We start from the raw sequence: 57671 nt of genomic DNA, 5'->3' as shown, positions 1-57671 counted from the left end.
CGTGGCGACTGAAAGTGCAAAGTTTATTCAGTCTTTTGCCAAAGTTGGCTTGGTGCCGGATGGTGGCGGAAGTTGGTCTTTAACCAAGCTTTTAGGTGAAGCACGAGCAAAAGCATTGGCAATGACAGCCGAACCGCTCAGCGCCATTCAGGCTGCCGAGTGGGGTTTAATCTGGAAAGCCCTACCAGATGAAACATTTATGAAGGATGCAGAGGCCTTAGCAATTCAGATGGCCAATGGCCCGACAGTTGGTCTCGGCATGACAAAAAAGGCTATTCAGGCTGCACACACGAATTCATTGGATGAACAATTGGAGCTGGAGGCTAAAAGCCAGAAGCTCTGCGGTGAAACATCTGACTATGCCGAAGGCGTCAGCGCATTTTTAGAAAAACGGGCAGCAAATTTCGCAGGACAATGAACATGACACCAAAACAACGCGCCGAAAAATCCGCCGAAACCATGTGGAATGACGATAATGCCAGCACTTGGATTGGCATGGAAATGGTTGAAGTCGATGAAGGTTGTGCAACGATACGCTTGAAAATTGAGGCTCACCATGCCAACGGTCACGGTATTTGTCATGGAGGAATTACCTTTGCGCTTGCCGATAGTGCATTTGCCTTTGCATGCAATAGCCGCAATCAATCCACAGTCGCACAGCACAATTCGATCAGTTATCTAGCGCCCGCGAAGGTAGGGGACATACTGACAGCCAACGCTCAAGAAACTAATCTTACAGGTCGCAACGGCATAACTGATGTGACTGTTACCAATCAGAATAATGAAATTATTGCTGTGTTCAGAGGCGCATCTCGGGCGATCAGCGGGCACCTTTTTTCGGAGGAATAAAATGAAAGATCTTGGAGCAAAACGTGAAGAACTGGAGCCTATAGAGATTGCCAGTCGGGATGAAATTTCATCCCTTCAGTTGCAACGTATGAAGTGGTCGTTAAATCACGCTTATAATAATGTTCCGATGTATAAAAAGCGGTTCGATGAAAAGGGTGTCCACCCGGATGACCTGAAAACATTGAGCGACATTTCAAAATTCCCATTCACTGTTAAAGATGACCTTCGCGATAATTATCCGTTCGGTTTATTCGCAGTACCACGCGAGAAGATTCAACGAATTCACGCATCGTCAGGAACAACAGGTAAAGCCACCGTTGTGGGCTATACCAAAAATGACTGCGATGTCTTTGCCGATATGGTTGCACGCTCGCTGAGAGCTGCAGGCGTAAGGCCCGGTGAAATGGTTCACAATTCTTATGGTTATGGCCTTTTCACAGGAGGGCTTGGCGCTCACCACGGCATTGAACGTTTAGGCGCAACGGTTGTGCCTATGAGCGGTGGGCAAACACAAAAACAGGTTGGCCTGATAAACGATTTCAAACCACAAGCTATTACGGTAACACCCTCTTATATGCTCAATATCTTGGAAGAATTTCATAAACAGGGACTGGATCCGCGTGAAAGTTCATTACAAGTCGGTATTTTTGGGGCAGAACCATGGACCAATGCTATGCGTGATGAGGTTGAACGCGCTTTTGACATGCATGCTGTGGACATCTATGGATTGTCAGAAATTATGGGGCCTGGCGTTGCCAATGAATGTGTCGAATCGAAAGATGGCTTGCACGTTTGGGAAGATCACTTCTATCCAGAAATTGTCGATCCAAACACTTTGGAGCCTGTCAAAGATGGGGAGCGAGGCGAATTAGTCTTCACCACTTTGACTAAAGAGGGAATACCGATGATCCGTTATCGGACAAAAGATTTAACCAGACTCATGCCGGGCACAGCTCGTGCCATGCGTCGTATGGAAAAAATTACAGGTCGTACTGATGATATGATCATACTGCGTGGTGTAAATGTATTTCCCACTCAGATCGAAGAACAGTTAATGGCAACAGGTGGTCTTGCACCGCATTTCCAAATTGAATTATACCGTGCAGGTCGCATGGATGCGATGCGCGTACATGTGGAAGCAAATGCTGATGCTGCTGACGAGCTCAGCAAGGATGCAGCCGCTCGCATGCTTACAAAGCGTATCAAAGATGTGGTAGGAATATCAACCGAGATCGTCGTTGGAGATCCTGGCGCTGTGGAGCGTTCACAAGGCAAAGCCCAACGTGTTGTCGATAATAGAGAAGGTGAGCGCTGAGTGGCCCGCACAATTGCTAAAGACTATGATGATAAAAGCCGCTTGATCCTGGATCGAGCAGCAAAATTATTTGCCGAGGAGAGCTTTGACCGAGCATCCGTAAGCAGCGTTGCCAAAGCCTGCCAAATTTCCAAAGCTAACATCTATCATTATTATAAAAGCAAGGACGATATACTTTTCGACATATTGGATAATTATTTGTCTGAATTGCGAGACCGCATATGCTCCATGTCATTAGAGGATTTGACGCCAGAGGGGCGATTGGAAGCAACAATTCTAGAAATACTGCTTGCATATAAAGGCGCCGATAATGAGCATCGGCTACAGGCCGAAGCCATTAAACATCTGCCGAAGAAGCAGCAAGATATTTTAGTTGGCTACCAACGCGATTTGGTCAAACACGTTGCTGTCCTGGTGGATGGCATAGCGCCTGCTATTTTCGATGGTGACAAAGATAAATTACGCGCAGCAACGATGTCACTCTTTGGCATGCTTAATTGGTTTTACATGTGGAATGCAGGTGCAGGTAAAAAACAACGTGAAGATTATGCGCAGATTGTCAGCAAGCTTTGTTTAAAAGGCATTCCCGGCCTTTAAGTTTGAGTACTTGGAGTGATTTATTCCGTACGCGTGCTATTAAACATTGGTATGAATAGCGCTTGAGATGCCCAGAAAATGCGCCCTAGTAGAAAGGGAGTCAACCACTGTCATGCAATTCACTTAAGCACGAGCTGTAGTCGTACTTAAGTCTAATTACCAAGCAATCTTGTATACCTAACCACCTGCCTGGTCATAGTCCCAAACCACTTTATCGGAAACTGGATAGCACTGGCAGGTAAGAACAAAGCCTGCATCGACTTCATAATCTTCAAGAGCGTGATTGGCGATCATCTCAACTTCACCTTCTACAACCTTGGCCTTGCAAGTGGAACATATTCCCGATTTACAGGCAAATGGCGCATCAAGCTTGTTCTGCAAAGCCGCTTCCAGAAGGCTTGTATCGTTGGACATCTCAAATGAACGCGTTTCACCGGCTAAAGTTATTTTCGCAGAGACGTCAGCCGTCTGCGCATCAGCAGAGGCAGCACGTTTTTTTGCGCGCCCTTGTTGGCCGCTGGCAAACAACTCGAAGCGGATTTGATCTTTGCTAAGACCATTTGCTTTCAGAGCATCAGAGACTGTCAACATCATAGGTTCTGGACCGCAAATATAGGCGGTATCGACATTTTCGAGATCAATCCAATGTTCAAACAATCCGGCACATTTGTCCGCATCAATACGTCCCGAAAATAATTCGATATCTTGAGAATCGTCTTCAAGAACATGGATGATGCTTAATCGATCCAAATATTCATTCTTTAGATCCTCAAGCTCTTCACGAAACATGATCGTGTTTACATTACGGTTCGCATAAACAAGGGTATATCGCGCCGTAAGGTCACGCGCCAAACCTGTCCGCAAAATGGATAAGATCGGTGTGATACCAGAACCAGCTGCAAAGCATAAATAGTCCGGGTCAGACGGGCTTTCATTTAAGTTGTAAAAATTCCCCATCGGAGGCATGGCCTCCAACCGGTCACCAACCTTTAGTTCTGTATTTGCCCAGGTTGAGAAGGCACCACCATCAACACGTTTGATGCCTATCTGTAGAATATTATCATCTTTACCAGCGCAAATAGAGTAGGAACGTCTTAGCTCCTCGCCGTCAAATTTTTTGCGAAAAGTTAGATATTGACCTTGAACAAAATCGAATGCATCAGCATCCTCAGGTTTTAAGGTCACCACGACTGCATCGCGAATGGTTTTCTTAATATCTGTGACTGCTAGATCATGAAACTGAACCATTTCCACCTCCTAAATACATTTAAAATAATCGAAAGGTTCAAGGCAGGTTTTGCACCGCCATTGAGCCTTACATGGGGTTGAGCCAAACTGACTGATTTTCTCCACATCAAGAGATTTGCAATGCGGGCACCGCTCTGGGCCACCCGCTGGGCGCGGTGGAGCAATACCGAACTTCTCTAGCTCAGTTCTACCTTTTTTTGATAACCAGTCTGTTGTCCAGGCAGGTGCAATCTGAGTTTTGATCCTGGTATTCTTCAAGCCTCTTCTTGCAAGCTCTGTCTCGATATCCAGTGAGATGACAGACATAGCCGGACAGCCCGAATAAGTCGGCGTGATCGTTATTTCCAGAACATCATCCTGCCAGGAAACATCTCTGATAACACCTAGATCAACAACCGAAATTACAGGAATTTCAGGATCAGGAACTCCGTCCAGCCAAATCCATATCTCATCCGTTGAAGCGCGAGTTGTGACCATGTCAATTACCAGGTTGCGCCAGGGTGTGAACGTTGCAATGTCTGCATCGTCGCAAGCATATGACCAAGATGTTCTGTATGTCGTTTGCCATTTTTTCCACCAAGATGGGTAAATGCATCTTCTGGCAACTGCAGATAAGCATCGCTCATAACGCGTTGAATGATCTGATCCCATTCAGCACGGATGGATGCTGGATCAGGAGCAATGCCAGCATCAACCATTGCTTGGTCGATGCTATCACTTTCAAACATTTCACCGATATATGGCCACAAACGATTGAGTGCATCTTGCATTTTTTCTTTGCTCTCATCCGTGCCATCGCCCAAAGCAATAACGATATCAGACGATCTCTCCAGATGATATTGCGCTTCCTTTAGTGATTTGGTTGCTATGTCTGCAACCCTCTGATCAGATGATTTCTCCAATGCTGCAAGAAATTGGACCTGATACGCATCAAATAAAAATTGACGCATCATCGTATTACCGAAATCACGGTTTGTCGTTTCCAACATCAAAAGATTTCTAAAGGCATGCGGATCGCGCAAATATGCAAGATCATCCGCACTACGCCCTTTGCCCTCAACTTCTCCGGCATAACCAAGCCACATTTGTGTTTGTCCGATCAGGTCAAGCGCGGTATTTGCAAGTGCTATATCTTCTTCCAGCACAGGCCCAATTCCACACCATTCTGACACACGGTGCCCAAGCACAAGTGTATTGTCGCCTTGGCGAAGTAAAAATTCATATAAAGCACTCATTACATCTTACCTACTTCTTCTGGAATTTCATAAAAAGTTGGATGACGATAAACCTTGGATTTCGCCGGCTCGAATAGTGGGCCTTTATCCGAAGGGCTTGATGCAGTCACATGATTTGCTTCAACCACCCAGATGCTTACTCCCTCATTTCGACGTGTATAAACATCACGAGCATTTTTAATTGCCATCTCCGCATCGGGGGCATGTAGTGAACCAACATGACGATGGCTCATACCGTGTTGCCCGCGAATAAAAACTTCCCATAATGGCCATTCTTTTGAAACTTTAGACATCTTAATTTACTCCGCTGCTTGTTTGCGCGCTGCGCGTTTTTCCGCATGGGCCATCATGCCATCACGAACCCAAGCGCCATCATCCCACGCTTTTTTGCGTGTTTCCAAACGCTCTGTATTGCAAGGACCATTACCCTTCAGAACATCAAAGAACTCATTCCAATCAGGTTCAGCAAAATCGTAATGACCACGTTCTTCATTCCATTTGATAGTGTCATCTGGAATGGTAAGACCCAGATATTTTGCTTGTGGAACGGTTTCATCAACGAACTTTTGGCGCAGCTCATCATTGGTATTGATCTTGATTTTCCACTTCATATTCTGTTCAGAATGCACACTGTCTTTGTCCGAAGGTCCGAACATCATAAGTGCAGGTTCCCAAAAACGATTCATGGCATCTTGCGCCATTTCCCTCTGTTCGTCAGTGCCTTTACACATGGTCATCATGATGTGATAGCCCTGACGCTGGTGAAAGCTTTCCTCTTTACAAATCCGCACCATGGCGCGTGAGTAAGGACCAAAGGAAGTCCGCTGCAAAGGAACCTGGTTCATGATCGCTGCTCCATCAACCAACCAGCCAACAGCACCCATATCTGCCCAGTTTAATGTCGGGTAATTGAAGATGGATGAATATTTCATTTTGCCTGCATGCAACATGTCTAAGAGTTCATCACGGCTCACACCCAATGTTTCAGCAGCACAGTAAAGATATAATCCGTGTCCTGCTTCATCTTGTACTTTTGCCAGCAAGTTAGCTTTTCGCTCCAGCGTGGGTGCACGGGTTACCCAATTGCCCTCTGGCAACTGACCGACAATTTCGGAATGCGCATGCTGACCAATCTGGCGAATAAGAGTTTTACGGTATCCCTCAGGCATCCAGTCTTTCGGTTCAATTTTCTGACCCGCATCGATACGCGCCTGAAAAGCTATATCCTCGGCAGTAAGTTCGCCTTTGGAAGTTTCAGAATTTACCATCTGTGCATACATGCTCTTTCTCCCTTAAATACGTTCAATAATCATTGCAGCGCCCTGACCAACACCCACACACATTGTGCACAGTGCATAGCGACCTCCCGTGCGGCGCAATTGATAAGCTGCAGTCATAACAAGCCTTGCCCCGGACATACCTAATGGGTGACCAAGCGCAATTGCGCCACCATTTGGATTAACGTGTTCTGCGTCATCCGGCAGGCCGAGTTCCCGTAATGTAGCCAGACCTTGGCTTGCAAATGCTTCATTAAGTTCAATGACATCCATCTGATCCAATGACAGGCCGGAAATCTCCAACACTTTCCGTGTTGCTGGAACAGGGCCAATACCCATAATACGCGGTGCAACACCAGCTGCTGCAGCTGCAACTACACGCGCGAGCGGTTTTGCATCTTTTGCTAACGCCTCGTTGGCCAAAAGCAGAGCTGCAGCACCATCATTGACACCAGAAGCATTGCCCGCTGTTACAGTTTTCTCCGCCCCGTTTACGCCTTTTAAACCCGATAATTTTGCTTGGTCTGTCCCAGGGCGAGGATGCTCGTCCTTATCAAACAAGATTGGATCACCTTTACGTTGAGGAACAGAAACGGCGATAAGTTCATCTGAGAAAACGCCCGCATCATGGGCGGCCTGATATCGTGATTGACTGCGGGCTGCAAAGGCATCCTGATCTTCACGGCTAATTCCAAATTCATCAGCTACATTATCCGCTGTTTCGGGCATGGAATCTATGCCATACTCGGCTTTCATTTTTGGGTTCACAAAACGCCAGCCAATAGTCGTATCAAACACATCGTTCGAGCGGGAGAATGCGGTGGTTGCCTTTGGCATGACAAATGGAGCGCGGCTCATACTTTCCATACCACCTGCAATGGCCATGCGATAATCACCCGCTTTGATGCCCCGTGACGCCATAGCAACTGCATCTAAACCTGATGCACACAAACGATTAATCGTTGTGCCTGGCGTCTCTACAGAGAGCCCTGCCAGAAGTGCCGCCATACGCGCAACATTCCGATTATCTTCGCCCGCTTGATTTGCATCTCCCATGATAACATCATCAATTTTTGCCCAATCCAGTTCAGGATTTCGATCTTTAAGGGCTGCCAATGGCAGCGCCGCCAAATCGTCCACACGCAAAGATGACAAAGCGCCACCATAACGTCCAATGGGTGTACGAACAGCATCAAGAATAAAAGCCGACAATTGCAAGATCTCCAAATCTAGAGCTGAAATAACTAAAGAGCGTTATTCAGCGAATATGTTACGAAAATATATAATCCGTATAAACCGTAACATGTCAAGTAAAATTTGTTCTATACTCTTATAACCTCATCTCATGAAATCTCATAAATTATTGAATTAATTAGCTTATCAAGAAGGAATAAACGGGTAATATTTTTATATATTGACCGTCCAGTCGGTTTTATATAGGATGATGGAAACAAGCGCATCTGGCGCGCTTGCAAAGGGAGGAAATTATGAAAATTATATCAAATGCTCTGATTGCAGGGCTTGCAACTTTCGCTTTTGTATCTTCAGCTTCTGCTGAAAAAACGATGGTTGTTTCATCATGGCTACCACCAAGCCACATCATGAACGAAATTGTCTGGCCGGAATTTATCAAGCGTATTGATGCTGCTACAGAAGGTCGAGTAAAAGGTAAGATCGAATATGGTCTTGCTTCTCCGCCGGCACAGGCTGATTTGATTGAAGATGGCGGCGCAGATGCTGCATGGATTTTCCACGGTTACAATCCTGGCCGTTTTGTTACCTCAAAATTGATTGAAATACCTGGTTTGGAAGGCGATTCTGCTGCCGCATCTGCTGCACACTGGCGTGCCCATCAACAAATGCTTGGCAAAGTGAATGAGCATGATGGTGTCGTACCTGTGGCTATGATGGTACATGCGCCAGGCATGCTTCACCTATCAAAAGAAGTTGCATCCTTAGAAGATGTTGCTGGACTAAAAGTTCGTTCTGGCGGTGGTGTCATGGGTGATGTTCTAAAAGGGTTGGATATGGCCGGTGTGCAGGTTTCTGCACCGAAAGTGTATGAAACTGTTGCCAACGGTGTTGCTGACGGAACATTTTTCCCCGGTGATACAATTGCTATTTTGCGCCTGACAGAAGTCTTGCCTTATACATATCGTGTTCCTGGTGGTTTTTATCGTGGTTCTTTCTCCATCATCATGAGTGAAGAGTTCATGGATTCAATCGGGGAAGAAGATGCCAAAGCAATCAACGCTGTTTTGGGTGAAGAATTCTCAGCCTTTGCCGGTAAAGCTTGGGATGAAGGCAACCAGCGCGGTATAGACGCACAGTCAAAAACTGGTAAAGTCATAGATCTTGAAGGAAGTGCTGCTGCAAAGTTCGAAGCTCTTGTACCACAAATTCAGAAATCTGTTCTGGAGGAAGTCAGTGCAAAGGGTGTCGATGCTGATGCCGCTCTTAAACTTATCCGTGATACAATGGCTGAATACAATAAATAATGATGACCTATACGACTATTAAAAGGGCGGGCGCTTGGCTCGCCCGACTTAGCCTTTTTCTTAGTACGGTCTGCATTGTCCTCATCATGTGTGTCACAGTTGTTGAGGTGGTGGGGCGCTATATGTTTAACGCGCCCCTTTTTGGCCGGCAGGATATCGCTCAAATCCTGCTAGCACTTTCGATTTTTCTGGCATTTCCAGTCGTGACTTTACGCGGCGGGCAGATCGATGTTGATCTGATGGACTTCATGTTTTCGCCTAAAGCCGCCTTCATTCGTGACCGATTAATCGAAATTCTAATCTCTCTATCACTTCTTACAATGGGCTATTGGTTGCTTACCCGCGCTGAGAAAGCTCTCAGCCGCGGAATTGTCAGTGAACTATTATTCATTCCAAAATACCCTCTGATTTACATCATCTCCGGCGCTGTATTCTTAACGGGTGTATTGGTGTTAATTTTAATGCTCTCAAGACTATTCAAGGGTAAACCTGACATCGTATCAGGATCGCAGGAAATCAAGTAATGGAAATATCACTTATTGCGTTTGCGCTCGTAATTTCGCTTGTGTTGTTACGTATACCCATTGGCTTTGCCATGGGTTTAGTCGGTGCAGTTGGTTTTGTTTACCTGCGTGACTGGCGCTGGTCAGCAGGGCTGGGACCAGCAGCTGATTCTATTCTTGATGTTACGCAAAATGATGCATTGTCGGTAATTCCGCTTTTCATTTTTATGGGTATGTTGATTGCGCAAAGCGGAATGGCCCATGATCTTTACCGCGCAGCTTATGCTCTGGTTGGGCGATTACCGGGCGGTTTGGCTATGTCCACGATCTTAGCTTGTGGCGGATTTTCCGCAGTTTCAGGGTCCTCACTGGCAACAGCGGCTACAATGTCGCAAGTCGCCCTGCCACCTATGCGAAAATTCGGTTACCATGATAGCCTCTCAACCGCATCAGTTGCGGCAGGCGGTACGCTGGGAATTCTCATTCCTCCCAGCATTATTCTCATTATTTATGGGTTCCTGACAGGTCAATCCATTGGCAAGCTATTTTTGGCAGGTATTCTTCCCGGCATTCTAGGTATCGCACTTTATCTCTGCGCTGTAGTCTTTGTTGTATGGCGCAACCCGAAGGCGGGACCGGCAGGCGAAAAATTATCCGGGGCTGAAACAAAAGCAAGTGTGCTTCGTGTTATCCCGATACTCGTTCTCTTCTGCATAATTATTGGTGGCATCTACGGGCGTGTTTTCACGGCCGATGAGGCTGCCGGCGTTGGGGCATTTGGTGCTATACTAATTTCAATTGCCATCGGCCGCTTTTCCTTCGCAAAATTAATGGATGCATTGACGCAAACTGTAAAAACGTCTGTGGGCCTGTTCGTTCTTCTTATCGGTGCAGATATCTTTAGCCGCCTTATTACGCGTGCAGGGCTGCCCGATGATCTGTTGGCTCTTGTGCAAGGTGCAGGCTTTGAACCATTCATGATTTTAGGAATGATGATCTTAATTTATCTGGTACTGGGTGCAGTCTTTGAAAGTCTTTCGATGATTACCTTAACGGTGCCAGTGTTTGCTCCATTGATAGCATCACTTGGCTTCTTCGAAGGTGATCTAACGGGTGAGTTTGCGCTTATCTGGTTTGGTATCGTTGTTGTTGTTGTCACGGAAATTTCACTTATCACACCGCCCATCGGACTAAATGTTTTTGTTCTGCGGTCCGTGGTGAAAGATGTATCAACGGCTACAATATTTAAAGGTGTGACCCCGTTCTGGGTTGCTGATATTGTGCGCCTTGCCCTGCTTGTTGGTCTTCCATTCTTGTCATTGCTTCTGCCTGTGGGAATTTGGGGTTTTTAATCCGACAGTAAGACCATATGCAATTTAGGTGATCAGACCTTACGATATAAGTCCGTCATTTGACCTTCCATTGAAACCTTACTCTGATCTTGGTTTCTAAATGTGAAATCATAAACAACGTGTCGGGCTTTTTTGACACACCTAACAGACGAAATATCAGCATTGAATATAACAGTATCTTGTACTCGTACCGGCGCCCTAAATTTAATCATCTGATAGCCAACAGTAAAACACTCGATACTTTCATGAATGCTCATCTGTGATTGCAAGAGCTGAGGAACGAGTGAAATCAAAAAGTTCCCGGGGATAATTGGCTGAGAGTTTGATGGTGAGGTGCGGTGTATTTTGTTTGTATCGCCGCAAAGTTCTAAGAACTGATCCAGCATCATCTGATCAATTTGTAGAGATTGACCAACAGCGACACCCTCACCGACTAAACTATCCAAGTCTTCCAACCCATGAATATACTTCATTTGGACAACACCAAGGCCGAACCAAGCCCCCCGGCGCCTGCAATCGCAGCCAATCCAAGTTTAGAAGATGGTCGATAATTCATCTCTTGAAACAATCTGACAGCATTTATTGCACCAGAAGCTCCGATCGGATGTCCGCGCGCTAAGGCACCGCCGCCAAGATTTACAATGTTCTGATCAAATCCACAAAATCTGATACAAGCTATTGCTTGTGACGCAAATGCTTCCATGACTTCTATGACGTCAAATTCTTGCGCAGTGAGTGAAAGCTTCTTCAAGATCTCTCTAACTGCATCAACAGGCGCAAGTCCGGGAATTGCCGGATCACTGCCAACAGATTGAGTGCCCAAAATTTTGATCGCAGTCTTTTGATATTTCGGATGCGCACTTAAAAAACCGGAAGATACAATTGCACACACAGCGCTTGCATCCGCCTCAACACACGTTGTAGCGCTGGTTATGCCATGGTCAACATCACCTGCAATAATAGGCATCCGTTTACATAATTTGGAACTTAGTTCACGTGTAAATGTATCAAACTGGACATCATCAAATGCAATACATTCGCTCAAAAGCCTATCTTGCGCCTTCAATGCAGATGCATGGCTTCTTATTGCAAATTCTTCTTGTTCAGCACGTAATATATTGAACTCTTTGGCAAGCTGAGCCGCAGCCTCCAACATGTCTGGATCTCTATCCACCCAAGGTGAAAATGGGGGTCTCTTATATTCTTGATCCGGACCACCATCCAAAGACCTGTTAAATCGCCGTGGAGCCGTTGTGAAGGATTCTATACCTCCAGCAATAACAAAATCATGCATGCCGGAGGCCACCAGACCATGTGCCAAAAGAATTGAATCTAACCCACCGCAGCATTGTGTATCAATACTCATGCTGGGGACATTTTCAGGAAGGCCAGATGCAAGAGCACTCAATCTTGCTGGGTTTCCACCGCCATAAAGACCATTTGCGAGGATAAGATGCTCAACGAGATCAGAAGGTACGTTCAAACTGTCTATAAGAGCTGAAATTGAGATGCTACCCAACTCAGGTGCTGTGAATGCAGAAAGAGCCCCGTTTCGGGAAGCCACAGGTGTTCGCATCGCGCCTATCATCCATGATGATCCTGTCAAAATAGAACCTCCAGCTCCTTCGCCAACAGTTTGCTCCTTAGTGTAATCAGGTCAATTTTCCCAGACGTAGTTTTAGGCCATATATCGCATTTATAGTAGATACTAGGTATTGCGTATGTGGCAAGTGACTGTCGTAAGCAAGATATCAGATCAGGTTTCATAATCTGGGCGTCAATACATAACACCGCAGCAATTCTATTCTCACGGGTGGCATCGGGAACCCCAAATACAGCTGCCAATGTAACACCTTCGATTGAGGTCAACGCTGTTTCAATAGCTTCTGGAATAATATTCCGACCACTACTTTGAAACGCTCTATCCATGCGCCCGACCAAATGCAGATCTCCGTTGAAATCGAAAAATCCGGCATCACCAACACATATCGATTTATCGGCTTCCTGCAGGCCCGAATGTGAAACATAACCGCGAAAAGCAAGATCACTCTTCACATAAACAAGCCCCTCGTTCCCCATTGGTATGTCTGCACCATTCGGCCCTTTGATCGAAATTTCAACATTAGGCAATGGTCGCCCAACCAAAGTCTCAGGGTCATCAACTGATACTGTACGTGCTGCGACGTAGCTTAATTCAGATGTTCCATAAAACTCCACAATCACAGCTTCCGTGAATACATCAACAAGCTTCTCATAAATGGAAACTGGCAGTTTCGACCCCGTTGATAATATTCGTTTGATATTTTCGCCATGCTGACAGGTTGAATGGACTAATGCATCCAATTGAGTAGGAACAGCAAAGATCACACCATTATTGATATGCTCGAATATCTCTACAATTCGATTTGGGTGAAAGTTTGTAAAGAGTGCAATTGTTGCACCCGTGTAAAGGCCACGAATGGCAGCATAAAGAAACAAGGAATGAGCAAAACTGCCGGGGACAATAACCGTGTCAGATTCTTGGATATCGGTGAATTTCTGATCCGAACCAAAACTCCGTATCCACGACATCTCCGAACGCATACACCCTTTGGGTAGTCCCGTTGAACCGGACGTGAAGCACGTATAATTTGGATCATAGTTACCATCCAGATTATTAACTTCAGCTTCAGCCTCATGATCCGCCGTTACGGTTGGCGTTTTCAATACCAGATGGGATAATGTATCTACGGCAGATTGGCTATCGTCAGATATAATCATATCGATTTGAGCTAAATTTGCAGTCTTCTTGATAATATCCTCTGGCCAGTTCGGATCAAAGAAACACGTATTCTTCGCAACAGATAATGAAGCGATAAATAGCGCCAAGGCATCCGGTGAGGTCTTCATCAATATGGCAATATTTTCGTGGCGGTGTAAATTTATCAACCCACGCCGATATATCTGAATTAGATCTAAAAATTCAGCAGCCTTAATCTGCTTATCGCCAAAATAAATAACAACTTTATCACCCGAATGGTTGAGATTTGCCACGATACGGGAAGCGATTTGTGAATTCATCATCTAGCTTATCCGCGTTTCAAGTGCGTTTTATTAAAACCATCCGCAACCACCGCATCACAAACTTCCGACCACTGACAGTCAAAGCAAGCGCTCCGAACACTTTGCAGTTGATAGGCTTTTCTATATTGATTGTGAAAGAGGTCATTCGGAATCAACTTAGAACCTACCTCCAATTTAACGCCAAGCAACGCTGAAATATCTCTCAATGCCAAACTATCTCGATTGATAATTCGATCTTCAAAACAGTGACTGCCAACGCAATCTTTCACCGAAGCACATATCTCATCCGGACCAGAAACTATCTCAATTGGCTCATTTTGTTTGATCCTTTGAATGACCTTCTTAAAGTCACGTTCAAAATCTCGAGAATAGCCTCGTCCGGCAAAAGTCAGTGAGCAAAGCAAATGGTGACCACGTAACTTTATCATGGATAAAACTCGGTGAATTCATCAACCGCCATACGTTTTTGCGGAATATTATTAACGGGATGTTCTTTATCTGCATAGCCAATTGAAACCCCGCAAATAACGAGTTTATCGTGATGTAAATCAAGAACATTCCGGATTATATCGCCATAGCTTGAGAAGCTTGCCTGCACGCAACTCGACAGACCGTAGGCTGAAATCGCTAAGGTGAGTGAGTTCAAAAATAAACCAACATCTATCCAGCTACCCTGTTCGAGACTTTTATTCATAGTAATGATCAGGCCTACAGGTGCGCCAAAAAACTCAAAGTTCTTCATCCTTTGCGACCGAGCCATTGCCGTATCACGGCGCCCGATATCTAGCGCAGAGTGAAGATCAACACCACATTGTTGAATTCTCTCAGAATAGGGAGAAATATGCTCTCGAGGGTAATATTGATAATCACCATTATCGATAAAACCGGTCTTACTCACGTCATCTGCAATGGCGGTTTGAAGTCTGGAAATAGTTTTTTTTCTCAAGACGCTGACACGCCAAGGCTGCATATTACCGCCACTTTGAGTATGACGAGCTATGTTTAGTATCTTACTTATTACAGCTTCGTCCACATCACGCTCTAAATATGCTCTAGTAGAACGTCTATCGATCAATAGTTTTGAAAAATGGTCTTGGAGGGTTTTAGACATAGGTTATGCCTCACGCTCAGTATTTTTAGATCTGCTGCCATGATCATTTAGCGATATATCGATTGACCTTGCAACAATCGCTTCAGAAATTTCGTCCGCAGACTTTAAGGTTCTAATAATCGTTGGTGTAACAAGCGCACGCCAGCTGCGATCTAACCCTCTCGCCTTTTGCGCCTCTTTCACTTCTTCAAAAATCTTCCGCACCATCGGAATAAACCGAAAACACAGTGACAAAGCTAAACTGATGGACTCAGAGTTTTTTTCAGACAAAAATCGACCTAAGAAACCCTCAATCCCGGAAATCAGGTCACTAGTTTTTGTTGTCAATGTGAGAAGCGAGGCGGCCATAATCATGGTGATAAAGCGCAAAACTACAAAACTGGCAAATAGCCAGTCAACTAAATAAACCTGCACCGCAAAGATAAACAAAAGAACCCATAGAGCAGGCTTAATTGCAGCAACTATGTTTTGGTGAGATATCTTGGCGATGATATAAAGCCCACCAATAAGAAGGCTGGCAAGCGCAAGTGAAATCCAATTTTCCCATACAAACAAAAGAGTACAACTACAAATAAGCAAAAAAACCTTTGTCATAGGTTTGGCAGTGTGAACAATACTGTTACCAGAACTATATGTGCTTATCAGCATATGTCGACCTTTGAGGCGTGTTTATATGCAGCAAGGATAGAAGCGGCTTCACCGTCACCTTTAACTTGCCCCTTATCAATCCATATCAAACGATCCATATCACTCATCAGATCAAGGTCATGGCTCACAATAATAAGCTTTTGACTGAGCTTTTCCATAAAGTCCATGAGAATGGAACGGTTACGCAGGTCAAGTAATGTGGTTGGTTCGTCGAGAACGATATATTCTGGCTCCATAACCAGTACACCAATCAGCGCAATGAGTTGTTTTTCACCGCCACTTAATTCATGTGTTCGGCGCTCAATTAAATTAGATACATTAAACTTATCGAGGTAAAAACCGATGCGATCTTTGATCTCCACTTTGGAAAGTCCTGATTTCTTAAGGCCAAATTCGAGATCTTCCCCAACCAGAGGAAATACAATTTGATTGTCTGGATTCTGAAACACAAACCCCACTTTGGGTTGGTGTGTTTGCCCATTAGTTAATTTATGGCCTATTTGTATCGTGCCCGAAGATGCTTTTTCTAATCCGTTCAGTAATTTTGCAAACGTGCTCTTGCCAGAACCATTGCTACCAATAATTCCAACTCGATTTTCATCAAAAGTTGCCGAGACATTATCGAGTATAACATTGTTATTCTTGATAACTGTCACGCCAGAAATACTGATCACGTGACTATTTCCTATGTCAAAGATGTGGGCGCATCATGCGCACTCACATATAAATGATGGGTGATTACGCAGGCTTCATGATCGGGTAGGACTTGGCAACAGTTACGATAACCCATGAAGCTATTGCTGTTTTGATAATATCACCGGGCACGAACGACATTGAGCCGATAAACGCTTTTGAAAGCGGTATTTTTGCTGCAAATGCGACCCAAGGAATACCAATTAAGTACAGCAATACAATTCCGCCTGTAAAACAGGCTACAAATGCGCTGAAATAGTTAAGTTTATTCCAGAACTTATCTATCATCATACCGATACAATATGCGGCAAAGATCCAGCCAATTAGAAACCCGCCACTTGGCCCAAAAAATACGGCAAAACCACCGCGCCCGCCTGAAAGTAGTGGCAATCCGACCGCGACCAATACTAAGAAAAGCACCATCGACAGCGCCCCTCTTTTAGCACCTAGCACACCTCCCGCAAGCATTACGCCAAGAGTTTGAGCCGTAATCGGCACTGAAATAACAGGCAGAGTTAGTGGAGGGAAAACACCCAATACAGCAGTAATTGCAGCAAATAGAGCAATGAGAACAATATCTCGAGTTGATATAGCGGACATGTGTATTAAGTTCCTTTTGTACAATTATATATAACTCTTATCGAAGACGCATATCCCGGAAAACCAGATGTCATCCGAGAAATTTAAGCCCATATATGATCGAGTACCGTGTTTATGTCCATATCTTGCTGTTAAATGAACTGCATTGCGATGTAAATTAATGCTCAATGAGTATCTTCAACTAAGAGCTCGAATGATCACTTGTGCTTGAAGTCTGGTTTACGCTTTTCAGAAAATGCGGCCATGCCTTCTTTCTGGTCTTCGGTCGCAAAGAGCGGATAGAAAACACGTTGTTCATAACGCAACCCCTCTTCCAAAGTTGTCTCAAAGACACGTTCAACCGCCTCTTTTGCCACATAAACTGATGGCTTTGAATAAGACGCTATTTTCTTTGCGACCTTCTTAGTTTCTTCCAACAAATCAGCGATGGGAAAAACCCGAGCAACGAGCCCTGTACGTTCTGCCTCTTCTGCATCCATCATACGTCCAGTTAAAACCATGTCCATTGCTTTTGCCTTGCCGATAGCACGCGTTAATCTCTGTGACCCCCCCATACCAGGTATGACACCAAGCTTAATCTCAGGTTGCCCAAATTGGGCGGTATCAGAAGCAAAAATCATGTCACACATCATGGCAAGCTCGCACCCGCCACCTAAAGCATAACCTGATACAGCACCAATAACGGGTAGACGGCTTCTTAATGACTTAACATCACCAAAATGATCGGTCATATACATATCGATATAAGATTTATCCGCCATCTCTTTAATATCGGCACCTGCGGCAAATGCTTTGTCTGAACCTGTCAGAACAATACAACCAATATCAGGGTTGTTATTTAACATATCAATATGCTCACGAAGTGTCGAAAGGACTTCACTATTCAGGGCGTTGAGCGCCTCAGGACGATTAAGTGTCAGAACTGCAACACGATCTATTTTCTCCAGAAGAACAGTATTATTCATAAATATAGCTTTCTTTGCGGTATTAAATTTAATCCAATTTGGAAAGGAGGTTAATCACAGCTGAGAAGTCTTTATCACCGTGATCAAGCTCACTCATCTGATTGTAAATATCGGTTGCATGTTTTCCTAAAGGTGTTGATGCTCCCGCATCACGTGCTGCCTCCATGGCGAGGCCTAAATCTTTTAACATAAGTGATGCTGCAAATCCGGGTTCATAATTGTTATCTGCGGGACTTTTTGGACCAACATCTGGTACCGGACAATAGGTATTAACTGACCAACAACTACCAGATGAGGTTGAAATAACATCAAATAGTTTTCCCCGATCAAGACCAAGTTTCTCCGCCAATGCAAAAGCTTCACCGGCGCCAATCATTGAAATCCCAAGAAGCATGTTGTTGCAAATTTTTGCCCCTTGACCAGAGCCACCATCACCGCAATGAACAGCCTTTTGACCCATTATATCAAGTGCATTACTTGCCTTTGCAAATGCTTCATCGGAACCACCAACCATAAAGGTCAAGGTTCCTGCTGTTGCGCCGCCCACACCACCAGACACAGGTGCATCTAGACATAATTTATTCGATTTTTCAGCCATTTCATGTATCTCACGTGCCGAAGACACATCAATTGTTGAACAATCGATCAAAAGACTTCCGTCCGCCATGTCAGGCAAAATCTCTTGAACAACAGATTTTGCAATAGCTCCATTCGGCAACATCGAAACAACGATTTCAGCATCTTTAGTAACAGCAATCATCTCATTAACAATCGACAAACCAGCATCTTGGGCAGCTTCTTTTGCGACCGAACTAAGATCAAATCCCGTAACGGCATGCCCTGCTTTCACCAAATTAATAGCCATAGGCAGGCCCATATTTCCAAGCCCAATAAATCCGATATTCGCCATCTACATCTCTCCAAAATCTATCGAACGCTTCCGCTCATTTATTTTCGAATATGAATAGCCTTTGGGTCCCGTTCATTCAAGACATCAAAATACATGAAATGACTTGTATGACCTATTTCGCCTGCGCGAGCAGAATACGAAACGCAAATAGCGAAAAGACAGTGGCAAAACAATAGTCAAGCAACCGCATAGCCTTTGGATTATTGCTTAACCAATCTGCGACTTTGTCGGCAAGATAAACAACACCGAACACAACCGGCGACGAAACCACAACAAACAACACGCCTAAGAATAACAATTTTTCAGTAAACACGGGATCTTGCGCGTCCACAAATTGAGGCAAAAACGTCATAAAAAAAATAATGATTTTAGGGTTGAGAATATTCACACTTAGCCCGCTTAACCAATGATCAAATCTGCTTCGATCGCTCTTATTCCTCTTTTCTACTGAAAAACTTGAGGAGCCTCGCATCGCTTGAATTGCCAACCATAGAAGGTAGCCCGCACCTAATATCTTTAAAACCCAGAAAGCCGTTGGCGATGCCAAAACCAACGCTGAAAGCCCAAAAGCAACCAATGATGTATGAACGAATATTCCGCTAATGGCACCGGCTACAACAAAATAACCGGCACGCCGTCCATCGCTCAAAGCACGGGAAATCATCAGCGTCATATCTGGTCCTGGCGTAACGGCCAGAACAAATGCTGCTGTACAAAATGCAACCAGGGTCCAAAAATCGGGAATAAAACTCATATGTGCTCATATCGATATCTGCATGAGTGGTCAATTGGGGGTCGCAATCGGACAATATTTCTTGTATAGCACCGCTGATTTTATGTTTTCTTGGCGTAAAGCCGGATACAAATGGGCTCTCCCAGCCCCCAAACTGCAAGGTTTAATGAGATGACATCCTACAAAGACGTAAAAAAGGTCGTATTGGCCTATTCCGGTGGACTAGACACATCGATTATTTTGAAATGGATCCAAAAAGAATTGGGTGCTGAGGTCGTAACATTCACCGCTGATCTCGGCCAAGGTGACGAGCTTGAGCCTGCGCGCAAAAAAGCCGAACTCATGGGCCTAAGCGATAAAGACATCTATATTGAAGATCTTCGTGAAGAATTCATCTCAAACTATGTATTCCCGATGTTCCGTGCAAATGCGGTTTATGAAGGTGTCTATCTTCTGGGTACATCTATTGCACGACCACTTATCTCAAAACGATTGGTCGAAATCGCCGAGGAAACAGGCGCTGATGCCATTGCACATGGTGCAACAGGTAAAGGCAATGATCAGGTTCGTTTCGAGCTTTCCGCCTATGCGCTTAATCCAGACATTAAAATCATTGCACCTTGGCGCGATTGGACAATTAAATCTCGCACAGAGCTCATTGAATTTGCTGAGCAGCACCAAATTTCAATTCCAAAAGATAAACGTGGCGAATCACCTTTCTCAGTTGATGCAAATATGTTGCACTCATCCTCCGAGGGTAAAGTTTTAGAAGACCCTAATGAAGAGGCACCAGAATACGTGTTCCAACGTAGCGTTTCTCCAGAAGAGGCGCCGGATAAGCCAACAATTATTGAAATTGAATTTAGTAAAGGCGATGCTGTTGCACTCAATGGCGAGAAAATGTCAGCAGCCACACTTTTCCAAAAATTAAATGATCTTGGTAGAGATAACGGAATTGGCCGTCTTGATCTGGTTGAGAACCGTTTTGTCGGTATGAAATCTCGTGGCATTTACGAAACACCAGGCGGTACAATTTTGCTATCAGCACACCGGGCCATGGAATCAATCACACTTGATCGCGGCGCGGCACACCTTAAAGACGAATTAATGCCACGCTATGCCGAACTTATTTATAACGGTTTCTGGTTCTCACCGGAGCGCGAGATGCTACAAGCAGCTATCGACCACTCTCAAAGAGATGTTGAGGGCGTTGTTCGCCTCAAACTTTATAAGGGTAATGTAATTGTTGTTGGTCGTGATTCCAGTAAGTCGCTTTACAGCGACGAGCTCGTGACCTTTGAAGACGATCATGGTGCCTATGATCAAAAAGACGCAGCTGGCTTCATCAAGCTCAACGCTTTGCGCCTAAGAACACTTGCAGCGAGAAATCGCTCAAAATAGTTTGATCACGAACTTCTGAGTGTGAGAATATATATTAGGTCTTTCAAATTCTTTTGAGAGGCCTATATCTAGATTCCAGTATAATCAATTTACAGGAATCACACCTTGTCTGAATCCCATACAGCTTCTGAACTGAAATCAATTTCTTCTCTCACCGAATGGGATGGCCCATTTGGTCTTCCTGATTTTTCAAAATTAGCTGAGGCGGATTTTAGAAAGGCGTTTGAAATCACACTCAAGCGTGACAAAGAACTAACCTTGGCAATCGCCCATAATCCTGATGAGCCAACCTTTGAAAATACCATTATTGCATTTGAAACAATGGAATCTGGTCTTGGTAAAGTTGCCAGTCTGTTTTTCTCCAAGGCAGGCAATGATACAGATGATAACATCAAAGAAATCGAACGTGAAATAGCCCCAGTTTTGGCTGCGCACGGATCAGAAATGTCAATGATTCCGGAAGTGTTTGCCCGCGTTGACGCACTTTATCAGAAACGAGATCAACTTAATCTCTCCGGTGAAGAGCAAGAAGTCCTCGAACGCTACTGGCGCGGCTACGTTAAGAATGGCGCGAAGCTGGAAGGCGATGATAAGAAGCGATTTGCAGACATCGGCTCCGAACTGGCAACACTGTACACAAATTTTGGCCAGAACGTCTTGGCAGACAGCAATGATTGGACATTGTTGCTCACAACCGATGAAGACATTGCGGGCCTACCCGATTTCCTTCTTGATACATTGGCGGCGCAAGCTAAAGAGCGTGGCCATGATGAGGGCTATCTTTTAACTTTATCTCGTCCGATCTTGGCACCATTTATGCAATCGTCAACACGTCGTGATCTGCGCGAACAAACCTACAAGGCTGCAAAAAGTCGTGGCGCTCGCGGTGGTGATACCGATAATGTTGAAAACATCAAACAAATCCTGAAATTGCGCCAGGAAAAAGCGCAGCTACTCGGCTATAAAGATTTCACAGAAGTTCGCCTTGAAAACACTATGGCCAAATCCGCTGAAAATGTAACAAAGCTTCTAAAGGGTGTCTGGCCGCGTGCGCTGACCCGTGCAAAGGAAGAAGAAGCCGAACTTATGGCACTTGCACAAAGCATGGGTCATAATGATAAAATTGAAGCATGGGATTGGCGTTTCTTTTCTGATAAATTACGCGAACAAAAGTTCGCATTTTCGGAAGCAGAAATTAAGCCTTACTTTCAGTTAGATCAGATCATCAATGCGAGTTTTGATGTCGCAAATCGCCTGTTTGGACTTAACTTTAAACAACGAGATGACATCACACCTCATCACCCTGATGCAAAAGTCTTTGAAGTTTTAGGTCGTAATGGGGAAATACAAGCAATCTTCATTGCCGATTATTTCGCAAGACCATCAAAACGTTCCGGCGCTTGGATGAGTGCATATCAAAGCCAGCACAAACTCAAAACGCATAATGGTAAGGATGGCGAACTGCCATTTATCTATAATATCATGAATTTTGCAAAACCTGCTGAGGGCGAGCCTGCACTTTTATCATCTGATGACGCGCGAACGCTCTTCCATGAATTTGGCCATGCACTACATGGCATTCTATCTAATGTCACCTACCCATCAGTATCGGGGACCTCCGTTGCTCGCGATTTTGTCGAATTACCGTCTCAACTTTATGAGCACTGGCTAACAGTTCCTGAAATTTTGGAAAAACACGCTACGCACTATAAAACGGGCAAAGCTATCCCAGCTGAGTTAGTTGAAAAACTGATTAAATCTCAAACATTCAACAATGGCTGCGAAACACTCGGCTATTGTGCAAGTTCCTTCATCGATATTGCACTTCATACAGCAGATAATGTTGAAGACCCAATGCAGTTCCAAGAAGACATGCTCAAAGAGCTTGGCATGCCAGATGCAATTTCCATGTACCACCGCATCCCGCATTTTCTCCACGTTTTTTCAAGCGAAGGATATGCCGCAGGTTATTATTCATACATGTGGTCTGAGGTTCTTGACGCCGATGCATTTGCTGCATTTGAAGAAACGGATAATCCATTTGACCCCAAACTTGCGAAACTTTTGCATGACCATATTTATTCAAAGGGTGGTTCTGAAAAACCTGAAATACTTTATGAAAAGTTCCGCGGGCGCATGCCAACAGCTGATGCAATGATTGAAAAACGTGGTTTAGAATCGGCATAATTGGAGAGAACAAGATGCAGCAACGTAGATTGGGCCAAAATGGCCCTATGGTCGGTGCGGTTGGCTTAGGATGCATGTCCTTTGCTGGCTTCTATGGCGCTTGCGATATCAAAACAGCCCATGACACACTCGCAAAAGCGCATGAATTGGGCATGACGCACCTCGATACCGCTAAAATCTACGGAAATGGTGTGTCAGAAGACATAATCGGGAAATTCCTTAAAGAAAATCCGGAGCTAAAATTCACCATCGCGACCAAAGGCGGTATAAATACAGCACCGCCTCGTGCCTTTGATAATTCCCCTGAATATCTATCAGATTGCCTAGAAGGTTCTTTGAAGCGTCTAGGGGTAGATTATGTCGACCTTTATTATATTCATCGCCGAGATCAAACCCGCCCCATCGAAGATGTGATGGAGACGCTGGTCAAATTTATTGATCAGGGGAAAATTGGAGCTATCGGGTTTTCCGAAATTTCACCATCATCGCTAGAACGGGCTAGCGCAATCTATCCCGTGGCAGCTGTTCAAAGCGAATACTCGATTTGGACACGTATGCCGGAACTGGGTGTTATCCAGGCTTGTAAGCGACTAGGCACAACATTTGTCCCCTTTTCACCTTTAGGGCGGGGAATTTTGACCGATGATGGTGCAAATATGAAAGCTGAGAATTTTAATAAAACCGACTTCCGGCACCCAAATCCACGCTTTATAGAACCAAACCTTGCCGCCAATCAGGCAAAAATTAGTACATACAGATCTTACGCGAAGGACAAAGGTGTTAGCTCCGCAGGCCTTACGATTGCATGGATCCTTGCACAAAATGATATCTCAATACCAATTCCTGGCACAAGAACAGTCGATCACCTTGAACAATGCGTGGAAGGTGCTGATATCAATCTCTCGCAAACAGAGTTAGAAGAAATTGAAGCCATTTTGCCTGTTGGGTTTGCTCACGGACACCGCTATTCTGAACCGCAACGGGTAGGTCCAGAGGACTATTGCTGATTAACCTCTGCGCACTCAATTGAGATTAAACCTTTTGTTTTTATCAAAAACCGTGTAACGAGCGCGCATCGGCTTGTTAAGTTATAAACTTTTCGGCCCTTTTTTCGATGTAAAGCCAATTCCTCCCTAGAAGGCGAAACTACTATGACTATGCGCAATATTGCGATCATTGCCCACGTTGATCATGGCAAAACAACACTTGTCGATGAACTTATGAAACAATCATCAACCTTCGATGCTCACCAAGCAACCGAAGAACGTATGATGGATTCCAATGATTTAGAAAAAGAACGCGGGATTACTATTCTTGCCAAAGCAACATCCGTTGAATGGGAAGGTATCCGAATTAACATCGTCGATACTCCCGGACACGCTGATTTCGGCGGTGAGGTTGAGCGTATTCTCAACATGGTGGATGGTGCCATTGTCTTGGTTGATGCAGCCGAAGGCCCAATGCCACAAACCAAGTTTGTGGTTGGTAAAGCGCTTAAAGTTGGCCTTAAGCCAATCGTCGCGATCAATAAGGTTGACCGTTCTGACGCGCGTGCAGAAGAAGTTGTCGACGAAGTATTCGACCTATTCGCAAGCCTTGATGCAACCGACGAACAACTGGATTTCCCAATTTTGTACGGCTCAGGCCGTTCAGGATGGATGAACACAGAGCTTGATGGTGATCAGTCAGAAGGTCTACAGCCAATGTTCAAGCTCGTTACTGAGCATGTTAAAGAACCAGAGGTGGAAGAAGGTCCGTTCTCTATGATCGGCACAATTCTGGAAGCAAATAACTTCCTTGGCCGAATTATCACTGGACGCATTAATTCTGGCTCGATCAAACCAAACCAGAGTGTTAAAGTTCTAAATGCTGATGGTAAAACTCTTGAAAATGGTCGAATTTCTAAAATTCTTGCCTTCCGAGGTATGGAACGCGTTGCGCTGGATGAAGCTCATGCGGGTGATATTGTAGCAATTGCAGGTCTTTCAAAAGGTACTGTCGCTGACACATTCTGTGATCCATCAATTAATACGCCAATGATTGCACAACCAATTGATCCACCAACGGTTACAATGTCATTCATTGTCAATGATTCACCATTGGCAGGCACAGAAGGTGATAAAGTCACATCTCGTGTTATTCGTGATCGTCTCTTTAAAGAAGCCGAAGGTAACGTTGCGCTGAAAATTGAAGAAGCTGATGACAAAGATAGCTTCTACGTATCAGGTCGCGGCGAGCTTCAACTTGCAGTTCTGATTGAAACCATGCGCCGTGAGGGATTTGAAATCGCCGTTTCCCGTCCCCGCGTTGTAATGAAGGAAGAAGATGGCGTAAAGCTAGAGCCCGTTGAAGAAGTTGTCATCGATGTAGATGAGGAATATTCAGGCGTTGTTGTTCAGAAAATGGCCGAACGCAAAGGCGACATGATTGAACTTCGTCCATCAGGTGGTACACGCCAACGCTTGGTATTCCAAGCACCGACCCGCGGCTTGATCGGGTATCAATCTGAACTTATGACTGATACACGCGGTACAGCCATTATGAACCGCCTGTTCCACGGTTATGAACCATATAAAGGCCCCATTGGTGGACGCAATAACGGTGTTCTTATTTCGCAAGAACAAGGTGAATCTGTTGCCTATGCGATGTTTAACCTTGAAGATCGCGGTCCATTCATCATAGGGGCTGGCGAAAAAGTTTATGCAGGTATGATTGTTGGTATTCATAACCGTCCGAATGATTTGGAAGTCAACATTCTGAAGGGCAAAAAGCTAACAAACATGCGCGCATCAGGTAAAGATGATGCGGTGAAACTAACAACACCAATTAAAATGACGCTTGAAAAAGCTCTCTCTTGGATTCAAGATGATGAGTTAATGGAAGTTACGCCTTCAAATATTCGACTACGTAAGATCCACTTGGATCCACATGAGCGCAAACGCTTCGAAAAATCACGTGCAAGCTAAAAAATAACAAATTTAGCCCATCTACAAAAAGAACTGTGGGTGGGCTTTATTATATAAAAATTCGTACTTTTCTAATGAGCAAAAATCTCTTTAACTGAGACCATGGATGCTCTTACGATAGATATCAGACCTGCCGAGATAGAAGATTGCGTGGATGTTTCAGATGTTCATAAGCAAGCTTGGACCTATACTTATAATGGTCTTCTTCCCCATATAACCTTGCGCCAGATGTTTGAACGCAGAAATGTATCATGGTGGAAACGCGCCATAACCGGCTCAGCAAATGTCATGGTTGTGGATGTTGGTGGAGAGGTTGCTGGCTATACGACGTTTGGTGTTAATCGCGTCCGAAATCTTTCTCAAGAGGGTGAGATATATGAATTATACCTTCGCCCGGAATTTATGGGCATCGGGTTAGGTCGTAAATTATTTACAGAATCTCGCAGATATTTAAATTCACTTGATCATCGTGGTTGCGTGGTCTGGTGTTTGCAAGACAATCAGAGTGCAGTAAACTTCTACGAAGCACTTGGCGGTCAACAAATTGCTATTGGTCATGAAGTATTTGACGAAAAAGAATTTGGCAAAATTGCCTATGCCTGGTCATAGGGTAACCTGCCCTCAATCTCAGACGATTTAATTTTTTCCTACTTTCAGACTTTACAAATCCTTGCTGCAACGCAATAAGGTGCTGTAATATTTCTACAATAATTCCGGAGTTCCCTTCTATGAGAGTAGACGCAATTAAAATTGGCAATAATCCGCCAGAAGATGTCAACGTGATCATTGAGGTTCCAGTTGGCGGCCATCCAATTAAATATGAGCTTGATAAGGATTCAGGCACATTGGTCGTAGATCGCTTTCTCTACACACCTATGACATACCCAGGTAACTACGGATTTGTCCCACATACATTGTCTGACGATGGTGACCCTATTGATGTTCTTGTTTGTAACACACGTCCATTGGTTCCAGGTTGCGTCATAAATGTACGCCCAATTGGTGTTCTCGTTATGGAAGATAATTCTGGCGAGGATGAAAAAATTATTGCCGTCCCGGCGCCGACGGTTACACAGCGTTATGCGCATGTGCATGATGTAAAAGATTTACCTGACATAACCGTCAAACAAATTCAGCATTTCTTTGAGCACTACAAAGATCTTGAACCTGGAAAATGGGTTAAGATTGGTGATTGGAAGGGTGCAGAGGCAGCAAGAGAGCTAATTGTGGCAGCTATCGAACGCGCAAAGAAATAGTAATCAAATATCTCGAGATTCGATTTTCTGCTCTATCAAACTGGCAGGCATATTAATCTGAATACATTTAAAGCGGCTCTTTGAGCCGCTTTTTAGTTTGACGCCAGATCTTGCAATAGACAATATTTTTGCAAGAAGTACTGTAACAGCTTTGTTAGCTTTACCATTTTCAGGCACAGCTCGCACACTTATCTGTAAATAATTCTTACCATCCGCATGTTCATAAATACCGTTGATGCCATCATATTGAGCATTGGGTGTTAGGCGCAAAAACAAATACGAACTATCATCGCCCCGGCCTTGTACCCAACTCATTAGATAAATAATGGTGCAACTGTTGTTTGCAGAAAAATACGAATGAAATAAATGCCAAACAACAAAACGATTGGAGAAATATCAAGTCCACCCAAATTCGGCATTATATTCCGTATAGGCCGCAACACAGGCTCCGTCAGCTTATGCAGGAACTCACCAATCATACCCACAAACTGATTGCCAGAATTAATGACGTTAAACGCATAAAGCCAAGAAAATATTACACTACCTATAATGATATAGGTATAAAATCCAAGAATAGCGTCAAGTGTAGCAAATACAGCTATCATTTAAATATCTCCATAGTCGATTTCATCAATATATCTAACCAACGTCAGAATATTCGAAATCAATTTAATTCTTTTTGATATGTAGTGTCTTGCATCAAATGCGGCAAGAGGTTTTACGTTGAATGGTTTACATCAGCCTGAATTACCCGAAACTTTACCCTCAGAACCCTGTTCATCAAGCCAGTGACTAATCTTGTCATTTAACATTTCTGGTGAGATTGGCTTTGTCATATAATCATCCATGCCGGCTTCTAGACAGTTTTCTCGATCGCTTTTTTGGGCATGCGCTGTGACAGCAATAATTGGCGTTCGCTCTAGACCCAGTTTCTGCTCAATCTTACGAATTTCTACACTTGCCTCATGACCACTCATATTTGGCATCGAGACATCCATCACAACAACTTTGGGTCGTTCTTCTTGCCATGCTTTTACTGCTTCAAGGCCGTCACTAACAATCATAAAGTCTCTTTCAAACTGTTTAAGCGCCTCAGTAAATACAATTTGATTGACAGCATTATCTTCCGCAACAAGCACTGCTAACTGGGAAGATTTCGCCAGCTGCTCCACACTCTCTTCTTGTTGTATAGCCTCAGGTAGCTTGTCATTAGATGCCGGTTTGATTGATTGTCTCGTACTAACTTTTCGTTTGTTATCAACAATTGACTGAACTGTGCTGACCTGCTCGCGGCTCTCTCTAACCATTTTCTTTTTCAGAATTGAGTTTAATGTTGACTGAAGAATATTGTTACGCGCAGGTTTAGTGAGGAACCCTTCCACCTCCATATCTCCCAAGTCCGCAAGTTCATCAGCTTGATCCACGGATGATAAGATCAGAATTGGTGTTTTGGCTATAGCTGGATTGGCACGAATGGCACGAATAACATCTGCTCCGTTCATGTCAGGCATATGGAAGTCTAAAATTACTATATCAACAGGAGAGCTAAATTCCTGTGCTGAATGCTCGAGAAATTTAAGACCAATTGCACCAGCTTCCACGGCAACACAATCATGGCCCCATCCCTGACAATATTCAGTCAAGATAGCTCGATTAATGCTGTTGTCATCGATTATAAGGATACGTGAGTGGGCAACTTTTGCTAAAGGTTGATCTGAAACATTCTTTACATCTTGGTCAATCGGCAAGGCAATCGAGAAACTGAATGTAGACCCCACATTTAATTCACTCGTAACTCTGATATTCCCTCCCATTAGCGCTATAAGCCGCGCAGATATGGCAAGTCCCAAACCTGTACCCTCGTGCTTACGAGACTTTGAACCATCAACTTGACTAAACTTTTCAAACACCGAACCGATTTGATCTTCTGGAATGCCCATACCAGTATCCGAGATTTCAAAACCTATCCGAATATGGCCGTCTTTATCTTCTGAATGTAATGGCTGTATTGTTGCTTTTAGAAAGACATGCCCTTCTTCTGTAAATTTGACTGCATTACCAACAAGGTTGGTTAAAACCTGCCTTAATCTTCCCTGATCTCCCATCACTGATTGAGGAATTGTTTGATCTACCTTCACCAATAATTCGATGTTTTTTTCCGCTGCTTTTCCACTCATTAAAGATGTAATGTCTTCTATGGACTCAGACAGATTAAAAGGTGCTTCCACCAGTGATAGCTGTGCGGCTTCAATTTTGGAAAAATCAAGAATATCATTAATGATCGCAAGAAGTGCATTACCGGATTTGATGATCACATCAGAAAAGGTCTTCTGGCGTGTATCTAATTCTGTACGAGACAACAATTCAGCCATTCCCAGCACACCATTCATAGGCGTTCTTATTTCATGGCTCATGGTGGCTAGAAATTCCGATTTTGCCTTATCAGCTGCCTGGGCCTCCTTTAACGCCTTATTAGCAACATTTGTCTTTTCGACCAGTTTGGAAAAGAGCCGTCTTAATGTAATATCAATTGGCAAAAAGACAAAGAAACCCAGAATTACAAGAGCTGTCAATATGACCAGAAAGAAATCACTCTGCTCATTTGATTGTTTTTCGACAAAATCTGATAGGTAGCGCTTCAAAAAATCTTGAGCACGAACAATATGAGATTGTATGAAGCTTTCATATTCATCGATAAATTTATTTGCTGCAACATACATATGCACTTCTGATTTTGCTCGTTTTAGCAGGATATTTTCCGCAACTTCTTCATATTTGGAAAATGGCTTGGCGCTCGCATTAATAATATTTCTATCGATAAGTTCTTGTCTAAACTCTTTGGGAGCTTGCCACCAAAGGGCATCAAGGTCCAAAGTTTGGTGATAAAGTTTATCCATAATTCGGATTGCAGTGGTCTTTGCAATTCGAATTTTCATTTCGGGTTCTGCTGTTTTATAAAAGGCAATCCGCTCCTTAAACGTCATACCCTTTATGCGTTCATCAACAGCATTTGATGAATAAGTTCTGATCGTCACATATGAAAGTTTAGCTGCGCGGGTGAATCCATTACTCACAGCACTTAGTTTATTGGAGAGCTCTACAGTATTTTTTATACGATTTTCATTCTCACGTTGCTCAAGATAGAGCATTGCACACATGATAACCATTACAGACAAAGCAACAATATAGCCTGCGCGCATACCCATCATCATGCGACGTGCTTGCTTTAAGCTATTATCTTTTAGACCCATATCACTCACCAACTATGCCTGATGGCAAAGCTTAAAATGTTATGGTTAACTAATCATTATCTTTATTCCTGAGAGATTAGAATCAGCATATTAGGTTTTCAACCCAAAGTCGCTCGCTCCTCATCATTTTCAGGAATTTCATCTAAGAGGCGAGGTTTTTGGAAAAGCTTGACGGACTTTCGCTTCATGAAGAAAACCAAAACAGCTCCTGCGAGAATACCACCTACATGTGCACCCCAGGATACCTGACCATCAAAATCCGTTATTAGCATGTAAAACTGAAACAGAATCCATAATCCAATCATAATGTAGCTTGGCAACGGTAGTGGAATTCGACCAAATGCCAACGTCCAAATCCTAACACGAGGGTGTAGCAACAAATAAGCAGATGCCATTCCTGCGGCAGCACCAGAGGCTCCAATCAGCGGAGCATCGGACTCTGGTTGTAAAAGTCCATGAAAATAAGCCCCGGCAGCGGCACAGACACAATAGAAAATAACAAAGCGAACGTGCCCCATCGCATCTTCAACATTATCGCTAAAAACCCAAAGAAAAACCATATTGCCTGCAAGGTGGATAAAACCTCCATGTACAAAGGCATAGCTGACATAGTTTAGCCATTCAGGAAAAAGGAGCAATTCTGGTGAAAGTTCGGTTAAACCACTGGCGATGGAAGGAATGAAACCAAAACCAAGAACAACTGAAGCGCTAAAGCTGCTTTCCTCACCAAACCCTGCCATAAGCAACCAAAGCAGAACATTTAAAATAATTATTGCTAAGGTCACCCACTGAAAGCGAATGTGATTCAGCTTGTTATCATCATATAAAGGTATAAACATATAACTGCCCGAGGTTTGAACACCAACCCTAACGCACACTCATCATTTATTGAAGTGCCTTATTTTAAGTAAAATGCTCAGCGGTTTTTGCCAGGTATCCAAAGCACATCATCAGCACCCTTATTATTGCACCATCGAGCTGCAACAAATAGGAAATCTGACAATCTGTTTAAGTATTTGATGGCCAGCGGATTAACCTCCTCATTGGCTTGTTCTGCCAAATGTGTAGCAACACGCTCTGCACGACGAGCAATCGTTCTTGCCTGATGCAAGTTTGCAGCAGCGCGCGATCCGCCTGGCAATACAAACGACTTTAATGGAGAAAGCTCTGCATTTAGTTCGTCAATATATCCTTCAAGCTTGGAAACTTGCGTATCGACAACTCGCAAAGGTTCAAACTCCACGTCAGAATCACTTTGAGGATTAGCCAAATCAGCACCCAGATCAAAGCAATCATTCTGGATAAGATTTAACATATTGTCGACATTAGGATCAGCAACATCCAGCCTGGCAGCACCTATAAACGCATTCAGCTCATCAACGGTGCCATAGGCTTCAACACGTAAATCATGCTTTACACGTCGTTCACCACTAACCAGAGCCGTCGTGCCATCATCGCCCGTCTTCGTATAAATCTTATTCAGCGTTACCATGGATTAGTGCCCTCCGCCGGTTAGCCAAAGTGTTGCAACAATCAAAACCACAGCGATTGCTTGCAAAAGAATGCGCATACGCATGAGCTTATTAGACAGATTTCCATCGCCGGCACGCACCATATTAATGAGGCCACGTACCAAGACCACGGCAACCGCGATCATAAAAATAATTGCCAGACCATAAGTGATTGTAGCCATGTCCATTTCAATATCCTATCTTAATATTCTTACGCAGTAATGCGGTAGTTCGATCAATTACGCATAGCAAGAAAATTGCATAAGCCGAATGTGCTGCAAAGACGCACCGAATAACAATATATTAACGCTAAAGTTCAACTTTTAACGATTAACTTAAAATACCGGCAAGCAGATTACATTATTTACCCTCCTGATCGATCAAAAAATGATAAACTAACGCATGGGGGCCGACCATAAGGGCGGTTATATGTTATTTGATCTTAATACCGGAGCTGGTTTCTCAGCACTTTCCTTGACATTAATTCTCAGTTTCTTCCTAGCCTATAGCATCGATACAATCATGGGTCGGCAAGGTTTTGGCATTTGGGGAAACATGATTATCATCAATATTCAGTTTCAAGTCGGCCTTTGGCTATCCAAGGTAAAGATAGCGCTGCATCTATCAAATGTTGAACATATGATAACTGCATTAGCCTTTACATTTGCAACGATACTAATCCTAGCATATGTAAGGTCGGTTTTTTTGAAAAATTAGCGTTTGGGACGCGGTGCAGGAATAGGAACATTTCTTGATCTCGGCAATTTTGCACTTGCTGCAACAACAGCGCTAAACGGTGCGGAAACAACCCTTGGTTCACGACGCATTGCCTTTATATATGGTGATTTAAGCACCATTTTCCCTTCAACATCGCGCCCATCATAGCGGGCAGCTCGAGCTTCTTTAGTGCAAATCTGATTGCGGATATTGGCTAGTTGGTTGCGAGTTGCTCCGTAGGGTTGAAGTGTTGATAGTTTAGCATTTGTCCGCTTGCCTCTAAATCCGGCCTGCAATAGCTCAGCGGCAAGTTCAGCCCGCGCCTCTTGGCTTTTTGCACCCAAAACTACAGTGATAATGCTTTTACCACCGCGTGTGGCGGAACCAACTAGATTGAAACCAGACGCACAAATGAACCCTGTTTTCATACCATTAGCACCGGCAAAACGACCTAATAGCAGGTTATAATTTGTGTACTTTTTCTTACCCGTTGAAAAACCCTCCAACGAAAAATATGACTGATAACGTGGAAATTCACGGCGCACAGTCACGGCAAGCACGGCTAAATCTCGCGCTGTTGTATACTGAGTTCCACCAGGTAAACCGTTAGGATTAGCAAAGCGCGTGGATATCATACCAATACGTTTGGCTTCCCTATTCATAAGATTAACAAATGCCTGCTCCGAACCACTGATCGTTTCAGCAATCGCAACCGCTACATCATTTGCAGATTTAACCAACAGAAACTTAAGACCGGAATCGAGTGTAAACTGCGTTCCCGGCTTAAAATACATTTTACTCGCCGGCTTAGATGCGGCATATTTGCTCATCGTTACCATTGATTTCATACTTAAACGACCCGATTTTACTGCCTTAAAAGCAAGATAGGCTGTCATGATCTTGGTAATTGACGCAGGATACCACTTCTGAAATGCCTGATCGTGGTTGATAACTCGGCCAGAACCAGCATCAACGGTAATATAAGGTCCAGCAAAGGCTGTACTTTGAAAACTAAAACTGGAAAATATGATCACAGATAAGACCACAGCAAATGCTCGAAGCCACTGCGTGGTAGACAGCCGAGTATAACGATTCATTTTTACCCCATAACCCAGTTTTCAGTTTTGTTTGAGTGATTTTTACACTAAACCATCAATATTGAATCTACGCCCGACACTAATACTTGTGCACCATATTACGCAATAAATAAAATCCATCAAGGATCTCTTATGCCTATACTCAACAGCTTAAACGAACTCCATGTCGAAATTACGGATTGGCGGCGTAAACTCCACCAAAACCCTGAACTTCAATATGATGTGTTTGAAACGGCGAAATTTGTTGAAGAGCAACTAAGATTGTTTGGCGTGGATGAGATCACAACGGGCTTAGGCAAAACAGGCCTTGTTGCGCTTATTAGGGGAAATGGTGGCCCCGGCAAAACCATCGGCCTTCGCGCGGATATGGATGCACTTCCGATTGAAGAAATATCAGGCAAGCCTTGGGCATCCAAAACAAAGGGCAAGATGCATGCTTGCGGGCATGATGGCCATACATCTATGCTTTTAGGAGCGGCCAAACACCTCGCTTCAACACGCAATTTCAAAGGCACCGTCGCTCTAATCTTCCAACCTGCTGAAGAGGGTGGCGCAGGCGCAAAAGCAATGATCGACGATGGCATGCTCGACACATTTGCCATTGATGAAGTTTTTGCAATGCATAATATGCCCGGTATCCCGGTTGGCGAGTTTGCCATTTGCCACGGCGCAATTTGGGCATCCACTGATGAGTTTGAGATAACACTGACGGGGCGCGGTGGTCATGCCGCATATCCACATACTGCAACAGATACAATTGTGGCAGGTGCTAATGTGGTAACGGCCCTGCAAACAGTCGCATCACGAAACACCAACCCGCTTGAAAGTCTGGTTATTTCAGTGACAAAATTTCACGCTGGAACGGCCATGAATGTACTGCCCGAACAGGCTGTTATTTCCGGGACAATACGAACCCTCAAAAACGAGTTACGTGATCTTGCCGAAACGCGCCTTAAAAGCATCGCCAATAATATTGCGGCAAGTTATGACATGGCAGCAGAGGTTCACTACAAACGGAACTACCCAGTGACTGTCAATCACAACACGCAAACAGATTTTGCCGCTGATATTGCAGCCGAAATTGTCGGCGAAAATAAGGTCAACAGAATGGCTGCACCAAACATGGGCGCCGAAGATTTTTCCTACATGCTCGAACAGCGACCAGGCACGTATATTATGATGGGCAACGGCGATACACCCGCACTTCACAACGCAGCATATGACTTTAATGACGAAGCTATCCCCTATGGTGTTTCATACTGGGTTAAACTTGCAGAGCGAGCACTTGCATAAGATTTGAATAACATTTCAAGTTTACCAATCGATCATTGTATGATCCAGGATAGTTTGATATCTCACAAAATGTTGATCCCGTAGCTCAGGGGATAGAGCACAGGATTCCTAATCCTGGTGTCGCAGGTTCGAATCCTGCCGGGATCACCACCCTCAATAAAATCAATAACTTAGCGCCAGCACACCTTAGGTGTGTGAAAAATGTATAGATCGAAAGCTATGGGAACCTCTATTAAGATTTGAAAGCAGAGATTATTTAGAGAGGAAATACAAGTTACTTCATGATCGTTCTTTGAACATGACCAGAGCACATGAAATTAGTTCGTGCTGCACTTAAGGAAGGGAATATTTTGTTTCTGCATCAACAGCATCAGAAACCGTTAAGCCGCTTTTGATTTATTATGCATTGCCTCACTAGCAAGAGGCTCTATTCTTCTCAAAGACTCCCAAAAGCGTGAGGCAAACTTAACACCAGGTCATGGGTTAGTTACTGTTGAGTGGGCAAGCACTCTCCAAAAGGGTATCTCCGAAATACTTAACCTTGAGATAAAAGCATCCCGTGGATTGTTTCCAGAATTCCCCAACGCCATAGGTATTGGTCAATCTTACTCATGGCTGAACCAAAATAACCAAGAGGGGAGCTTCAAGGATGATTTTGACAATATAAAATTTGTCACAGACAATTCTAAAATTTCTTTGGCAGATTTACTCTCCCGTGAAAAAGAGCTCGCCGCTGATTATAGGATTGCAATTGATGGATGGGGGAAGACAGATTTGGGCGCTGTTGTTGCTCTAGATTCATGTGTTCGAGTTCATTTTACACCTGGTCCTGATTCCAACATGGAGGAAATTATTCAGGAATATCAATTTCCAGCTAACGCCAATCTAACAATCCAAAGTCATCCGAAATATCCACATGTTGAGCAATTAAAAACATTATACATGGAAATCCCTGTATCTGGTGAAGACAGAAAAAAGGTTGTGCCAATGGCCCATGACCAAGGTGCCAATGCAGAAGGAAATGGAAATGCACAGGGCACTGTTCCATCTGGCTTTGGCGCGGTATTTGGCGGCGACAGAACTGTTGGCTCAAGCACTTGGGGCGCTGCATTTGGCTATGCCAAAACCACGACGCTCACCCATGATGGCTTATCCAACCTTGGCATGAATTCCTTCTCTGGCTCTGTCTACACACAACAAGAATTGGGCGATTTCACTATCAACGGTTTGGCCGCATACACCTATCACAAGATTGATGGCAGCCGTACGATTTCCAACGTCAACGCAACAGCCCTTTCTGATTATCACGCGCATCAAGCCACCATTCAGGGCGAAATTGCTCGCAAGTTCACTTATGACCACAACAAAGACATCACGCCATATGTGCTTGGTCGCTATATGAACATCGCCACTAGCGCCTACACTGAAACTGGCGCGGGCGCGGCAAATCTTGTCTCAAACGGCGAAAACTATTGGTCGCTAGATTTGGTGCTCGGCGCACGCATGGATGTTGAGCTGGACAAAGACACCAAGCTAACCTTTGGCGGCGGCTATTCGCACAGGTTCGGCAATAACTTCCCCGAGGCAACATTTGCGTTTTCTGGCGGCGGCAACTTCACGACCACTGGCGTCGAACGCAATCGCCACAGCGCCTTCTTTGAAGTCGGTTTTGAAAAGTCATTCTCAGAGAGAGCGAAATTCTTCGCTTCCGCAAATGCAAGCCTAACCGACACCCACCAATCCATCGGCGGAAATGTGGGCTTTAAAGTTCGGTTTTAGGAGTTGTTGACAAGTAGCTGAATGTTCGCTTTGGGCCAGAAGGAGACAAAATCTTGCTCATCGCTTCGCCTAATATTTTTCGCATGCCCTCAAAGTTTGATCGGTAAACTCACTCGCGAACACGCAGATTTTGCAAACTTTCCTCAAACATAGTCATGAACTCAAGTGTTAATTTTGATGGGTGCCGATGAATTGGACGAACTAGCGATAAGTTATGCGAGATACTGGGTTCAAAGGGACGAAAATCTACACCCCGATCAGCATAACTTCTCGCATCAAGCTCACTAACGATCGATAACCCCGCGCCATTTCGTACCAATTCACATGCAGCTGTGAATTGTCGAATTTCAATATGCGGTTTAAGTGGCACACCTGCAACCTTAAACGCCGAGTCTATGGAGCCAAAAAATGCACTGTCTCGCCGCGTGTGAATGATCGGTTGATCTTTCAGATCAGCGGGCGTGATAACATCAAGTTCACAAAGTGGATGACCTTCTTTAAATATACAGACAGAGCGAATCGGCACGGTCTCGTGTTCAATGGCAGGGTGGCCATCAAAACCATCGGTGATACCGCAATCAAATTGCTCCCCCACTATCCACTCTAGGATACGTTCTGGTCGATCAGGTTCAACTGTTATGGTTACCCCAGGTCGGTCCGCCATGAAACTGGCTATGATGGCAGGCAAGTGACTTGTTGCAAAACCTGGAAGGCATGCAACACGTATGTGACCAGCTTTTTGGTTGGACAAGTTTCGACCAGCTTCGGTGATGAAAGACATGGATTCAAGGACACGCCTTATGTCTGGCAATAAGAACCGGGCTTCCTGGGTCAGGTTTATTCGACCGTCTTTTCGATGAAATAATTTAAAGCCGAGATCTTTTGTAAGGTCGGCCAATAATCGACTGACGGCTGGTTGAGAGATCTTCAAAGATTCAGCTGCTTTTGTCATGCTTCCATGATCTGCAAGCGCGTTTAAAGCCTCTAGCTGACGTATCCTGACCGGTCCTTCCAATGCTGCCTCCCAAAGTCAAACTGCACATATTTATAATATTATGTTATATAAAACGCAATAAAAACGCACTTGAATTATAAATTTTTCTGACTTATGCTCATTTATCGATGCCGCGATATGGCGTTTATTTCGAGACAAAACTATCTGGGAGGATAATTATGAAGAATTTAGTTCTTGGAGCAGTTGCTCTTTGTTCAACAGCGCTTACGCCTACTTTGGCGGCTGCGCAGACCGAAATTCAATTCTGGCATGCATTCACTGGTCGCCTTGGCGATCTGGTTGCTGAACAGGTAGAAACATTTAATAGTAGCCAGAGCGACTATAAAGTTACGGCTTCTCACAAAGGTAATTATTCAGAAACGCTCAATGCTGGTATTGCCGCTTTCCGTGCTGGCGAACAACCAAATATCTTGATGGTTTTTGAAGTTGGTACCGCAACAATGATGAGCGCTAAAGGTGCGATTAAACCTGTATTTGAAGTGATGAGTGAAGCAGGCGCTACATTCGATCAGGATGCTTTCATCGGATCAGTTAAAGGTTATTACACATCAACTGATGGCCAAATGTTGTCATTGCCGTTTAACTCATCAACACCAGTGCTTTGGGTTAACAAAGATGCGTTAAAAGAAGCGGGTATTGCTGGCGATGTTGATTTGTCCACATGGGATAAAGTTGGCGAAGTACTAGATACTCTAAAAGCTGCAGGTAGCGAATGTCCGCTAACAACTGCTTGGCAGAGCTGGATCCATTTGGAAAATTTCTCTGCTTATCACAACACTCCATTTGCAACGAAAGACAATGGTTTTGCAGCGCTAGATACAGAGCTTTCATTTAACAGCCCGCTACAAGTTAAGCACATCCAAACAATGGGTGACTGGGCCAAAGAAGGTAAGTTCTTCTATGCTGGTCGCCGCAATGAAGGTGGTGCAAACTTCCGTGCTGGCGAATGTGCGCTATTTACAGAAAGCTCTGCTGGTTACGCTGGGATCAAAAGCGAAGCCAAGTTTGAATTTGAAGTTCGTCCATTGCCATATTGGTCAGAAGCATCAGGCGCTCCGCAAAACACAATTATCGGCGGTGCATCCCTATGGGTGATGGAAGGCCATGATGCTGATGAATATAAAGCAACAGCTGCATTCTTAAACTTCTTGTCTTCAACTGATATCCAAGCCAAGTGGCACCAGGATACAGGTTATCTACCGATCACATCAGCGGCTGGTGACAAAACTAAAACTGACGGGTTTTATAATGAAAACCCAGGTACAGATATTGCCGTTATTCAAATGACCGCAAAAGAGCCAACAGCCAATTCAAAAGGCTTACGTCTCGGTTCATTTGATCAGATCCGTGGCATTATCGATGAAGAGTTGGAAGCTGTTTGGTCAGGCGATAAAACAGCTCAAGAAGCACTTGATAGTGCAGTTGAGCGTGGGAATCCGTTGCTCCGTCGCTTTGAGCAAGCAAACCGCTAGAACTCTCCCAAGCATGTGGTTGTCGGAAGAAGTGACTCTTCCGGCAGCCTCTTAAAATTGGATCAAGTTTATGGAAAAACGCGTTCGCTTCAACGGCTGGCTTTTGCCGCTATGTCTGGTGTTTCCGCAGGTTTTAATATCTGGGGTATTCTTTTTCTATCCAGCCGGGCAAGCTATATGGCAGTCAATGTTTATACCCGACCCGTTTGGGTTGTCGACCCAGTTTGTTGGGTTTGGAAATTTTGAATTTCTACTTACCGATAAATACTATTTGTCAGCGTTTGGAACGACCGCGCTTTTTTCTACACTTGTCACAATCGTATCGATGGTGCCGGCATTATTTCTTGCAGTATTGGCTGATCGATTAATCAAAGGTGCATCTACCTATCGAACATTGCTTATTTGGCCCTATGCGGTGGCCCCAGCCATTGCAGGTGTTCTTTGGCTATTCATGTTTAATACGCGTGTGGGGATTGTGTCCTGGTATTTAGGTCAATTAGGCTATGACTGGAACCATGTTTTAAATGGCGAGGAGGCCATGGGGCTGGTTGTTGTTGCCTCGGCTTGGGGACGAATAAGCTACAATTTCCTATTTTTCTTTGCTGCACTACAAGCTGTGCCACGGTCGGTGATCGAAGCTGCAGCAATTGATGGGGCAAGATTCTGGCGCCGTTTTTACACAATAGTACTGCCACTTCTATCGCCAACAACATTCTTCTTACTGGTCGTAAATATCGTTTATGCATTCTTTGAAACCTTCGGCGTCATCCACACAATTACCTCTGGTGGTCCGCAGCAATCGACAACAATTTTGGTCTACAAAGTGTTTTCCGATGGCTTTGTTGGGCAGGATCTTGGATCCTCAGCCGCACAATCGGTGATCCTACTCATTGTCGTTGGAGCATTGACGGTTCTGCAATTTAAATTCGTAGAGAAGAAGGTGCATTATTGATGAGTAAGATTGTAAAAGATCCTGCACCTGGAATGGTCGAAAAAAGAGGCGGCTCATTGTGGCTCACGCATGCGTTGATGATCTTTGGTATCCTGATTGTCTTCTTCCCAATCTGGCTTGCGTTTGTGGCATCTACCGTAACCCAGCCTGAGATTGTAAAGCCTCCAATGCCGCTATTGCCCGGTGGTCATTTTATTGAAAATTATACTCGCGCATTATTTGCAGGAGTGAACGTGCCTGTGGCAACTATGCTGTTCAACTCGCTTATTATGGCGATTGGCATTGCAGTTGGTAAAATCATTATCTCTCTCCTATCAGCTTTTGCCATTGTGTATTTTAAATTCCCGGGTCGTTCGACGTTTTTCTGGATGATATTCATCACGTTGATGCTGCCAGTAGAAGTTCGCATTGTGCCAACGTACGAAGTGGTTGCTGGCTTTGGCATGTTAAACAGTTACTCTGGTTTAATCTTTCCATTAATCGCATCGGCAACAGCGACATTTTTGTTTCGGCAATTTTTTATGACAATTCCTGATGAATTGGCAGAGGCTGCGCGTGTTGATGGCGCGCGTCCGATGCGCTTTTTCATTGATATCATCATTCCGATGAGCCGCACAAATATTGCTGCACTCTTTGTGATTTTGTTCATCTATGGTTGGAACCAGTATTTGTGGCCTTTGTTGATCACAACTGAGCCAGACATGAACACGATTGTGATGGGCATCAAACAAATGTTCCCATCAGGTGATGACACTGCTGATTGGCCGGTCATTATGGCCACGTCCATTCTGGCAATGATCCCTCCCGTTGTTGTGGTGATTTCTATGCAGAAATTGTTCATCAGCGGACTAGTAGATAGTGAGAAATAAATGGCAACGATAAGTCTAAGAGACATTAAAAAACGCTATGGCAGAACCGAAGTTATTCACGGTGTCAGCGTCGATATTGAAGATGGTGAATTTATCGTAATCGTTGGACCTTCTGGCTGCGGTAAATCAACGCTTTTGCGCATGGTAGCGGGTCTTGAAACCATTAGTGAAGGAGAGATCCAAATCGATGGCGGTAGGGTGAATGAAAAAGAGCCCATGGATCGCGATATCGCTATGGTATTTCAAAATTACGCGCTTTATCCGCATATGTCTGTGCGCCAGAACATGGCGTATAGTTTGAAAATCGCAAAGGTTCCGGCAAGCGAGATTGAGCATAAGGTGCAGGAAGCTGCAAAACTTTTGCAACTTGAGCCATATTTGGATCGTAAACCTAAAGAACTATCAGGTGGACAACGTCAGCGCGTTGCAATGGGACGTGCGATCGTACGTGAGCCTGCGGTGTTTTTATTTGATGAACCACTTTCTAATCTTGATGCCAAATTACGCGTACAAATGCGCCTTGAGATTAAACAGCTTCAGGCTAATTTAGGGATCACATCCTTATATGTAACGCACGATCAGGTCGAAGCCATGACGATGGCTGATCGTATGATTGTTATGAATGGCGGCATTGCCGAACAAGTGGGATCGCCACTTGATGTATATGAAAAACCTCAAACATTGTTCACCGCTCAGTTTATCGGAAGTCCGGCAATGAACATTGTCGCTGGCAATGTGAAAACTGGCAAAGTAAGTGTGGGAAACTCTTATGTTTGTGACAGTGATGCGCCTGATGATTCAGTGTCTGTAGGTATGCGTCCGGAGCATGTTGTAATTGATCCTGAAGGTCCGCTAACGGTTAACGTATTTCAGTCAGAACCTTTAGGTGCCAACACATTATTGCATGGTAAGTTAGGTGATGAGCCATTTACTGTAAGTGCTCAAGGTGTGCACAGAATATCCAAGGCGGGTGAAGAAATCCGTCTGTCGATAGCTCCGGAAAATGTGCACCTATTTAATGTCGATAGCGGAAAGCGAATTGGATGATCTACTCCCAATTTCTCCGTAAAAAGCTACAGGGATTAGGCGCTAAGCCTCTAATTTATGGCCATCGCGGTGCGCGTGGAGAATTGCCTGAAAATACTATGCCGGGTATCAGACATCTAGTTGAGAATGGAATTTTTGCAGTAGAGATTGATGTGCAAAACACAGCTGACTCTGTTCCCATACTTCATCATGATCCTGAAATATCGACCAATTTAGCCAAGGATGAAAATGGTGATTGGCTCGATCAAACAGGTCCTAAAATCATCGAGAGTACATATTCTGACTTGCTGTCTTATGATTTGGGTGCCCTTAAACCCGGTACGGATTATCAAAGAAAGTTCCCCAACCAACTTGTGATGAACGATGTTTCTGTTCCTACTTTGGAAACCTTTTGTGAGTGGTTGAGCGAGCAACCAGATTTCGTCGCAAATATTGAGATTAAGTCATATGCAAACCGTTCTGATCTCGGCGATAGTCCATCCGGATTGGCAAGAACGGTTATAACAGCACTTGAAAAGTTTGGCGTGAGCGAACACGCAATCATATCCTCATTTGACTGGCGTGTGCTGACGGAATGTCTTAGTCTAGATGATCAAATTACCTTAGGATTCTTAAGTTATTTTGATCGACCAAACCCACCGATGCAGCCCAACATTTATACAGATTCTCCGTGGATGGCAGGGGCGCATTGGTCAGGCGCTAAAACTTCATTGCCGAATATAATCAAGAACCTTGGTGGTCAAATATGGGCGCCATTTTTCCAAGATATCACAAAAGAACACGTAGCGATGGCGCAACAAATTGGATTGATCGTAAATGTCTGGACCGTCAATGAAGAAGCGGACATATTCAGAATGATCGATTGCGGCGTGGATGGCATTATTACCGATTTCCCCGCGCGAACGAAAGCACTCCTTTCAGGCTCGAAAACGCCTTAAAAACCATCTGCTCGAACTTGGGTGATGCCCATTTATCAATTTTGAAATTTCAGGTGAAAGTATGTTTCATTGGTGACTTTATTCAATATTCTCGGTTCTGTTGCGCTTCTGTTATGGGGCTTCGTATGGTTCGCACGGGTGTTATGCGATCATATGGACCTGTGCTTAGAAGATGGGCGAGACGCGCTGAAGGCAAATGGATTACATCTTTTATATCAGGTTTGTTCGTCGCAATCGCGTTGCAAAGTAGCACGGTAACAGCGATGATCGCAGCGTCCTTTCCCGCGCAGAATGTCATGGCAACATCAACCGCTTTTCTGATCATGCTTGGCGCGGATGTGGGAACGGCTTTAGCTGTATTGGTATTGTTGCAGCTGGATCGTTAGATGTTGAAGCAGGAATATATTTGGTACTTGGCGCAAATATTGGTAGCGGTCTGTTACCTGTGGTCGCCAATTGGCAATCATCAAAAAATGCCAGAATTCCTGTTACCGAAAATCTTATGATTAGAATGATTGGCGTGGTAATTACCTACTTCTTTGTTGATCAATTGATCCAACAAATGAGTGCATATATTGCAACTAATCGGTACTGTCATGTTAATTTGAGTGGTTTGAACAAGGCATCAACTTCTCGAATTTAAGCGGTCAACTCGTCGGAGTATTCGCACCAAAGACTATGTGCGTCTGATCTAGCTTGTCGGTATGAATTAGCGGAAAGAGTGTAGCAGCGTGGACGAAAGAGACAGGCTATTTGATCGTGAGCTGCTAGAAACATTTGAGCTTGCCTTGGTGATTTGAAGCGACCGAATATCTTTTCACGCCTCCTGGTTTGTCTGTGTGAAACCTCGGCTTTGTTATTCAGGCCTTTGTGTTGGCGGTGTTCGACGCCCAGGATCAGTTGGCGTTTTGCTGCCCCATGGCTGCCTAATTCATCAGTGATGAGAACGCGAGTTTCACCATATTGTTTGACCAATTTACGCATGAAAAGTATTACCGCTCTGGTATTCCGGCACGATTGGACAAGGAAATCTAGAATATCGCTATTAGCGTCAATAGCTCGCCAGAGCCAGTGTTTCTGGCCCTTGATTACGATCACGTCGGATCGACCTTGCATACTGCTGCCCGAACTTTGCGACAAGCCCGAAAATCCTCTGTGAGAGGGTGAAATGGTACGATGTTACTCGCGCCCAGCAACCACTTCAGAACGCAAAAACGTCAAAAAAGTTGCAGCAGCGTCAGACAATTTGCGACCACGCCGCCACGTCATACCAGTGTTCATGGATGGGATGTCTTCAATCAAATCTTTCTTCACAATTGGTCGGCCCTCAAGAGACCAGGAACGATACACCATGTCAGATAGAATGGCGACGCCCATATCGTTTGCGACCATGCTGCGAAGTGCTTCCATTGTATGACTCCGAAATGTGATGTTGGGTTTGAAGTCATGCAGATCCCAAACATTCCCCATCGTGGATTCGTGTTCATCCATGGTCAGTAAGATGTAATCTTCGGTGGCCAGGTCATGAATTGAAACCTGATCTTGTTCAGCCAACGGGTGCCGGCTTGACACCCAAAGGCGTCTTGGCGAGGCAATCAACTCTTCGTAGTGGAATGGATCTCGATGCCGAATGTTAGACGTGAGCATGATGGCGATGTCAAAGTTATCGTCAAGCAAACCAGCTTCTAGCTCTGCACGTGAGACTTCTAGAACCTCAAGAATGATTTCAGGATAGTCGCGTCTAAGCTTTCTCCAAATAGGCGGCAAAAAATAGCCTGAGATCGTGTCAGTGACACCAACTTTGACAACTCCAGAGACTTCAGAAGGTTCGTCTGGAACGGCTTCTGTTGCATCTTCTACAGTTCTGACAATGGAATGACAGTGGCGTAAAAATCGTTCGCCTAGTGCCGTCACATGCATGCCTTTGGACTGACGAACAAATAATTTGTACCCCAGTTGCTCCTCAAGTCCTTTGATCGCTGTCGTAACGGACGACTGCGTAACATTGCACACCAGTGCGGCCCGCGAAATCTGCCCGGTTTCTGCTGTCGCTATAAAATAGCGAATTTGTCTTAATGTAATATTCATTGAAAAAATCAATACCATGGATTGAAAATCAAAAATAGGAATATTTTAAAGTTGCCCGTAAAATTCCTATGGGGATGAAATTTCAAACTTTTTTGAGGCCACCGGCGGATACATATGGGCAATGCAGAAATCACAACAAAAACAGGATTTTGTTCCTTATGTCGTTCACGTTGCGGAGCCACGTATACGATTAAGGACGGTCAGTTAACTTCCGCCGGACCAGCGCCTGATCATCCAACTGGTTCAGCGTTGTGCCTAAAAGGCAAGGCTGCCCCTGAAATCATCTACAGCCCAGAACGGATCTTGCATCCGATGCGGCGGACCACGCCCAAAACGGATCCAAATCCGGGATGGGAGCGCATCAGCTGGGATGAGGCTCTTGGCGAGGTGGCCAGCAAATTTAATGAAATCAAGCGCAATAATGGTGCGGAATCAGTGGCGTTTGCAGTAACCAGCCCAAGTGGCTCGACCATCAGTGATAATATTGATTGGATTGAACGCTTCATAAGAAAATTCGGAAGCCCCAATACCGCCTACGCAACTGAGATTTGTAATTGGCATAAAGACCATGCGCACAGATTTACTTTCGGATCAGGCATCCTCTACCCTGAATATGCGAAAGCTGACACGATATTGCTTTGGGGGTTTAATCCGAGTGCGACTTGGCTTGATCAAGCAACTCAAATAGCCAACGCGCGCGCACGTGGTGCAAAGATCATGTCGGTTGATCCGCGAAATTCTGGTTACGCGCGCGACGCCGATCACTGGCTCAGAATTCTACCCGGCAGTGATGGTATCCTTGCCATGGGTATAGCCAATCTCATGATCCAACGAAACGGTTACAATGACGCGTTCGTGCGGCATTGGAGTAATGGTCCGTTCTTGGTCCGCGATGACACCGGAGAATTTTTGCGGGCAAAAGACATCGGCGCTGAAGGCGATGGTCGGTATGTTGTGGCCAAACCTGATGGGCAACTCATTATTCTTGATCAAAGAATCAGGAATGAAGACACGAATTTGTCTGATGTTGTTCTCGAGGGAAATATTGCGGTTGAGACAGTTGCAGGCAAAATCATCTGCCGCCCAGCATTTGATCTTTATGCAGAAGCATGCAGGGCCTACTCGCTTGAACGGGTCTCCCAAGAAACGACTATTCCAACAGATGCGATTGAAGCCGCAGCTGAAGCACTGATCAAGGCAAAGAGTGTTGCTTATTATGCGTGGAATGGCGTTGCCCAACATTCTAACGCTGTTCAAACTGATCGCGCCATTGCAATGCTTATGTCGCTTAAGGGTTGTTATGATGCACCCGGTGGTAATGTTGCCTATTCAAAACATGTCACCAATGCTCCCACAAACTTCAATCAATGGCCCGAAGGCCAACTTGCCAAGGCTTTAGGCGCTAAAGAACGTCCCCTTGGCCCCGCCTCACAGGGATGGGTGGCGGCCACTGATCTTTACTCAGCAATTCTGACGAAGAAACCCTACCCTATTCGGGCCATGATGGTCTTTGGCGCAAACCTTGCCGTTTCCCATGGAGAGACAGTACGCGGCAAAGCAGCGCTCGAAGCATTGGAGTTTCATGTCCATTGCGATGCAATCGAAACCCCAACAGCAAGCTATGCCGACATCTTCCTGCCAGTAAACACCGCTTGGGAGCGTGAAGGATTGCGCGTTGGTTTTGAGGTCAGTCAAGACGCAGAAGAGCTGATCCAACTGCGCCAACCGATGATCGATAGCCAAGGTGAGTCCCGCTCTGATAGGGAGATTCTCTTCGATCTGGCACAACGGGTCGGATTGTCCGAGGAGTTTTACGGAGGAGACATCAACAAAGCCCTTTCCGCAATGCTGGAGCCAACCGGCGTTAGCCTTGAAGAGCTGCGCGCGCATCCCGAAGGTATCAAACGACCTCTTTCCTATAAGCCAAAAAAATACGCAGAACAAATCGATGGCAAGTTGGTCGGCTTTGCAACTGACACCGGTCGCGTGGAGATCTATTCAGAACTTTTTCTAAGGCATGGTTACGATCCAATTCCGCGTTTTGAAGCACCCGAGCGCGGCGACGCAGACTTTCCGTTTGTACTCACTACCGCCAAAAGCGGTTACTATAATCACTCCTCCCAAAGACATATTCCGTCACTGCGCAAGCGGCTTCCAGAACCCTACGTAGAGCTCTGCTCCGAAACTGCCGACAACAACGGGTTTGCAGCAGACGATATGATGCGCATCGAAACTGCATCGGGTGAAATACGAATGAAATTGCGGATTAATGATTCCTTGCATCCAGATGTCGCCGTGGCGTCTTACGGTTGGTGGCAGGCCAACGAACGCATGAGCCTGCCGGGATTTGATCCCTACACAAACAAGGGATCCAATTATAATCGATTGATCACAGCTGAGAAAAGCGACCCGATCAGTGGCGCAGTTCCACATCGATCTGCGCGGTGCAAATTGTCGCTTCTGGATTCAACAATGGCCGCCCTTCCTTCTTGGAAAGGGTTTGCATCAGCAACGGTTACGTCGGTCGAAACAGTCGCAGATGATGTAACACAAGTCTCCATCAAGATCGATGATCTGAGCGAAGCACCTGACTATCTACCTGGCCAACACATCGTCCTATCAATTGATGGAGCCAATGGCGCGAACAAACTCACGCGCTGCTATTCGCTTGTTGGCGAAGCGGTAAATTCTCAACGCAGCGAATATGTCATTGCAGTTCGCCGTGTGCTTGCTCCTGCTGGTGCATCTGATTTACCGCCAGGTGAAATGTCTGGCTATATCAATGATGGCCTTGAGCCGGGAACAAAGCTGGCTATCAAAGCGCCTGCTGGTCGGTTTGTCATGCCAGTTGAAAGCGATGCGCCAATTGTGCTGATCGCCGGTGGAATCGGAATCACACCTTTCCTGAGTTATCTGGAGACAGTTGCTAAGAGCAAAATTCAGCCGAGAATTCATCTCGTATATGCCAATAGAAATGGCCGCGTTCATGCTTTCAGAAAGCGGTTGCTGGAGCTTAAGGCAGCAATCCCAACGCTGACTGTCAGCAATATTTACAACGAACCTTTGACGGATGATCTCAAGGGCGTTGAGTTCGACCGCTCCGGGTTTATCAGTGCGGGCGACATTCTGTTGAGCGAATTTGATACCGCACCAAATGTCTTTCAGTGCGGCCCACCTCCGATGATGGCAGCAGTTGAAAAGGCGCTTGCTGAACACGGTCATCCAGCAGAATTGTTGCACAAGGAAGCCTTCACATCACCAGCAGCTACAAATCCCATACCCAAAGGACCCTTTAAGGTCACTTTCGCAAAGTCCGGCAAAACCGTCATTTGGACACAGGCGTCAGGATCGCTTTTGGATTTGGGAGAAGCAGAAGGCATCACGCTCAACAGCGGTTGCCGAGCGGGGCAATGCGAGAGCTGCGTGCAGACCATTGTCACTGGTGATGTGACCTACCGAACCGACCTTGAATTCAATGAGAACGATCGATGTCTGACTTGTCAGGCAGTTCCGACCACCGATCTCACTCTGGATGTGTGAGCAACGACCATGACAGATTTTTTCGCACTAGCCCCCCAAGAAACCAAAGACCTCCTACCCTTTGACGAACTCATTGAGGCACTCCGATCCGGTTTTATTGAGGGCTGCGAGGCCCCGCTAAGACATCACCATACAATCAAAATCCCGAATGATCCTGATGCAACCCTCTTGTTAATGCCGGCTTGGAACAGCGAGCAATTAGGTGGCATCAAACTTGTCAATGTTAATCCAGGAAATGCTGACAGAGGCAAGGCAGCTTTGTCGGCAAGCTACCTACTGTTTGACACAAAGACAGGTCATCACCTTGCAATGCTTGACGGGGGGGAGATCACCGCCCGCCGCACAGCGGCCGCATCAGCACTTGCCGCAAGTTATTTGGCAAATCCTGAAGCCGAAACGCTGCTGGTGGTGGGTGGAGGTCGACTTGGCTCCAACCTGCCTTACGCCTATCGCGCAGTGCGCCCTATCAAGAATGTCATCGTCTGGGGCAGAAACCTTGAGAAGTCGAAAACACTTGTCAGAAAGCTCAAGCAAGACGGCTTCAATGCCTCCGCAAGTGCTTATCTAAAACATGCTGTCGAAGAGGCAGACATCATAACCTGTGCAACGCTCTCAAAAGAGCCTCTTGTCAAAGGTGACTGGCTCCAACCAGGTCAACATCTCGATCTCATCGGCGGCTTCACTCCGCTGATGCGTGAGACTGATGATCAAGCCATACAGAGAAGCTCAGTATTCATCGACACCGATGGCGCTTTCTCAGAAAGCGGCGACATCATCGATCCTATAAAAAACGGTGTTCTGTCCAAAGAAGAGGTCAAAGCTGACCTCTCTCAATTGTGCAGCAAAAAACATTCTGGACGACAAACCGCCGAAGAAATCACGCTCTTCAAAGCAGTTGGTACTGCGCTGGAGGACCTTGCAGCAGCAACACTCGCATATCGAAAATTCACTGGGAGGAGAAACAGCGCGTGAACCAGCGAGTGCCCAACAACCAAATCACGGAGTAAAAAATGACTGATTTAAATAGAAGAAACTTCATTGCGAAAGGTGCCGTTGTCACAGCTGGCGCCGGAGCAGCAGTTCTTGCAACACCCGCAATTGCGCAGGACAAAATTGAACTGCGCATGGCAACCTCATGGCCGAAAAACTTTCCCGGCCTTGGAACAGCAGCATCGCGTTTTGCTGAACGGGTTGGCAAGGCCACCGACGGACGCATCACCATCAAGGTACTTGCTGCTGGCGAACTAGTGAAAGCGCTCGGTGTGCATGATGCCGTCCAAGAGGGTGCCGCAGATCTTTATCACTCCGCTGAATATTACTATCAGGGTAAGGCTAAAGGGCTTGCGTTCTTCTCAGCTGTGCCAATGGGTTTGACAGCTGATGAGATGAACGGCTGGATCTACCATGGCGGTGGTCAGCAAATCTGGGACGACATCTCTGCGCCGTTTAACATCAAGCCATTGGCTTGTGGTAACACAGGCTCTCAAATGGGTGGCTGGTTCAAAAACCCAATCACATCGCTTGATGACTTCAAAGGTCTGAAAATGCGTATGCCCGGTCTTGGCGGTGACGTTCTCAAAGAGCTCGGCGCTACACCTGTTACCCTGTCCGGGTCAGAAATTCTGCCTGCCCTTCAGGCCGGAACAATTGATGCGACTGAATGGGTCGGTCCTTGGAACGATCTAGCCTTTGGCTTCTATAAGGTCGTGAAAAACTACCACTACCCTGGATTCCATGAGCCGGGAACTTTGCTTTCAGTTGGCTTTAACAAAGGCAAGTGGGACGCAATGTCAGCTTCAGATCGCGCTATCATCGAATACTGTGCGATGGCAGAGAATGTTTATGACTTAGCAGAATACACCGCCAACAACTCAGGCGCACTTAAGACGCTTGTCGAAGAGCATGGTGTAAATCTGGTTGAGTTCCCAGACGAGGTCTACAAGAAAGTTGCGGAAGTCACGCCGGACATTATTGCCAAGGTGGCTGCAACCGACGCTGACACCAAAAAGGTCGCTGACAGTTTCAACGATTTCCTTGGAAAAGCGAGAAGCTGGTCGGGCATCTCAGATGGCGCGTACATGAACAAGCGCAACATCAACGGCTAGTCACGCTCTTGAGCGTTTTCACTAAGAGCTCTCGCGTCACCAATCGGTGTTGCGAGAGCTGTCTTCGAATGAACTATGGAACTTTCAAATGGAAAAACTGCGCACTATCTCGCTGCTAGTTGACCGACTCAATGATTGGATCGGACGAACAACTGCGTGGCTCACTCTCATAATGGTCCTCGTACAACTGACAGTCGTCATACTGCGCTACGTCTTTTCGATTGGTTCCATCTCCTTACAAGAATCAATTTGGTATATGCACGGGACCGTCTTCATGGTCGCTGCCGGAGCCGTTTTCCTCGCCGATGGTCATGTCAGGATTGACGTCTTTTACCGCGGTAAATCTGAAGTTTATAGGGCATGGGTCAATCTAGTTGGAATACTCGCCCTACTCTTGCCTGTCTGTTTTGCAACAATCTATCTATCTTGGGGTTATGTCACGAACAGTTGGGCCACGCTGGAAGGCTCAATCGAACTGAGTGGTCTGCCTCTTATCTTTCTCTACAAAACAATGATCTGGGTCTTTGCCGGGCTGCTAGGACTGCAAGCATGTTCCGAAGCCATCAAGTGCCTTCTGATTATCGGCGGTAAAACCGCCGAGGAGGTATAGTAATGGAATTTATCACCCCTGAATTCATGTGTGCAGCTTTGGTCTGCCTCGTTGCAACTCTTCTCCTATTTGGATTTCCGGTTGCTTTTACTCTGGCCGGTAGTTCACTGATTATCGCGGCGATAGGCGCATACCTTGGTGTGCTCGATTGGGCCATCATGACTGCTTTCCCACAACGGGTTTTCTCGATCATGACCAATGAGGTGCTCATTGCGGTCGTTCTATTTGTCTTCATGGGCGTGATGCTCGAACGATCAAAACTCGCCGAAGAACTTCTTGAAAACATGGCGCGCATCTTCGGTTCAAAACCCGGCGGCATAGCCTATGCAGTCTGCATCGTTGGTGCGTTGCTAGCCGCTTCAACTGGCATAGCTGGTGCCACCGTTGTCACCATGGGACTGTTATCATTGCCGGTCATGATACGCCGTGGCTACGATCCTTCTTTGTCATGCGGCATCATCACAGCTTCCGGAACACTCGGCCAAATCATTCCTCCTTCAATCATTTTGGTCATCTTAGGAGATCAGCTCTCCGTCGCTTACCAAAATGCGCAATTTGAACAGGGAATATTTTCACCCGATACAGTAAGCGTAAATGAGCTGTTTGCTGGTGCTCTCTTTCCGGGCTTTGTTCTTGTAAGTCTTTATGTCCTTTACATTTTTGTTCGAACGATGATAAATCCGGCTATAGCACCTGCTATGCCGCCTGAAGACAATGCGAATGGTGATAACCGTCTGATCTGGAAATTGCTGGGTTCTTTGATCCCGCCAATATTTTTGATTGTTGCTGTTTTAGGCTCCATTTTAGCTGGCATCGCATCACCGACGGAGGCGGCGGCAGTGGGTGGCGGTGGCGCAATCTTACTCGCATCCTACAAACTTAATGTTGCTACGCGAACTACCATGCTAGCTGGCCTCATTGCATTTGCTGTCATGGTAACCCTTGCCTTAGGATTTGATTTGCGGTCGCAACGCGACGTTGTGACTACGAAGGATTGGATCGCAATCGCGGCGGCTTTTGTTGCTACGTGTGTTTTCCTTTTTGCAATGGCCGTTGCTCTTCGAACGACATTCAAGGAACGCAGCAGCAACGGGTTAAGAGTGCTCGCACAAGTCATGCGCTCAACCATGAGCATCTCATCAATGGTATTTGTGATCTTGATCGGTGCGGCCATGTTCTCACTCGTGTTCCGCGGGTTCGGCGGAGACGAAATTATCGAGGAATGGCTGAAATCGCTGCCGGGTGGTACTTTGTCTGCAGTCTTGATCGTCATGATCATCATGTTCTTTCTTGGGTTTTTCCTCGACTATCTTGAGATCGTCTTCATCGTTGTACCGATCGTTGCTCCGGTTTTATTGCAAATGGAGGTGGCACCAGGTGTTCTCATGAGCCCCGTTTGGTTGGGAGTTATGATGGCCTTGAACCTTCAGACGTCATACCTCACACCACCTTTTGGATATGCATTATTCTTCCTAAGGGGAGTGGCTCCAGACACAATCAGAACGGGCCAGATCTACAAGGGAGTCATACCTTTCGTTCTGATCCAACTATTCTGCCTGGTGATTTTGTGGTTCTTCCCAAATTTGGCCATTTGGCTTCCCGCACAGATTTATGGAGGATAATCGTACTACAAACCGAACTCAAAAAATTCGTCATGGGAATTTCAATTCTCCCGCCTGCGGCGTACCTTCCCGGCGGGTTACTGTCATGTTGACGATGGTTTCATCGCAGTTTAGCGCACCCTGATGAAATACCACCCAAAACTTTCGTCATTGAAAGGCCATCGCTTTCCTGGATCGATTGTCAGCTACTCCGTTTGGGCATACTTTAGGTTCAACATGAGCCTGCGCGATGTGGAAGACCTGTTGGCGGAACGAGGTATTGCAGTTTCTTATGAAACTATTCGATCATGGGTCGCAAAGTTCGGGCAGCAGTATGCAAGGTCGATCCGACGTGATCATCCGATACCGAATGACAAGTGGCATCTGGACGAAGTCGTGATCGTAATCAAGGGCCAGCTCTGGAGAGCTATTGACGCTAATGGCGATATTCTGGATATCCTTGTCCAATCGTGCCGGAATACCAGAGCGGCAATACGTTTCATGCGTAAATTGGTCAAACAATATGGTGAACCTCGCGTTCTCATCACTGATGAATTAGGCAGCCATGGGGCAGCAAAACGCCAACTGATCCCGGGCGTCGAACACCGCCAACACAAAGGTCTGAATAACAAAGCCGAGGTTTCACACAGACAAACCAGGAGGCGTGAAAAGATATTCGGTCGCTTCAAATCGCCAAGGCAAGCTCAAATGTTTCTAGCAGCCCACGATCAAATAGCCTGTCTCTTTCGTCCACGCTGCTACACCCTTTCCTCTAATTCATACCGACAAGCTAGATCAGACGCACATAGTCTTTGGTGCGAATACTCCGACGAGTTGACCGCTTAAAATTCGAGAAGTTAATGCCTTGTTCAAACCACTCAAATTAACATGACAGTACCGTACAATCAGAAATCAACCTCGCTTTTCGAGAGCTGCAAATGCGCTTGCAAAACCATTGAGTGATACAGGAACGTTTATGGCTCTGCGCGCACCATCTATAAAGGACAAACGCGCAAATCTAGCACTGACAATAGCATCAGACCGATTTTCGGTTAGATCCATATCGGCGAGGCATGCATTACCATGACACTGAAAATAATTAGCTTCTTGCGAGTTATCTCCAGTCGCGTCAGCCAGAGCTTCCGCTGTAGTAGCAAGATTCAAGCGAATAGGCTCTCGTAACATCACACCACCAGGCACTTGAAATACAACTTTAATTGCATCGCCGCTCTCGGGCACCCGCCCCATAGCAATCTGTGCCAAAACTTGAGGAGTAGATGTTTGCCCAGTGGCCTCATCCCGAGTTGCGATACGAATAATATGTACTATCTCGCAAACATCTGCAGAAGTATTATTCCTGTTAACCTTTCGAGATTCCGCGTTCGATGGCACGGAACGACAACGCAAAGACCAGTCGCCGTAATTTGCGGTCATGCTTGCAGGTGCCATTGCTTCTTGACTATTGGAGACCGCTGCCGGGACAAATAAAAGCGCTCCTAACAGAAATGCCGTAGGTATAATCCTTGAGAAGGTAGTCATTTTAAAACCTTTCGTTGATTTTGATATTTAGAGCAATTCTTCCGAGCTGAACCACTGTATGAAAACTTTGTTTTACGAGTTAATTTCAATTTCTGAGACCTGAATCAATATCGCATTGTCAATCGCATCGACGCACTACCGTCGCCAGATTTAGTCTGACTTCCATCTAAAAGTGCATAACCATAATAGGCTGACAGAAACGTATTTTTGTTGAATTGATATGAAAAACCAGCGCCGATACTCGCAAGCGACATGCTAGCAGCCCCAATCGCACCAGTTTGTCCTAAATCCAAAAATGCAAAGGGCTTCAAATTATCTGTTACATTTTTTTTTGCACCAAATAACTCAAAAGCTGGAGCATAAATTGTTGTTTGTAAACTTATACCTGAATCGCCGGAGTGCTCATTACTCAAATAACCTCGCAAGGATTGATCGCCACCAAGAGAAAAGTGTTCAACAGCAGGCAAGCGGTTTGTAGCAATTTGTGCTTTCAAAGAGTGCGATAGAGAATACCCTTTTGGCAATGGAGCTATATGCGACAGTTCACCATAGAGATAGGCATAACGCGCACGCGCAAGAGGGTCACCTGAAGTTTCAATAAAGACCTCGTCTACATTATCCCCCGTAAGTCCACCCGGACTTGCAATAATACGCATATCAAAACTTGCACGACCAGGCATGGCGGAATCCTTTTTTATAAATCCAAATGGTGTTACAAATTGCCCTCTTGAACCAACAATTAGATTGGCAATATCCTGCTTTGTGGATTTAGAAAGAACCCCTGAAAAGTACACATCATTTTTTTGGTGTTTAAAATCTACTCCACCATAGACTTCCGCGCTTAATGTACCAATTCGTGGCAATTGCACGGCATAATCCGCATAGATCGATGTAGTGCGATTATCTTGCATAAACGGTGTTATGAGTGGAGTGAATGATTGTGCGTAATTAGCATTTAGATTGATTTTATGACGCCACCCATTGCCGTACGACAGAGGCAAAAAGAAGCTGCCGGAATGACTAACAAGACCGCGTTGACTATCAAGCCCTGTTACCTTTCCCTTGGCTAAAGATCGAGAACTGCCGGTAAACTGATAACCCAACTGAGCATCCGTGAAAGGTAAGTTTGCAACATTAAATCCAGAAAAAAAGCGATGACGATCATCCCGACGAGAACCAGAATTGCTATAACCTGAATAAATACTCCATGGTTTTTGCTCATCCGTGCGGATGATCAAATTTGTTGTTCCAGCTTTTGTACCTGGCTCAAATATTACATTGGCATTACGGTAGGGATTTAGATTCAGCCAATTAATATCATCGATAAGTGCAACACTATCGATATCGTCCCCTTCTTCCACCCGCATATTACGATTGATATACTCAGAAGGCGTCCAGACCTTGGCAGACCCATTAGTTTCTACTTTCTTCTCGCCCAGTTTAAAAGGTAAGACATCTATTTGTAGTCGACCATTTGTCAGCTCTTGCGGTGGTACTGTCACAACGACCAAAGGTCGGTTTATCGCACGATAGTGTTGCGTAACGGCAGCACGAATATCAAACATAAGTTTTTGCGATAATGGCTCGCCTATAAAAGTTTGCAAATGAGTCCGCAATGACGCACTTTGTAGTAAATCTCCGAGGCGAGATAAATCCACGCCATCGGCAAAACTAGTCATATCACTAGATACTCTGGTATCAACAACAACCAACTGCTTGAGCTGAACACCAAACTCACTATCATCGTGTGAACCCTTAAGGGTGGGATATGGTAAGTTTTGAGAGGCTTTTCCTTGTGCAGTTTTCGCAGGATGTTTTTCGATAACCTGAGTGGCAGCAACACCACCGAAGGCAACCGATAACACCATCGCGGACAATGATCTTGTAAGTATACGGGCTTTATAGTTTTTCATCAGCGTAATTCCCACTGATCTACAAAGCTTAAATCTATTTTAGGGCAATTCTGAAAGGGTTTAATATTACATTGCAAACCAATGAGGTTTTCAGAAATATCTGCGTCATCTACATCTGAGATAAGATTACTCTTCGGAAGTATAATAGATGTGCTCGTTACAGCTCCCGGCGTGATGTCTGCCGTATCACTGGCTGTTGTATTGAACGTATAGTTCCCTGCATCCGCTCCACCCAGAGTAATCCCTGCAACAGACACTGTCTTACCTGTTCCAGCATTCTTATCTGCAAAGGTTCCGGTACCAGCAATCGTTAGTGTATCACCGCTAATACGGTTGTCGCCATAGGTCACGGTCGCGGTGGTATTGCCGTCATAGATCTTGTTACCAGCATTAGCTGTGATCGTTAGAGCTCTTGCTGTGATATTTGCGGCGATGCCTGTTGGGTTGGATACAATGTAATTGCCAGCGTCTACCCCTGCAATCGCATAACCAGAAAGCGTTACATCCTTATTCGTACCAACATTCTTGTTGTCAAAGCTTTGGACAATAGAACCAGCGTCCAGTGTTACCGCATCACCACCAACTACACCAGAAAGTGTGCCGAAGTTTGAGAGTGCAGCGATGGCAGTGCCATCATATACTTTATTAGCAGCTACCACACCCGTTACAGTCAGAGCCTTCGCACTAATATCCGCAGAAAGACCGGTGGGTGTAGCCGCTGTGTAATTACCTGCATCAGCACCCGAAAGGGTAACGCCAGAAAGCGTAATGCTCTTACCTGTGCCAACATTTTTATCACCAAAACTTCCGTTCAGAGCGCCGACATCAATTGAAACCGTATCACCAGATATTAATCCACCAAAGCTTGCAGTGCCAGAGATCGTTACATTCGTCGTTGCGTCATAAATCTTATTATTGGCAGTTAGA

General features: G+C 45.2%; 57 protein-coding genes, 1 tRNA gene and 1 pseudogene (1 of these 59 only partly in view). 29 read left to right on the top strand and 30 right to left on the bottom strand.

What is annotated here, in order from left to right; all coding sequences use genetic code 11:
* The 4 genes in view from paaG to AB2J24_RS15345 are tightly spaced (at most 2 nt apart) and all read left to right on the top strand, a layout consistent with a single transcriptional unit that may run on beyond the window.
* A protein-coding gene (gene paaG / locus AB2J24_RS15360; protein WP_367386095.1) for a 2-(1,2-epoxy-1,2-dihydrophenyl)acetyl-CoA isomerase PaaG crosses the window boundary here: on the top strand, nt 1-418 show its 3' portion. The gene continues 368 nt to the left of window position 1, outside the view; the window shows 418 of its 786 coding nt (coding positions 369-786); its start codon lies off the left edge, out of view; the stop codon is at nt 416-418.
* 2 nt (nt 419-420) lie between these two features.
* The gene (gene paaI, locus AB2J24_RS15355; RefSeq protein WP_162654740.1) at nt 421-849 is read left to right on the top strand and encodes a hydroxyphenylacetyl-CoA thioesterase PaaI; all 429 of its coding nucleotides are present in this window, start codon (nt 421-423) and stop codon (nt 847-849) included.
* A 1-nt stretch (nt 850) separates the two neighbouring features.
* The gene (gene paaK / locus AB2J24_RS15350; protein ID WP_162654739.1) at nt 851-2164 is read left to right on the top strand and encodes a phenylacetate--CoA ligase PaaK; all 1314 of its coding nucleotides are present in this window, start codon (nt 851-853) and stop codon (nt 2162-2164) included.
* A complete protein-coding gene (locus AB2J24_RS15345) occupies nt 2165-2761 on the top strand; it encodes a TetR/AcrR family transcriptional regulator (protein WP_162654738.1) in 597 nt (198 codons plus the stop codon).
* A 177-nt stretch (nt 2762-2938) separates the two neighbouring features.
* Here AB2J24_RS15345 and AB2J24_RS15340 read toward each other — a convergent pair whose 3' ends face one another.
* Genes AB2J24_RS15340 through pcaF form a run of 6 tightly spaced genes read right to left on the bottom strand, consistent with a single transcriptional unit; the run spans nt 2939 to nt 7733 of the window.
* Complete coding sequence (locus AB2J24_RS15340) at nt 2939-4009, bottom strand: 2Fe-2S iron-sulfur cluster-binding protein (protein WP_367386094.1); 1071 nt, start codon at nt 4007-4009, stop codon at nt 2939-2941.
* A 9-nt stretch (nt 4010-4018) separates the two neighbouring features.
* A complete protein-coding gene (gene paaD, locus AB2J24_RS15335) occupies nt 4019-4486 on the bottom strand; it encodes a 1,2-phenylacetyl-CoA epoxidase subunit PaaD (protein WP_367386093.1) in 468 nt (155 codons plus the stop codon).
* A 5-nt stretch (nt 4487-4491) separates the two neighbouring features.
* The gene (gene paaC / locus AB2J24_RS15330; RefSeq protein ID WP_367386092.1) at nt 4492-5244 is read right to left on the bottom strand and encodes a 1,2-phenylacetyl-CoA epoxidase subunit PaaC; all 753 of its coding nucleotides are present in this window, start codon (nt 5242-5244) and stop codon (nt 4492-4494) included.
* Entirely contained in the window at nt 5244-5537 is a 294-nt protein-coding gene (gene paaB, locus AB2J24_RS15325) for a 1,2-phenylacetyl-CoA epoxidase subunit PaaB (RefSeq protein WP_162654733.1), read from the bottom strand. Before paaB ends, paaC begins: the two co-directional genes overlap by 1 nt.
* A gap of 6 nt (nt 5538-5543) precedes the next feature.
* The gene (gene paaA / locus AB2J24_RS15320; protein ID WP_162654732.1) at nt 5544-6524 is read right to left on the bottom strand and encodes a 1,2-phenylacetyl-CoA epoxidase subunit PaaA; all 981 of its coding nucleotides are present in this window, start codon (nt 6522-6524) and stop codon (nt 5544-5546) included.
* A gap of 12 nt (nt 6525-6536) precedes the next feature.
* Nucleotides 6537-7733, bottom strand: a complete 1197-nt coding sequence (gene pcaF / locus AB2J24_RS15315; protein ID WP_367386091.1) for a 3-oxoadipyl-CoA thiolase — start codon at nt 7731-7733, stop codon at nt 6537-6539.
* 275 nt (nt 7734-8008) lie between these two features.
* Here pcaF and AB2J24_RS15310 point away from each other — a divergent pair, with 275 nt between their 5' ends.
* Genes AB2J24_RS15310 through AB2J24_RS15300 form a run of 3 tightly spaced genes read left to right on the top strand, consistent with a single transcriptional unit; the run spans nt 8009 to nt 10874 of the window.
* Complete coding sequence (locus tag AB2J24_RS15310; RefSeq protein ID WP_162654730.1) at nt 8009-9019, top strand: TRAP transporter substrate-binding protein; 1011 nt, start codon at nt 8009-8011, stop codon at nt 9017-9019.
* Nucleotides 9019-9543, top strand: a complete 525-nt coding sequence (locus AB2J24_RS15305) for a TRAP transporter small permease (RefSeq protein ID WP_367386090.1) — start codon at nt 9019-9021, stop codon at nt 9541-9543. Before AB2J24_RS15310 ends, AB2J24_RS15305 begins: the two co-directional genes overlap by 1 nt.
* Nucleotides 9543-10874, top strand: a complete 1332-nt coding sequence (locus tag AB2J24_RS15300; protein WP_367386089.1) for a TRAP transporter large permease — start codon at nt 9543-9545, stop codon at nt 10872-10874. Before AB2J24_RS15305 ends, AB2J24_RS15300 begins: the two co-directional genes overlap by 1 nt.
* 32 nt (nt 10875-10906) lie before the next feature.
* On the opposite strand, the gene AB2J24_RS15295 is transcribed toward AB2J24_RS15300, so the two are convergent.
* The 11 genes from AB2J24_RS15295 to AB2J24_RS15245 all read right to left on the bottom strand — a co-directional run bounded on the left by AB2J24_RS15295 (nt 10907) and on the right by AB2J24_RS15245 (nt 19618).
* Nucleotides 10907-11347, bottom strand: a complete 441-nt coding sequence (locus AB2J24_RS15295) for a MaoC family dehydratase (protein WP_367386088.1) — start codon at nt 11345-11347, stop codon at nt 10907-10909.
* Nucleotides 11344-12480 carry a thiolase family protein gene (locus tag AB2J24_RS15290; protein ID WP_367386087.1) on the bottom strand — a complete coding sequence of 379 codons (1137 nt, stop codon included), beginning with the start codon at nt 12478-12480 and terminating at the stop codon, nt 11344-11346. The genes AB2J24_RS15295 and AB2J24_RS15290 overlap by 4 nt, the downstream gene beginning before the upstream one ends.
* On the bottom strand, nt 12477-13937 hold the full coding sequence (locus tag AB2J24_RS15285; protein WP_367386086.1) for an AMP-binding protein: 1461 nt from the start codon (nt 13935-13937) through the stop codon (nt 12477-12479). The genes AB2J24_RS15290 and AB2J24_RS15285 overlap by 4 nt, the downstream gene beginning before the upstream one ends.
* A 5-nt stretch (nt 13938-13942) precedes the next feature.
* The gene (locus AB2J24_RS15280) at nt 13943-14365 is read right to left on the bottom strand and encodes a DUF1284 domain-containing protein (protein WP_162654724.1); all 423 of its coding nucleotides are present in this window, start codon (nt 14363-14365) and stop codon (nt 13943-13945) included.
* The gene (locus AB2J24_RS15275; RefSeq protein WP_367386085.1) at nt 14362-15048 is read right to left on the bottom strand and encodes a nitroreductase; all 687 of its coding nucleotides are present in this window, start codon (nt 15046-15048) and stop codon (nt 14362-14364) included. The genes AB2J24_RS15280 and AB2J24_RS15275 overlap by 4 nt, the downstream gene beginning before the upstream one ends.
* 3 nt (nt 15049-15051) lie before the next feature.
* A complete protein-coding gene (locus AB2J24_RS15270) occupies nt 15052-15696 on the bottom strand; it encodes an energy-coupling factor transporter transmembrane component T family protein (RefSeq protein ID WP_367386084.1) in 645 nt (214 codons plus the stop codon).
* A complete protein-coding gene (locus AB2J24_RS15265; RefSeq protein WP_367386083.1) occupies nt 15690-16370 on the bottom strand; it encodes an energy-coupling factor ABC transporter ATP-binding protein in 681 nt (226 codons plus the stop codon). The genes AB2J24_RS15270 and AB2J24_RS15265 overlap by 7 nt, the downstream gene beginning before the upstream one ends.
* A 64-nt stretch (nt 16371-16434) precedes the next feature.
* Nucleotides 16435-16980 (bottom strand): biotin transporter BioY, encoded by a 546-nt coding sequence (locus AB2J24_RS15260; protein ID WP_162654903.1) that lies wholly within the window; start codon nt 16978-16980, stop codon nt 16435-16437.
* A gap of 206 nt (nt 16981-17186) precedes the next feature.
* Nucleotides 17187-17954, bottom strand: coding sequence for an enoyl-CoA hydratase (locus AB2J24_RS15255; protein ID WP_367386082.1), 768 nt, complete (start codon nt 17952-17954; stop codon nt 17187-17189).
* A 28-nt stretch (nt 17955-17982) separates the two neighbouring features.
* Nucleotides 17983-18864, bottom strand: a complete 882-nt coding sequence (gene mmsB, locus AB2J24_RS15250; RefSeq protein WP_367386081.1) for a 3-hydroxyisobutyrate dehydrogenase — start codon at nt 18862-18864, stop codon at nt 17983-17985.
* Nucleotides 18865-18976: 112 nt separating this feature from the next.
* On the bottom strand, nt 18977-19618 hold the full coding sequence (locus tag AB2J24_RS15245) for a LysE family translocator (RefSeq protein WP_162654718.1): 642 nt from the start codon (nt 19616-19618) through the stop codon (nt 18977-18979).
* 150 nt (nt 19619-19768) lie between these two features.
* Between AB2J24_RS15245 and AB2J24_RS15240 the strand changes: the two genes are divergently transcribed.
* The 6 genes from AB2J24_RS15240 (at nt 19769) to ppa (ending at nt 27407) form a co-directional block, all read left to right on the top strand.
* A complete protein-coding gene (locus AB2J24_RS15240) occupies nt 19769-20998 on the top strand; it encodes an argininosuccinate synthase (protein ID WP_367386080.1) in 1230 nt (409 codons plus the stop codon).
* Between the two features lie 105 nt (nt 20999-21103).
* Nucleotides 21104-23185 carry a M3 family metallopeptidase gene (locus AB2J24_RS15235; RefSeq protein WP_367386079.1) on the top strand — a complete coding sequence of 694 codons (2082 nt, stop codon included), beginning with the start codon at nt 21104-21106 and terminating at the stop codon, nt 23183-23185.
* Nucleotides 23186-23199: 14 nt separating this feature from the next.
* The gene (locus AB2J24_RS15230; RefSeq protein WP_367386078.1) at nt 23200-24192 is read left to right on the top strand and encodes an aldo/keto reductase; all 993 of its coding nucleotides are present in this window, start codon (nt 23200-23202) and stop codon (nt 24190-24192) included.
* A 144-nt stretch (nt 24193-24336) separates the two neighbouring features.
* Entirely contained in the window at nt 24337-26151 is a 1815-nt protein-coding gene (gene typA / locus AB2J24_RS15225) for a translational GTPase TypA (protein WP_162654714.1), read from the top strand.
* Nucleotides 26152-26253: 102 nt separating this feature from the next.
* A complete protein-coding gene (locus AB2J24_RS15220) occupies nt 26254-26760 on the top strand; it encodes a GNAT family N-acetyltransferase (RefSeq protein WP_367386077.1) in 507 nt (168 codons plus the stop codon).
* A 119-nt stretch (nt 26761-26879) separates the two neighbouring features.
* Nucleotides 26880-27407, top strand: coding sequence for an inorganic diphosphatase (ppa, locus tag AB2J24_RS15215; RefSeq protein WP_162654712.1), 528 nt, complete (start codon nt 26880-26882; stop codon nt 27405-27407).
* 3 nt (nt 27408-27410) lie between these two features.
* Here ppa and AB2J24_RS15210 read toward each other — a convergent pair whose 3' ends face one another.
* The 6 genes from AB2J24_RS15210 to AB2J24_RS15185 form a co-directional block, all read right to left on the bottom strand.
* Nucleotides 27411-27722 (bottom strand): DUF167 family protein, encoded by a 312-nt coding sequence (locus AB2J24_RS15210; RefSeq protein ID WP_367386076.1) that lies wholly within the window; start codon nt 27720-27722, stop codon nt 27411-27413.
* A complete protein-coding gene (locus AB2J24_RS15205) occupies nt 27722-28012 on the bottom strand; it encodes a YggT family protein (RefSeq protein ID WP_162654710.1) in 291 nt (96 codons plus the stop codon). Before AB2J24_RS15205 ends, AB2J24_RS15210 begins: the two co-directional genes overlap by 1 nt.
* 132 nt (nt 28013-28144) lie before the next feature.
* Complete coding sequence (locus tag AB2J24_RS15200; protein WP_367386075.1) at nt 28145-30658, bottom strand: response regulator; 2514 nt, start codon at nt 30656-30658, stop codon at nt 28145-28147.
* 98 nt (nt 30659-30756) lie between these two features.
* On the bottom strand, nt 30757-31497 hold the full coding sequence (locus AB2J24_RS15195) for a rhomboid family intramembrane serine protease (protein WP_162654708.1): 741 nt from the start codon (nt 31495-31497) through the stop codon (nt 30757-30759).
* A gap of 77 nt (nt 31498-31574) precedes the next feature.
* Nucleotides 31575-32150 carry a cob(I)yrinic acid a,c-diamide adenosyltransferase gene (locus AB2J24_RS15190; RefSeq protein ID WP_367386074.1) on the bottom strand — a complete coding sequence of 192 codons (576 nt, stop codon included), beginning with the start codon at nt 32148-32150 and terminating at the stop codon, nt 31575-31577.
* A gap of 3 nt (nt 32151-32153) precedes the next feature.
* On the bottom strand, nt 32154-32351 hold the full coding sequence (locus tag AB2J24_RS15185; protein ID WP_367386151.1) for a twin transmembrane helix small protein: 198 nt from the start codon (nt 32349-32351) through the stop codon (nt 32154-32156).
* Nucleotides 32352-32598: 247 nt separating this feature from the next.
* On the opposite strand from AB2J24_RS15185, the gene AB2J24_RS15180 reads away from it, so the two are divergent.
* Nucleotides 32599-32886: a hypothetical protein gene (locus tag AB2J24_RS15180; protein WP_162654706.1), complete on the top strand. Its 288-nt coding sequence runs from the start codon at nt 32599-32601 to the stop codon at nt 32884-32886.
* Here AB2J24_RS15180 and AB2J24_RS15175 read toward each other — a convergent pair.
* Nucleotides 32883-33983 carry a D-alanyl-D-alanine carboxypeptidase family protein gene (locus AB2J24_RS15175; protein WP_367386073.1) on the bottom strand — a complete coding sequence of 367 codons (1101 nt, stop codon included), beginning with the start codon at nt 33981-33983 and terminating at the stop codon, nt 32883-32885. The genes AB2J24_RS15180 and AB2J24_RS15175 overlap by 4 nt on opposite strands.
* Nucleotides 33984-34115: 132 nt before the next feature.
* Here AB2J24_RS15175 and AB2J24_RS15170 point away from each other — a divergent pair, with 132 nt between their 5' ends.
* From AB2J24_RS15170 to AB2J24_RS15160, 3 genes are all read left to right on the top strand, one after another.
* Nucleotides 34116-35276: a M20 aminoacylase family protein gene (locus AB2J24_RS15170; RefSeq protein ID WP_367386072.1), complete on the top strand. Its 1161-nt coding sequence runs from the start codon at nt 34116-34118 to the stop codon at nt 35274-35276.
* Nucleotides 35277-35350: 74 nt separating this feature from the next.
* A tRNA-Arg gene (locus tag AB2J24_RS15165) sits at nt 35351-35426 on the top strand.
* 546 nt (nt 35427-35972) lie between these two features.
* Nucleotides 35973-37055: an autotransporter outer membrane beta-barrel domain-containing protein gene (locus AB2J24_RS15160; RefSeq protein WP_367386071.1), complete on the top strand. Its 1083-nt coding sequence runs from the start codon at nt 35973-35975 to the stop codon at nt 37053-37055.
* Between the two features lie 109 nt (nt 37056-37164).
* On the opposite strand, the gene AB2J24_RS15155 is transcribed toward AB2J24_RS15160, so the two are convergent.
* Nucleotides 37165-38070 carry a LysR substrate-binding domain-containing protein gene (locus tag AB2J24_RS15155; RefSeq protein ID WP_162651351.1) on the bottom strand — a complete coding sequence of 302 codons (906 nt, stop codon included), beginning with the start codon at nt 38068-38070 and terminating at the stop codon, nt 37165-37167.
* 158 nt (nt 38071-38228) lie between these two features.
* Here AB2J24_RS15155 and ugpB point away from each other — a divergent pair, with 158 nt between their 5' ends.
* From ugpB to AB2J24_RS15125, 6 genes are all read left to right on the top strand, one after another.
* Entirely contained in the window at nt 38229-39542 is a 1314-nt protein-coding gene (ugpB, locus tag AB2J24_RS15150) for a sn-glycerol-3-phosphate ABC transporter substrate-binding protein UgpB (RefSeq protein WP_367386070.1), read from the top strand.
* A 70-nt stretch (nt 39543-39612) separates the two neighbouring features.
* Nucleotides 39613-40494 (top strand): sn-glycerol-3-phosphate ABC transporter permease UgpA, encoded by an 882-nt coding sequence (gene ugpA, locus AB2J24_RS15145; RefSeq protein WP_367386069.1) that lies wholly within the window; start codon nt 39613-39615, stop codon nt 40492-40494.
* Nucleotides 40495-40526: 32 nt separating this feature from the next.
* Complete coding sequence (ugpE, locus tag AB2J24_RS15140; protein WP_367386150.1) at nt 40527-41363, top strand: sn-glycerol-3-phosphate ABC transporter permease UgpE; 837 nt, start codon at nt 40527-40529, stop codon at nt 41361-41363.
* Complete coding sequence (locus AB2J24_RS15135; RefSeq protein WP_367386068.1) at nt 41364-42410, top strand: ABC transporter ATP-binding protein; 1047 nt, start codon at nt 41364-41366, stop codon at nt 42408-42410. It abuts the gene before it with no gap.
* On the top strand, nt 42407-43348 hold the full coding sequence (locus tag AB2J24_RS15130) for a glycerophosphodiester phosphodiesterase family protein (protein WP_367386067.1): 942 nt from the start codon (nt 42407-42409) through the stop codon (nt 43346-43348). Before AB2J24_RS15135 ends, AB2J24_RS15130 begins: the two co-directional genes overlap by 4 nt.
* A gap of 125 nt (nt 43349-43473) precedes the next feature.
* Entirely contained in the window at nt 43474-43734 is a 261-nt protein-coding gene (locus tag AB2J24_RS15125) for a hypothetical protein (protein WP_367386066.1), read from the top strand.
* Between the two features lie 253 nt (nt 43735-43987).
* Here AB2J24_RS15125 and AB2J24_RS15120 read toward each other — a convergent pair.
* Together AB2J24_RS15120 and AB2J24_RS15115 are read right to left on the bottom strand one after the other, a co-directional pair.
* Nucleotides 43988-44446, bottom strand: a pseudogene (locus tag AB2J24_RS15120) (IS6 family transposase); the annotation flags it as partial.
* 81 nt (nt 44447-44527) lie between these two features.
* Entirely contained in the window at nt 44528-45436 is a 909-nt protein-coding gene (locus AB2J24_RS15115; protein ID WP_367386065.1) for a LysR family transcriptional regulator, read from the bottom strand.
* 114 nt (nt 45437-45550) lie between these two features.
* Between AB2J24_RS15115 and AB2J24_RS15110 the strand changes: the two genes are divergently transcribed.
* The 6 genes from AB2J24_RS15110 (at nt 45551) to AB2J24_RS15085 (ending at nt 54138) form a co-directional block, all read left to right on the top strand.
* Nucleotides 45551-48976, top strand: a complete 3426-nt coding sequence (locus tag AB2J24_RS15110) for a molybdopterin-dependent oxidoreductase (protein ID WP_367386064.1) — start codon at nt 45551-45553, stop codon at nt 48974-48976.
* 9 nt (nt 48977-48985) lie between these two features.
* The gene (locus AB2J24_RS15105) at nt 48986-49948 is read left to right on the top strand and encodes an ornithine cyclodeaminase family protein (RefSeq protein ID WP_367386063.1); all 963 of its coding nucleotides are present in this window, start codon (nt 48986-48988) and stop codon (nt 49946-49948) included.
* A 38-nt stretch (nt 49949-49986) separates the two neighbouring features.
* Nucleotides 49987-51081 (top strand): TRAP transporter substrate-binding protein, encoded by a 1095-nt coding sequence (locus tag AB2J24_RS15100; RefSeq protein WP_162651344.1) that lies wholly within the window; start codon nt 49987-49989, stop codon nt 51079-51081.
* A gap of 88 nt (nt 51082-51169) precedes the next feature.
* The gene (locus AB2J24_RS15095) at nt 51170-51691 is read left to right on the top strand and encodes a TRAP transporter small permease subunit (protein WP_367386062.1); all 522 of its coding nucleotides are present in this window, start codon (nt 51170-51172) and stop codon (nt 51689-51691) included.
* Between the two features lie 2 nt (nt 51692-51693).
* Nucleotides 51694-53313 carry a TRAP transporter large permease gene (locus tag AB2J24_RS15090; RefSeq protein ID WP_367386061.1) on the top strand — a complete coding sequence of 540 codons (1620 nt, stop codon included), beginning with the start codon at nt 51694-51696 and terminating at the stop codon, nt 53311-53313.
* Between the two features lie 123 nt (nt 53314-53436).
* Complete coding sequence (locus AB2J24_RS15085; protein WP_367386060.1) at nt 53437-54138, top strand: IS6 family transposase; 702 nt, start codon at nt 53437-53439, stop codon at nt 54136-54138.
* 66 nt (nt 54139-54204) lie between these two features.
* Here the strand turns inward: AB2J24_RS15085 and AB2J24_RS15080 are convergent, their stop codons facing one another.
* The 3 genes from AB2J24_RS15080 to AB2J24_RS15070 form a co-directional block, all read right to left on the bottom strand.
* The gene (locus tag AB2J24_RS15080; protein WP_367386059.1) at nt 54205-54831 is read right to left on the bottom strand and encodes an invasion associated locus B family protein; all 627 of its coding nucleotides are present in this window, start codon (nt 54829-54831) and stop codon (nt 54205-54207) included.
* A 104-nt stretch (nt 54832-54935) separates the two neighbouring features.
* Entirely contained in the window at nt 54936-56744 is a 1809-nt protein-coding gene (locus AB2J24_RS15075) for a ShlB/FhaC/HecB family hemolysin secretion/activation protein (RefSeq protein ID WP_367386058.1), read from the bottom strand.
* The coding region (locus AB2J24_RS15070; RefSeq protein WP_367386057.1) for a YDG domain-containing protein at nt 56744-57671 on the bottom strand (928 nt) is incomplete at its 5' end. The genes AB2J24_RS15070 and AB2J24_RS15075, both read right to left, overlap by 1 nt.

The organism is Lentilitoribacter sp. EG35 (genome assembly GCF_040784015.1).
Taxonomy (GTDB): Bacteria; Pseudomonadota; Alphaproteobacteria; order Rhizobiales; family Rhizobiaceae; genus Lentilitoribacter.
This window is presented reverse-complemented; position numbering and strand designations above follow the sequence as displayed.

Bases quoted from the DNA above. Each gene is read 5' to 3' on its own strand.
- paaB (WP_162654733.1), bottom strand. From the start codon at position 5,537: ATGTCTAAAGTTTCAAAAGAATGGCCATTATGGGAAGTTTTTATTCGC.
- AB2J24_RS15170 (WP_367386072.1), top strand. From the start codon at position 34,116: ATGCCTATACTCAACAGCTTAAACGAACTCCATGTCGAAATTACGGAT.
- AB2J24_RS15275 (WP_367386085.1), bottom strand. From the start codon at position 15,048: ATGTCTAAAACCCTCCAAGACCATTTTTCAAAACTATTGATCGATAGA.
- AB2J24_RS15205 (WP_162654710.1), bottom strand. From the start codon at position 28,012: ATGATAGCTGTATTTGCTACACTTGACGCTATTCTTGGATTTTATACC.
- AB2J24_RS15220 (WP_367386077.1), top strand. From the start codon at position 26,254: ATGGATGCTCTTACGATAGATATCAGACCTGCCGAGATAGAAGATTGC.
- AB2J24_RS15185 (WP_367386151.1), bottom strand. From the start codon at position 32,351: ATGGCTACAATCACTTATGGTCTGGCAATTATTTTTATGATCGCGGTT.
- ugpE (WP_367386150.1), top strand. From the start codon at position 40,527: ATGGTCGAAAAAAGAGGCGGCTCATTGTGGCTCACGCATGCGTTGATG.
- paaK (WP_162654739.1), top strand. From the start codon at position 851: ATGAAAGATCTTGGAGCAAAACGTGAAGAACTGGAGCCTATAGAGATT.
- AB2J24_RS15190 (WP_367386074.1), bottom strand. From the start codon at position 32,150: ATGGTAACGCTGAATAAGATTTATACGAAGACGGGCGATGATGGCACG.
- paaI (WP_162654740.1), top strand. From the start codon at position 421: ATGACACCAAAACAACGCGCCGAAAAATCCGCCGAAACCATGTGGAAT.
- AB2J24_RS15080 (WP_367386059.1), bottom strand. From the start codon at position 54,831: ATGACTACCTTCTCAAGGATTATACCTACGGCATTTCTGTTAGGAGCG.
- AB2J24_RS15115 (WP_367386065.1), bottom strand. From the start codon at position 45,436: ATGAATATTACATTAAGACAAATTCGCTATTTTATAGCGACAGCAGAA.
- AB2J24_RS15130 (WP_367386067.1), top strand. From the start codon at position 42,407: ATGATCTACTCCCAATTTCTCCGTAAAAAGCTACAGGGATTAGGCGCT.
- AB2J24_RS15195 (WP_162654708.1), bottom strand. From the start codon at position 31,497: ATGTTTATACCTTTATATGATGATAACAAGCTGAATCACATTCGCTTT.
- AB2J24_RS15075 (WP_367386058.1), bottom strand. From the start codon at position 56,744: ATGAAAAACTATAAAGCCCGTATACTTACAAGATCATTGTCCGCGATG.
- AB2J24_RS15135 (WP_367386068.1), top strand. From the start codon at position 41,364: ATGGCAACGATAAGTCTAAGAGACATTAAAAAACGCTATGGCAGAACC.
- AB2J24_RS15280 (WP_162654724.1), bottom strand. From the start codon at position 14,365: ATGATAAAGTTACGTGGTCACCATTTGCTTTGCTCACTGACTTTTGCC.
- paaC (WP_367386092.1), bottom strand. From the start codon at position 5,244: ATGAGTGCTTTATATGAATTTTTACTTCGCCAAGGCGACAATACACTT.
- AB2J24_RS15175 (WP_367386073.1), bottom strand. From the start codon at position 33,983: ATGAATCGTTATACTCGGCTGTCTACCACGCAGTGGCTTCGAGCATTT.
- AB2J24_RS15255 (WP_367386082.1), bottom strand. From the start codon at position 17,954: ATGAATAATACTGTTCTTCTGGAGAAAATAGATCGTGTTGCAGTTCTG.
- AB2J24_RS15200 (WP_367386075.1), bottom strand. From the start codon at position 30,658: ATGGGTCTAAAAGATAATAGCTTAAAGCAAGCACGTCGCATGATGATG.
- AB2J24_RS15085 (WP_367386060.1), top strand. From the start codon at position 53,437: ATGAAATACCACCCAAAACTTTCGTCATTGAAAGGCCATCGCTTTCCT.
- AB2J24_RS15100 (WP_162651344.1), top strand. From the start codon at position 49,987: ATGACTGATTTAAATAGAAGAAACTTCATTGCGAAAGGTGCCGTTGTC.
- AB2J24_RS15105 (WP_367386063.1), top strand. From the start codon at position 48,986: ATGACAGATTTTTTCGCACTAGCCCCCCAAGAAACCAAAGACCTCCTA.
- AB2J24_RS15300 (WP_367386089.1), top strand. From the start codon at position 9,543: ATGGAAATATCACTTATTGCGTTTGCGCTCGTAATTTCGCTTGTGTTG.
- AB2J24_RS15095 (WP_367386062.1), top strand. From the start codon at position 51,170: ATGGAAAAACTGCGCACTATCTCGCTGCTAGTTGACCGACTCAATGAT.
- AB2J24_RS15180 (WP_162654706.1), top strand. From the start codon at position 32,599: ATGTTATTTGATCTTAATACCGGAGCTGGTTTCTCAGCACTTTCCTTG.
- AB2J24_RS15230 (WP_367386078.1), top strand. From the start codon at position 23,200: ATGCAGCAACGTAGATTGGGCCAAAATGGCCCTATGGTCGGTGCGGTT.
- AB2J24_RS15210 (WP_367386076.1), bottom strand. From the start codon at position 27,722: ATGAGTTGGGTACAAGGCCGGGGCGATGATAGTTCGTATTTGTTTTTG.
- ugpA (WP_367386069.1), top strand. From the start codon at position 39,613: ATGGAAAAACGCGTTCGCTTCAACGGCTGGCTTTTGCCGCTATGTCTG.
- AB2J24_RS15090 (WP_367386061.1), top strand. From the start codon at position 51,694: ATGGAATTTATCACCCCTGAATTCATGTGTGCAGCTTTGGTCTGCCTC.
- AB2J24_RS15340 (WP_367386094.1), bottom strand. From the start codon at position 4,009: ATGGTTCAGTTTCATGATCTAGCAGTCACAGATATTAAGAAAACCATT.
- AB2J24_RS15295 (WP_367386088.1), bottom strand. From the start codon at position 11,347: ATGAAGTATATTCATGGGTTGGAAGACTTGGATAGTTTAGTCGGTGAG.
- AB2J24_RS15285 (WP_367386086.1), bottom strand. From the start codon at position 13,937: ATGATGAATTCACAAATCGCTTCCCGTATCGTGGCAAATCTCAACCAT.
- AB2J24_RS15310 (WP_162654730.1), top strand. From the start codon at position 8,009: ATGAAAATTATATCAAATGCTCTGATTGCAGGGCTTGCAACTTTCGCT.
- ugpB (WP_367386070.1), top strand. From the start codon at position 38,229: ATGAAGAATTTAGTTCTTGGAGCAGTTGCTCTTTGTTCAACAGCGCTT.
- AB2J24_RS15110 (WP_367386064.1), top strand. From the start codon at position 45,551: ATGGGCAATGCAGAAATCACAACAAAAACAGGATTTTGTTCCTTATGT.
- paaD (WP_367386093.1), bottom strand. From the start codon at position 4,486: ATGGTCACAACTCGCGCTTCAACGGATGAGATATGGATTTGGCTGGAC.
- AB2J24_RS15270 (WP_367386084.1), bottom strand. From the start codon at position 15,696: ATGCTGATAAGCACATATAGTTCTGGTAACAGTATTGTTCACACTGCC.
- AB2J24_RS15305 (WP_367386090.1), top strand. From the start codon at position 9,019: ATGATGACCTATACGACTATTAAAAGGGCGGGCGCTTGGCTCGCCCGA.
- paaA (WP_162654732.1), bottom strand. From the start codon at position 6,524: ATGTATGCACAGATGGTAAATTCTGAAACTTCCAAAGGCGAACTTACT.
- AB2J24_RS15245 (WP_162654718.1), bottom strand. From the start codon at position 19,618: ATGAGTTTTATTCCCGATTTTTGGACCCTGGTTGCATTTTGTACAGCA.
- ppa (WP_162654712.1), top strand. From the start codon at position 26,880: ATGAGAGTAGACGCAATTAAAATTGGCAATAATCCGCCAGAAGATGTC.
- typA (WP_162654714.1), top strand. From the start codon at position 24,337: ATGACTATGCGCAATATTGCGATCATTGCCCACGTTGATCATGGCAAA.
- AB2J24_RS15240 (WP_367386080.1), top strand. From the start codon at position 19,769: ATGACATCCTACAAAGACGTAAAAAAGGTCGTATTGGCCTATTCCGGT.
- mmsB (WP_367386081.1), bottom strand. From the start codon at position 18,864: ATGGCGAATATCGGATTTATTGGGCTTGGAAATATGGGCCTGCCTATG.
- AB2J24_RS15125 (WP_367386066.1), top strand. From the start codon at position 43,474: ATGGTTCGCACGGGTGTTATGCGATCATATGGACCTGTGCTTAGAAGA.